Source organism: Butyricimonas muris, assembly GCF_046365375.1.
Taxonomy (GTDB): Bacteria; Bacteroidota; Bacteroidia; order Bacteroidales; family Marinifilaceae; genus Butyricimonas; species Butyricimonas muris.
Window position 1 is genome coordinate 173,015 of record NZ_JBKEIT010000010.1, and the last position, 57,010, is coordinate 230,024.

57 protein-coding genes and 1 pseudogene (2 of these 58 cut by a window edge) are annotated in these 57,010 nt (G+C 46.5%); 23 read left to right on the forward strand and 35 right to left on the reverse strand.

Going from position 1 to position 57,010, the window contains the following annotated elements:
- From ACK8P8_RS16515 to kdsB, 10 genes and pseudogenes are all read left to right on the forward strand, one after another.
- Nucleotides 1-593, forward strand: the 3' portion of a protein-coding gene (locus tag ACK8P8_RS16515; RefSeq protein WP_227216833.1) for a hypothetical protein. The gene continues 253 nt to the left of window position 1, outside the view; only the last 593 of its 846 coding nucleotides appear in the window; its start codon lies beyond the left edge, outside the window; the stop codon is at nt 591-593.
- A gap of 37 nt (nt 594-630) precedes the next feature.
- Nucleotides 631-2,034, forward strand: coding sequence for a retropepsin-like aspartic protease (locus ACK8P8_RS16520; RefSeq protein ID WP_099291187.1), 1,404 nt, complete (start codon nt 631-633; stop codon nt 2,032-2,034).
- Between the two features lie 93 nt (nt 2,035-2,127).
- Nucleotides 2,128-2,280, forward strand: a pseudogene (locus ACK8P8_RS16525) (IS5 family transposase); the annotation flags it as partial.
- A gap of 237 nt (nt 2,281-2,517) precedes the next feature.
- The gene (locus ACK8P8_RS16530; RefSeq protein ID WP_227216834.1) at nt 2,518-3,030 is read left to right on the forward strand and encodes a YceD family protein; all 513 of its coding nucleotides are present in this window, start codon (nt 2,518-2,520) and stop codon (nt 3,028-3,030) included.
- A 16-nt stretch (nt 3,031-3,046) separates the two neighbouring features.
- Nucleotides 3,047-3,232, forward strand: a complete 186-nt coding sequence (gene rpmF, locus ACK8P8_RS16535) for a 50S ribosomal protein L32 (protein ID WP_099291185.1) — start codon at nt 3,047-3,049, stop codon at nt 3,230-3,232.
- A gap of 111 nt (nt 3,233-3,343) precedes the next feature.
- Entirely contained in the window at nt 3,344-4,348 is a 1,005-nt protein-coding gene (locus tag ACK8P8_RS16540) for a beta-ketoacyl-ACP synthase III (RefSeq protein WP_369859602.1), read from the forward strand.
- A gap of 152 nt (nt 4,349-4,500) precedes the next feature.
- Nucleotides 4,501-4,848, forward strand: a complete 348-nt coding sequence (locus ACK8P8_RS16545) for a bactofilin family protein (RefSeq protein ID WP_186974773.1) — start codon at nt 4,501-4,503, stop codon at nt 4,846-4,848.
- 15 nt (nt 4,849-4,863) lie between these two features.
- Entirely contained in the window at nt 4,864-5,217 is a 354-nt protein-coding gene (locus ACK8P8_RS16550; protein WP_186974772.1) for a bactofilin family protein, read from the forward strand.
- An 8-nt stretch (nt 5,218-5,225) separates the two neighbouring features.
- A complete protein-coding gene (locus ACK8P8_RS16555) occupies nt 5,226-7,745 on the forward strand; it encodes a M1 family metallopeptidase (RefSeq protein ID WP_222621125.1) in 2,520 nt (839 codons plus the stop codon).
- Nucleotides 7,746-7,762: 17 nt separating this feature from the next.
- Nucleotides 7,763-8,506 carry a 3-deoxy-manno-octulosonate cytidylyltransferase gene (gene kdsB, locus ACK8P8_RS16560; RefSeq protein WP_186974770.1) on the forward strand — a complete coding sequence of 248 codons (744 nt, stop codon included), beginning with the start codon at nt 7,763-7,765 and terminating at the stop codon, nt 8,504-8,506.
- 69 nt (nt 8,507-8,575) lie between these two features.
- Here kdsB and frr read toward each other — a convergent pair whose 3' ends face one another.
- Both frr and ACK8P8_RS16570 read right to left on the reverse strand, forming a co-directional pair.
- Nucleotides 8,576-9,139, reverse strand: coding sequence for a ribosome recycling factor (frr, locus tag ACK8P8_RS16565; protein WP_099291177.1), 564 nt, complete (start codon nt 9,137-9,139; stop codon nt 8,576-8,578).
- A gap of 64 nt (nt 9,140-9,203) precedes the next feature.
- Nucleotides 9,204-10,457 (reverse strand): energy transducer TonB, encoded by a 1,254-nt coding sequence (locus tag ACK8P8_RS16570; RefSeq protein WP_186974769.1) that lies wholly within the window; start codon nt 10,455-10,457, stop codon nt 9,204-9,206.
- A 161-nt stretch (nt 10,458-10,618) separates the two neighbouring features.
- Between ACK8P8_RS16570 and ACK8P8_RS16575 the strand changes: the two genes are divergently transcribed.
- On the forward strand, nt 10,619-11,860 hold the full coding sequence (locus ACK8P8_RS16575; RefSeq protein ID WP_186974768.1) for a peptidase U32 family protein: 1,242 nt from the start codon (nt 10,619-10,621) through the stop codon (nt 11,858-11,860).
- A 43-nt stretch (nt 11,861-11,903) separates the two neighbouring features.
- Here ACK8P8_RS16575 and ACK8P8_RS16580 read toward each other — a convergent pair whose 3' ends face one another.
- The 4 genes from ACK8P8_RS16580 to ACK8P8_RS16595 all read right to left on the reverse strand — a co-directional run bounded on the left by ACK8P8_RS16580 (nt 11,904) and on the right by ACK8P8_RS16595 (nt 17,267).
- On the reverse strand, nt 11,904-12,719 hold the full coding sequence (locus ACK8P8_RS16580; protein WP_369859604.1) for an outer membrane beta-barrel protein: 816 nt from the start codon (nt 12,717-12,719) through the stop codon (nt 11,904-11,906).
- A 12-nt stretch (nt 12,720-12,731) separates the two neighbouring features.
- The gene (locus ACK8P8_RS16585) at nt 12,732-14,096 is read right to left on the reverse strand and encodes a PCMD domain-containing protein (RefSeq protein WP_099291173.1); all 1,365 of its coding nucleotides are present in this window, start codon (nt 14,094-14,096) and stop codon (nt 12,732-12,734) included.
- A 132-nt stretch (nt 14,097-14,228) separates the two neighbouring features.
- Nucleotides 14,229-14,774: an ORF6N domain-containing protein gene (locus tag ACK8P8_RS16590; protein ID WP_369859605.1), complete on the reverse strand. Its 546-nt coding sequence runs from the start codon at nt 14,772-14,774 to the stop codon at nt 14,229-14,231.
- Between the two features lie 18 nt (nt 14,775-14,792).
- On the reverse strand, nt 14,793-17,267 hold the full coding sequence (locus ACK8P8_RS16595; protein ID WP_369859606.1) for a YfhO family protein: 2,475 nt from the start codon (nt 17,265-17,267) through the stop codon (nt 14,793-14,795).
- Between the two features lie 151 nt (nt 17,268-17,418).
- Here ACK8P8_RS16595 and ACK8P8_RS16600 point away from each other — a divergent pair, with 151 nt between their 5' ends.
- The 4 genes from ACK8P8_RS16600 to ACK8P8_RS16615 all read left to right on the forward strand — a co-directional run bounded on the left by ACK8P8_RS16600 (nt 17,419) and on the right by ACK8P8_RS16615 (nt 22,890).
- A complete protein-coding gene (locus ACK8P8_RS16600) occupies nt 17,419-18,678 on the forward strand; it encodes an ATP-binding protein (RefSeq protein ID WP_369859607.1) in 1,260 nt (419 codons plus the stop codon).
- A gap of 130 nt (nt 18,679-18,808) precedes the next feature.
- A complete protein-coding gene (locus ACK8P8_RS16605; RefSeq protein ID WP_369859608.1) occupies nt 18,809-19,909 on the forward strand; it encodes a glycosyltransferase in 1,101 nt (366 codons plus the stop codon).
- A 63-nt stretch (nt 19,910-19,972) separates the two neighbouring features.
- On the forward strand, nt 19,973-22,126 hold the full coding sequence (locus tag ACK8P8_RS16610; protein WP_369859609.1) for a lipopolysaccharide biosynthesis protein: 2,154 nt from the start codon (nt 19,973-19,975) through the stop codon (nt 22,124-22,126).
- Nucleotides 22,111-22,890, forward strand: a complete 780-nt coding sequence (locus ACK8P8_RS16615) for a polysaccharide deacetylase family protein (RefSeq protein WP_369859610.1) — start codon at nt 22,111-22,113, stop codon at nt 22,888-22,890. The genes ACK8P8_RS16610 and ACK8P8_RS16615 overlap by 16 nt, the downstream gene beginning before the upstream one ends.
- Here ACK8P8_RS16615 and ACK8P8_RS16620 read toward each other — a convergent pair.
- From ACK8P8_RS16620 to ACK8P8_RS22255, 13 genes are all read right to left on the reverse strand, one after another.
- Nucleotides 22,887-24,068 carry a glycosyltransferase family 4 protein gene (locus tag ACK8P8_RS16620; protein WP_227216844.1) on the reverse strand — a complete coding sequence of 394 codons (1,182 nt, stop codon included), beginning with the start codon at nt 24,066-24,068 and terminating at the stop codon, nt 22,887-22,889. The two genes, ACK8P8_RS16615 and ACK8P8_RS16620, sit on opposite strands and share 4 nt — an antisense overlap.
- A gap of 3 nt (nt 24,069-24,071) precedes the next feature.
- On the reverse strand, nt 24,072-25,106 hold the full coding sequence (locus ACK8P8_RS16625) for a glycosyltransferase family 2 protein (RefSeq protein WP_369859611.1): 1,035 nt from the start codon (nt 25,104-25,106) through the stop codon (nt 24,072-24,074).
- An 11-nt stretch (nt 25,107-25,117) separates the two neighbouring features.
- Entirely contained in the window at nt 25,118-27,046 is a 1,929-nt protein-coding gene (asnB, locus tag ACK8P8_RS16630; protein WP_369859612.1) for an asparagine synthase (glutamine-hydrolyzing), read from the reverse strand.
- A gap of 253 nt (nt 27,047-27,299) precedes the next feature.
- Entirely contained in the window at nt 27,300-28,313 is a 1,014-nt protein-coding gene (locus ACK8P8_RS16635) for a D-glucuronyl C5-epimerase family protein (RefSeq protein ID WP_369859613.1), read from the reverse strand.
- A gap of 8 nt (nt 28,314-28,321) precedes the next feature.
- The gene (locus ACK8P8_RS16640; protein ID WP_369859614.1) at nt 28,322-29,617 is read right to left on the reverse strand and encodes a glycosyltransferase family 4 protein; all 1,296 of its coding nucleotides are present in this window, start codon (nt 29,615-29,617) and stop codon (nt 28,322-28,324) included.
- A 1-nt stretch (nt 29,618) separates the two neighbouring features.
- Complete coding sequence (wecB, locus tag ACK8P8_RS16645; RefSeq protein ID WP_369859615.1) at nt 29,619-30,680, reverse strand: non-hydrolyzing UDP-N-acetylglucosamine 2-epimerase; 1,062 nt, start codon at nt 30,678-30,680, stop codon at nt 29,619-29,621.
- Between the two features lie 10 nt (nt 30,681-30,690).
- Nucleotides 30,691-31,818, reverse strand: coding sequence for a DegT/DnrJ/EryC1/StrS family aminotransferase (locus ACK8P8_RS16650; RefSeq protein ID WP_369859616.1), 1,128 nt, complete (start codon nt 31,816-31,818; stop codon nt 30,691-30,693).
- 19 nt (nt 31,819-31,837) lie between these two features.
- Nucleotides 31,838-32,416, reverse strand: coding sequence for an acyltransferase (locus ACK8P8_RS16655; RefSeq protein WP_099291161.1), 579 nt, complete (start codon nt 32,414-32,416; stop codon nt 31,838-31,840).
- Nucleotides 32,417-32,512: 96 nt separating this feature from the next.
- Nucleotides 32,513-34,654, reverse strand: coding sequence for a peptidylprolyl isomerase (locus ACK8P8_RS16660; RefSeq protein ID WP_369859617.1), 2,142 nt, complete (start codon nt 34,652-34,654; stop codon nt 32,513-32,515).
- Nucleotides 34,655-34,765: 111 nt separating this feature from the next.
- Nucleotides 34,766-37,150 carry a type I DNA topoisomerase gene (gene topA, locus ACK8P8_RS16665; protein ID WP_369859618.1) on the reverse strand — a complete coding sequence of 795 codons (2,385 nt, stop codon included), beginning with the start codon at nt 37,148-37,150 and terminating at the stop codon, nt 34,766-34,768.
- A 337-nt stretch (nt 37,151-37,487) separates the two neighbouring features.
- Complete coding sequence (locus ACK8P8_RS16670) at nt 37,488-37,925, reverse strand: immunoglobulin domain-containing protein (RefSeq protein WP_369859619.1); 438 nt, start codon at nt 37,923-37,925, stop codon at nt 37,488-37,490.
- A gap of 105 nt (nt 37,926-38,030) precedes the next feature.
- The gene (locus ACK8P8_RS16675) at nt 38,031-40,313 is read right to left on the reverse strand and encodes a golvesin C-terminal-like domain-containing protein (protein ID WP_410026065.1); all 2,283 of its coding nucleotides are present in this window, start codon (nt 40,311-40,313) and stop codon (nt 38,031-38,033) included.
- 516 nt (nt 40,314-40,829) lie between these two features.
- Entirely contained in the window at nt 40,830-41,069 is a 240-nt protein-coding gene (locus tag ACK8P8_RS22255) for a hypothetical protein (protein WP_004293903.1), read from the reverse strand.
- A 320-nt stretch (nt 41,070-41,389) separates the two neighbouring features.
- Between ACK8P8_RS22255 and ACK8P8_RS16690 the strand changes: the two genes are divergently transcribed.
- Genes ACK8P8_RS16690 through ACK8P8_RS16725 form a run of 8 tightly spaced genes read left to right on the forward strand, consistent with a single transcriptional unit; the run spans nt 41,390 to nt 44,735 of the window.
- Nucleotides 41,390-41,605 carry a hypothetical protein gene (locus ACK8P8_RS16690; protein ID WP_004291535.1) on the forward strand — a complete coding sequence of 72 codons (216 nt, stop codon included), beginning with the start codon at nt 41,390-41,392 and terminating at the stop codon, nt 41,603-41,605.
- Nucleotides 41,606-41,616: 11 nt separating this feature from the next.
- Complete coding sequence (locus tag ACK8P8_RS16695) at nt 41,617-41,838, forward strand: hypothetical protein (protein WP_004291534.1); 222 nt, start codon at nt 41,617-41,619, stop codon at nt 41,836-41,838.
- A 13-nt stretch (nt 41,839-41,851) separates the two neighbouring features.
- Nucleotides 41,852-42,268 carry a PcfK-like family protein gene (locus tag ACK8P8_RS16700; RefSeq protein ID WP_004291533.1) on the forward strand — a complete coding sequence of 139 codons (417 nt, stop codon included), beginning with the start codon at nt 41,852-41,854 and terminating at the stop codon, nt 42,266-42,268.
- Complete coding sequence (locus ACK8P8_RS16705) at nt 42,265-43,596, forward strand: PcfJ domain-containing protein (RefSeq protein ID WP_004291532.1); 1,332 nt, start codon at nt 42,265-42,267, stop codon at nt 43,594-43,596. The genes ACK8P8_RS16700 and ACK8P8_RS16705 overlap by 4 nt, the downstream gene beginning before the upstream one ends.
- A gap of 24 nt (nt 43,597-43,620) precedes the next feature.
- On the forward strand, nt 43,621-43,878 hold the full coding sequence (locus tag ACK8P8_RS16710; RefSeq protein ID WP_004291531.1) for a DUF8466 domain-containing protein: 258 nt from the start codon (nt 43,621-43,623) through the stop codon (nt 43,876-43,878).
- Between the two features lie 19 nt (nt 43,879-43,897).
- A complete protein-coding gene (locus tag ACK8P8_RS16715) occupies nt 43,898-44,131 on the forward strand; it encodes a DUF3873 domain-containing protein (RefSeq protein ID WP_004304291.1) in 234 nt (77 codons plus the stop codon).
- On the forward strand, nt 44,128-44,373 hold the full coding sequence (locus tag ACK8P8_RS16720; RefSeq protein ID WP_004291529.1) for a DUF6956 domain-containing protein: 246 nt from the start codon (nt 44,128-44,130) through the stop codon (nt 44,371-44,373). The genes ACK8P8_RS16715 and ACK8P8_RS16720 overlap by 4 nt, the downstream gene beginning before the upstream one ends.
- Nucleotides 44,374-44,426: 53 nt before the next feature.
- Nucleotides 44,427-44,735 (forward strand): hypothetical protein, encoded by a 309-nt coding sequence (locus ACK8P8_RS16725; protein WP_004304290.1) that lies wholly within the window; start codon nt 44,427-44,429, stop codon nt 44,733-44,735.
- Between the two features lie 33 nt (nt 44,736-44,768).
- On the opposite strand, the gene ACK8P8_RS16730 is transcribed toward ACK8P8_RS16725, so the two are convergent.
- The 16 genes from ACK8P8_RS16730 to ACK8P8_RS16805 all read right to left on the reverse strand — a co-directional run.
- The gene (locus ACK8P8_RS16730) at nt 44,769-45,158 is read right to left on the reverse strand and encodes a hypothetical protein (RefSeq protein ID WP_004291527.1); all 390 of its coding nucleotides are present in this window, start codon (nt 45,156-45,158) and stop codon (nt 44,769-44,771) included.
- Nucleotides 45,159-45,222: 64 nt separating this feature from the next.
- Nucleotides 45,223-45,750, reverse strand: coding sequence for a glycoside hydrolase family protein (locus ACK8P8_RS16735; protein WP_004291526.1), 528 nt, complete (start codon nt 45,748-45,750; stop codon nt 45,223-45,225).
- Nucleotides 45,747-46,250 (reverse strand): DUF3872 domain-containing protein, encoded by a 504-nt coding sequence (locus tag ACK8P8_RS16740; RefSeq protein WP_004291525.1) that lies wholly within the window; start codon nt 46,248-46,250, stop codon nt 45,747-45,749. Before ACK8P8_RS16740 ends, ACK8P8_RS16735 begins: the two co-directional genes overlap by 4 nt.
- Entirely contained in the window at nt 46,247-47,149 is a 903-nt protein-coding gene (locus ACK8P8_RS16745) for a DUF8464 domain-containing protein (protein WP_004291524.1), read from the reverse strand. Before ACK8P8_RS16745 ends, ACK8P8_RS16740 begins: the two co-directional genes overlap by 4 nt.
- A 7-nt stretch (nt 47,150-47,156) precedes the next feature.
- The gene (locus tag ACK8P8_RS16750; protein ID WP_004291523.1) at nt 47,157-47,732 is read right to left on the reverse strand and encodes a conjugal transfer protein TraO; all 576 of its coding nucleotides are present in this window, start codon (nt 47,730-47,732) and stop codon (nt 47,157-47,159) included.
- A 2-nt stretch (nt 47,733-47,734) separates the two neighbouring features.
- Nucleotides 47,735-48,721 (reverse strand): conjugative transposon protein TraN, encoded by a 987-nt coding sequence (gene traN / locus ACK8P8_RS16755; protein WP_004291522.1) that lies wholly within the window; start codon nt 48,719-48,721, stop codon nt 47,735-47,737.
- A gap of 34 nt (nt 48,722-48,755) precedes the next feature.
- Nucleotides 48,756-50,108 (reverse strand): conjugative transposon protein TraM, encoded by a 1,353-nt coding sequence (gene traM / locus ACK8P8_RS16760; RefSeq protein ID WP_004291521.1) that lies wholly within the window; start codon nt 50,106-50,108, stop codon nt 48,756-48,758.
- A complete protein-coding gene (locus ACK8P8_RS16765; RefSeq protein WP_018697145.1) occupies nt 50,089-50,376 on the reverse strand; it encodes a TraL conjugative transposon family protein in 288 nt (95 codons plus the stop codon). The genes traM and ACK8P8_RS16765 overlap by 20 nt, the downstream gene beginning before the upstream one ends.
- A 27-nt stretch (nt 50,377-50,403) precedes the next feature.
- Nucleotides 50,404-51,027 (reverse strand): conjugative transposon protein TraK, encoded by a 624-nt coding sequence (traK, locus tag ACK8P8_RS16770; RefSeq protein ID WP_004291519.1) that lies wholly within the window; start codon nt 51,025-51,027, stop codon nt 50,404-50,406.
- A 31-nt stretch (nt 51,028-51,058) separates the two neighbouring features.
- Nucleotides 51,059-52,063, reverse strand: coding sequence for a conjugative transposon protein TraJ (traJ, locus tag ACK8P8_RS16775; protein ID WP_004291518.1), 1,005 nt, complete (start codon nt 52,061-52,063; stop codon nt 51,059-51,061).
- Between the two features lie 3 nt (nt 52,064-52,066).
- The gene (locus ACK8P8_RS16780; RefSeq protein WP_004304283.1) at nt 52,067-52,696 is read right to left on the reverse strand and encodes a DUF4141 domain-containing protein; all 630 of its coding nucleotides are present in this window, start codon (nt 52,694-52,696) and stop codon (nt 52,067-52,069) included.
- A gap of 23 nt (nt 52,697-52,719) precedes the next feature.
- Nucleotides 52,720-53,100 (reverse strand): DUF3876 domain-containing protein, encoded by a 381-nt coding sequence (locus ACK8P8_RS16785; protein ID WP_004291516.1) that lies wholly within the window; start codon nt 53,098-53,100, stop codon nt 52,720-52,722.
- Between the two features lie 40 nt (nt 53,101-53,140).
- Nucleotides 53,141-55,645 (reverse strand): TraG family conjugative transposon ATPase, encoded by a 2,505-nt coding sequence (locus ACK8P8_RS16790; RefSeq protein WP_004291515.1) that lies wholly within the window; start codon nt 55,643-55,645, stop codon nt 53,141-53,143.
- Nucleotides 55,642-55,974: a DUF4133 domain-containing protein gene (locus ACK8P8_RS16795; protein WP_004291514.1), complete on the reverse strand. Its 333-nt coding sequence runs from the start codon at nt 55,972-55,974 to the stop codon at nt 55,642-55,644. Before ACK8P8_RS16795 ends, ACK8P8_RS16790 begins: the two co-directional genes overlap by 4 nt.
- Nucleotides 55,975-55,984: 10 nt before the next feature.
- Complete coding sequence (locus ACK8P8_RS16800) at nt 55,985-56,302, reverse strand: DUF4134 domain-containing protein (RefSeq protein ID WP_002560983.1); 318 nt, start codon at nt 56,300-56,302, stop codon at nt 55,985-55,987.
- 201 nt (nt 56,303-56,503) lie between these two features.
- Nucleotides 56,504-57,010 carry the 3' portion of a hypothetical protein gene (locus tag ACK8P8_RS16805; RefSeq protein ID WP_004304280.1) on the reverse strand. 222 nt of this gene lie beyond the right edge of the window, so only the last 507 of its 729 coding nucleotides appear in the window; the start codon falls outside the window, past its right edge; it ends in the stop codon at nt 56,504-56,506.

Below are 57,010 nucleotides of genomic sequence, written 5' to 3' on the forward strand. Positions count from 1 at the left end.
TAAATAATCCTTGTTATCGACGGATCATGTATGAAATATACCAAACTGTTGGAGGGAAGAGAGAAAGTAAGGCTTTTATAAAGCTTGATGAAAAAGATTCGAAATTGCAAGCTGATCCTAGGCTTTGGGCTCGTTATGATCAAGGGACGAAAACAATTATATTTAGGGATTTACAGGTTGGTGTAATAGGAGGGATACAAGGTACTGAATTGGCCACATTGATTCATGAATTGATGCACCATTGGCAGTATTTGTTGTTCGGTGAAAGTTATATGCAAGCACAATATGAAAAAAACTTTGAATTCGAAGTGACTTTTTTGTTGGATGTTGCAATGATACAGTATGCTCATCGATATGCGGATTTAGGAGCAGAACAAGTGTTATTGTATTTGAAATATGATCTGAATAATCCTGTAATTTATACTCAGGAAGAGAAAGAAAGGTATATCAATGCGATTAATAATACATTGCAGGGGAATGCTGTTAGTATTAAAGCTGAACTTGACTTTTTAGCTGCTAATTTTAGAAAGTATGATTATGCCGTTTATACCCCGTGGGCAGAATATAGCCTTATAAAGCGATTATATCCATAGTTATTTCTATCATAATGACAAATTAAAAAATAGAATCATGAAATCATTATTTGTATTGTTAGTTGGTATTTTGCTTTCTGCTGGAATTCAGGCACAGCAAGAAAATGGAGGAAGTCAATCAAAAGGGATTTTGTTTGAATCTGCCCGTTCGTGGAAGAAGACCGTGGAGAAGGCGTTGGACGAAAGGAAATTGCTTTTCGTGGATTGTTATGCTGATTCCGGTGAAGTGAAGAAGGCGCAGGAGGAGATGGAAAAGTATGTCAATTTACTGAAAGAGATGGCTAGAATACAAACCCCGGCGCAAGGAGGAATGCCCGCGACGGCAGTGGCTTCCGGAAATAATATTCGGTTGGAGCGTGGCGTAACGTTGAATTACGAGTTCCGTCAAGGAGTTCCGGTGGTGAAGGTGGTGATCAACGGGCATACGTATTACTTCCTGTTTGACACGTGTGCTGGAATTACTTGCGTATCCGATAAATTGGTAAATGCAGAGAAGTTGGCTTATCAACAGACAGGTAATTCCATGCAGGGAATTGACGGGCAAGTTGTTATGGCTGAAATTCCAGAATTATTGTTAGGAGAATTGGCGGTGAAGAATAAACAGGCGGTAGTAATGAGTGTGCATAATCTTGTTTTTCAACATTTGGGTGTAGACGGAACGATTGGAGCGAATATTATCAATGATTACGTGGTGACTGTTGACTCTCGTGCGAAGATAATCACTTTTTCAGATCAGGCGGATGCTTCTGCTTCTCGTTGGGATACATTGAGGCTTTGGAATAATGTACCATTACTTTCTATCAAGGTAAGGGGGAAAGGCGGGGTTCATGATGTACCGGCATTGTTCGACACGGGAAATGGAACGGGTGCTATTGGATTACCTTCTGTAGAAGGGTTTGAACAATGGACGCAAGCTGGAATTATTGGCGACGTGGAGGAAGGGAACGGTTTTATAGGAACGATGGTGGGCGGTATGGTGAAGACCGATAAGCTTTACCGGGGACGGATGACGGGTCTTCATTTGGGAGATGCTGTTTTCGAGAAGGTGCCGATTATTACCGGGGGAATAGGGTATTTGTTGCTTTGTTTTCAGACGACGGATTTGGGCAAATTCGTTCTTGACTATCCTAACGGGCGTTATCATTTTGAACCTTACGCAGATGCTGGGGTGTGGGAAGGAGATCGTCGTCCCGTGATGACGGGGGCTGATAATGGGGAATTGAAGATTGCTGCCGTGTGGGGAAAAGAGGCAAGAAAGAAATTGGCTCCGCAATGGACGGTAGTTGCTTTGGATGGCAAACCGCTGGAGAAAGTGACATTGGATACTCCCAATATTGACGAATTGCTCCATGAGCGTGGGGTGAAGACTGTGACGGTTCGGGATGTGGAGGGGAAGGTGTATGAGGTGAAGGCGGAGGTGTTTTTATCAAAGGGATTGTAAGATTTGGGATAAAAATTAAGCTAATTAAGAGCCTGTTTAAATTTCGTTAGGGGGTGTAAATATTGGGTATCCTAGATCGTCATTAGTGCATACAAGCAACAAGGATTCAGACCTATACACAAAAGATGGATCGTGGAAAGAACATTCGTGTGGTTTGATCACGATAGAAGACTATCCCGAAATTATGAACTTACATTCGATATGGTAAAAATTGCCGATATAAAATTATTAATACAGAAAATTTAAACAGGCTCTTAGATGAGAATAAATTCAATATGCTGGATATGGGCAGGTTTACAGTAAATGATTTTATATATGACGAGCCAAGTAAATATATTCTTTTCCAGAGACAGTTAACAGGAATATTTAAATTTTATAAACTTTTGACTCAAAAGGCTAAGCGTTTTTCCCGAGAAAAAACATAGTATATGGTGTAACGTATTATTTTTTTTTGTACATTTGCGCCGTTTTACTTGAAGAATCGTGGACAGATTGAAAGAATATAAGATAGCCTACAGGGGCTTAGGGGAGGGCGTTCACTCTTTCGAGTTTGTCATGGATGACAATTTTTTCGATTGTTTTGACGTGACAAAAGGGACGAAAGGGAAAGTAAACGCGAGAGTGGAGATCGTGAAATCATCCTTGCTGATGGAGGTTCGGATGAAGATCGACGGGGTGGTGAAAGCTATTTGCGATCGCTGCTTGGAAGAGATGGATTTATCAATTAGCGGAGAACTGAACTTGTACGCGACGTACGGGGGAAGGGAAGAGGGGAATGATGATGATTTTATTATCTTGGCGCAAGATGAGGATTATCTGGATTTGAGTGAGCCGCTATACGAAATATATATGCTGAATTATCCTATTCGAGTGGTTCATCCCGAGGGCGAATGCAACGAGGAGATGGAGCGAGTGCTTGAGGATATGACAGTGGAAGAGAGTGATGAGATTGATCCCCGTTGGGATGAATTGAAGAAATTAATTAATAATAACTAAATAAAACTAGAGAGAAATGGCACATCCTAAACACCGGGTCTCCAAACAGAGAAGGAATAAGAGAAGAACTCACGATAAGGCAACTGTTCCTGCAATAGCAAAGTGTTCAAATTGTGGTGCTGCGGTACAGTATCATACTGTATGCCCTGAGTGCGGGTATTACAGGGGTAAATTAGCTATCGAGAAAGCTGTCGTTGCATAATGTTTGTGCAATGACGGGAATTGCCTTGAATAATACAGAGCCCCCTGTAAAAAGGGGGCTATGATTGTTTATAGGTGGCGGTTCTCTGTTTAATTTTGAAAAGATATTTTTATGGAAAGGCCAAGAGCGGTAATCACCGGGGTAGGAGCGTTTTATCCCGATTACATTTTAGACAACGAGGAGTTGAGCCGGATGGTGGATACCACGGACGAGTGGATCATGACACGTATCGGGATCAAAGAGCGGCGTATATTACGGGATACGGATAAAGGCAGTGCTTACCTCGGAGCCAAAGCGGTAGAGGATCTGTTTCGTAAAACAGGGTTGAAACCGGAAGAAGTCGACCTCTTGATCTGCTGCACGGTAACGGCAGATATGCATTTCCCGGCAAACGGGAATGTGATTTCCGATATGGTGGGAATCAAGAACGCGTTTAGTTTTGATTTGAATGCCGGGTGTTCCGGATTTCTATATGGTTTGACGACTGCCACGCAGTACGTGGAAAGCGGGCGTTATAAAAAAGTCGTTGTCGTGGGAGCCGAGAAGATGTCGGCAATCACGGACTACACGGATCGGGCGACTTGTCCGATTTTCGGTGATGCCGCCGCCGCGATACTGCTTGAACCGACACACGAGGACGTGGGGGTGATCGATCATATTCTTCGTTCCGACGGTATGGGGCGGGTTCACCTGCACATGAAAGCGGGTGGTTCTTTGAAGCCGCCATCCATTGAAACCGTGACGGCAAGAGAACATTATATTTATCAGGAGGGGCAACCCGTGTTCAAGCATGCCGTATCGAATATGGCGGACGTTTCTGTCGAGATCATGAAACGCAATAATCTCACGTCTGAAGATGTTGCTTGGTTGGTGCCGCATCAGGCAAACCTGCGAATTATCAAGGCTACCGGCGAGAGAATGGGATTGGATGCTTCCAAGGTGATGGTAAATATCCATAAATACGGTAACACGACATCCGCGACAATCCCGTTGTGCCTGTACGAGTGGGAAGACCAGTTGAAAAAAGGAGATAATTTAATTCTAGCCGCTTTCGGTGCCGGGTTCACGTGGGGAGCGATTTATTTGAAGTGGGGATACACGAAGGCTAAAAACTAGAAGTTGCCGGAAGGCAATAAGATAAGGTCCATAAGGTCGAGATTTTTTTCTGACTTTATGGACTTTATACTTTTTTGCCCTTGTAGACTGAAAAAAATATTTTCGATTTTAAATTACTTGTTGTATATTTGGTCGTTTATTACTCAACTAAGATGGAAAAAAGTGTGAATCCGGACTGTCAAGGGAAAAGACAAACGGTTGTTTTGGAAGATTCCGTGGTGGGGGGAGATATGAGTCTGCCCGGGGATTTATGCTTATTCGGTAAAATTTTGGGTAATATTACAGCGGGGGGACGAGTGGAAGTGAGAAAAGGAGCGCTCGTGACGGGCAACGTGCTTTGCCGGGAGTTATACGCGGAGGGAGTAGTTGAAGGAGACGTGGATACTCATTCTTTGATAATAGGAGAGAATGCGGTTTTGCGGGGGAAAGTGGAGGCTGGAAAGTTGCGGATCGAGGGGGAAATATATGATATGAAATGGTTACGTCTGGTAAGAAAATAAAGTAAATGCAAGATCATGGGAAAAGAAGTACAACAACAAGTTGCGTTAAACCTATTAAGTGAAGGGACTCAGATTACCGGAGATCTTCATGCATCGAATGATATACGTGTCGACGGTACTATCAAAGGAAAAATAAACACGACGGGACGTCTGATTATCGGGCAGACGGCGAGGGTAGAGGGCGAAGTGACTTCCCCGAGCGTGGATATTCTGGGTACGATGGAGGGGAGTATCGTGTCGGACGGTTCGGTTTCATTGAGAGCAAAATCCGTGTTCACGGGAACGATTAAAGCGGCTTATATCGCTATCGAGTCGGGTGCTGTATTTAATGGTGAATGCCATATCCAACGTGATGTAAAACAGAAATAATTAATAACGTGGTGTGTCGTGTATCCGTAGTAGTGTCTATACTGCTATCGCTGGTTGCTTGTGAAAAGGCACAGGAAAAGGTAGACAAGGGTGTTTCCCTTGAACTGGCGAAAGAACGTAAATCCAATATCGGAGGCGTATCTTACCGGTTATATTTCTCTATTCCCAAGGAGAGAGAGGAGCCTATCATGGCAGAGTCGGAAATCTTCTTCGAGTTGTCGGAATTAACCCCGATTGTTCTTGATTTCAAGGAAACGGAAGATAAAATTCTGGCTGTTACTTCCGGGGGAAAGAGGGTTCCTTACACGTTCAAGAACGAACATATCATTATTCAGCCGGAACATTTGAAAGAGGGACGGAACGAGTTGAATATCCAGTTTATAGCGGGAGAGTCTTCGCTGAATAGAAGCGAGGATTTGATGTACACCTTGCTGGTGCCGGATCGTTGCCGGACATTAATGCCTTGTTTCGACCAGCCGGATATAAAAGCGCGTTTCAAGTTGACGCTTAAAATTCCCGCCGGGTGGCAGGCAATAGCGAACGGGGAACGTATTCGGGTGGAATATTTCAATGATTATAAACTTTACGAGTTCGGGGAGACGAAACCTTTGAGTACGTATTTATTTGCATTCTCGGTAGGGCGGTTCTCGTACACGGAACGATTTATGGATAACCGTTGGATCGGGATTTATCACCGGGAAACGGATACGGCGAAAATCAATGCCAGTATCCCGGAGATTGCCCGGCAAGTGAGCCATTCGCTGGAATGGATGGAACGCTACACGGGAATCCGGTACCCGTTCGAGGTGTATAACGTGGTGGCGATTCCGGCTTTCCAGTACGGGGGTATGGAACATCCGGGAGCGACTTTTTACAAGTCATCGACTCTTTTCCTTGACCGGGACGCGGATTTGACGGCACAGATGAAACGGAGTGAATTGATCGCGCATGAGACGGCACACATGTGGTTCGGTGATTACGTCACGATGAAGTGGTTTAACGATGTGTGGCTCAAAGAGGTGTTTGCCGGATTCATGGCAGACAAGATTATCGCACAGTTGTACCCGGAGGTGAATCATCAGTTGAACTTTTTCTTGAATCATTATGAACCGGCATTACGGACAGACCGCACGAGAGGGACACATCCGATCTTGCAGGAATTGAATAACTTGAAGGATGCAGGCACATTATACGGGGATATTATTTATCACAAGGCTCCTATCGTGATGCGTATGCTGGAGCGGGAGATTTCCGAGTATCAGCTGCAAATGGGTTTACGGAAGTACTTGCGTCGCTGGTCGTATTCCAACGCGGATTGGGATGATTTGATTCATCTGTTGGCGAGTTCAACGGGACGTGATCTGGAAACGTGGAATGAAATCTGGATAAAGGAGAGCGGTGCTCCCGTGATTGAGTTTGGCAAGGATGCTATTGCCATGATAGATGAAAGTGGCAAAAAACGGGTTTGGCCGCAAGCGATTTCGATTTATTGGATGAGTGCCGGAGGGCGGCTGTATCGTCAAGCGCGGGTGTTGAAGGATACGTTGACTCCTTTCAGGAACCCGGGCGTGATATTGCCGGATTGCGACGTGTCGGGATACGGTTGTTTCCTGCCGACGGAGTACAGTGTACAATTTCTCTCTAAAGAGTTGAACCAGATAGGAAATCCGCTTTATCGTGCTGTCGCTTGGCAGTTGTTGTACGAGGGCGTGTTGAACAAGAAGGTGAAAGGAGAGTTCTTCGTGAAACTTTGTATGAAACATTTGCCTCATGAAAAGAATAATCTGGTAGTGAATCGAACCTTAAGTTTCTTGAGGACTGTTTATTCGACTTATCTGGATGAGGGGGGAAGGCAGTTGTTGCAGGAGGAATTGGAGCGTTTCTGCGTGAACATGATTGATAATGACGCGGGGAATAAAAAATCCTATTTCAATACTTTGCTGACGCTTTATTCCTCACCCAAGATCGGGGAGTTTTTTAAAGAGGTATTAAACGGTGAGAGGGAGTTGGCAGGTTTGACGGTCAGTGATGACGATAAAATCAAGATAGCGTTTAATCTCGTGTTGCGGGATTCCAATCTTTACGGGGGAATGGAGGAACATATTAACGGGGCGATAAAGAATAAGGATTTGTTGAATCATTTCGCTTACGTGTTGCCCTCGGTTTCCGGTAACAAACAAGTGCGGGACAGTGTGTTCAGTGCTTTGCTGAAGAATGAAAACCGGGTGAACGAGGTTTGGGTGGAGGAGAGTTTGCGTTGGTTGAATCATCCCCGCCGGAGAATGGAGGCAGAAGAATACATTCCGCGAATGCTGGATAAATTGAAAGAAGTTCAAGAAACAGGCGATATATTTTTCCCGTCGGCATGGTTGAGCGCGGGACTTTCCGGGCATACCAGCAAGAACGCGTATTCTATGGTGAATGCTTTCTTGGAAAAGCACCCGAATTACCCGAAGAATTTGAAATTAAAGATATTATCCAATTCAGACCATTTACGACGCCTTCACGCGGAGGAACGTGAACGATAATGTTTATAGATTAGATTATGAATGTTCGAGAAAACTCATTGATATTGATTCCGGCTCGTTACGCTTCTACCCGTTTCCCGGGGAAGCCGTTGGTTGAGATTGCCGGAAAGCCCATGGTGCAGCATGTTTACGAGAAAGCGACAGCGGTATCCGACTATGTTTACGTGGCGACTGATGATGCACGGATTTATGATGCCGTGACGGCCTTCGGGGGACGTGCGGTGATGACTTCTACCGAGCATCGTAGCGGAACAGACCGGTGTTACGAGGCATACGTGAAGGTGCATGAGGCTTTGAACCGGAATTTCGGGGTTGTTGTCAACGTGCAGGGGGATGAACCGTTTATTATCCCGCGACAGATAGAGTCTTTGATTTCCCGTTTTGAAGAGCCGGCGGTGCAGATTGCTACTCTAGCGAAGCCTTTTGAACGGAATGACGATGTTTTTGACCCGAATAAAGTAAAGGTGGTGTTCTCCGTGAAGAATACGGCTCTTTATTTTAGCCGGAACCCGATTCCTTATTGCCGGGGTGTGGAACGGGACGGGTGGCTTGCCCGGACTCCTTATTACAAGCATGTCGGAATGTATGCTTATCGTCCGGAGATTTTGAAGGCGATAACTTCTATTCCCCAAGGAGTTCTTGAACAAGCGGAGTCGTTGGAACAATTACGTTGGTTGGAGAACGGGTACACGATAGCAATAAGTATTACCGATCATGAATCGGTCGGTATAGATACTCCGGAAGACTTGGAAAAAATATAAATTAAAAGCTAAAAGTTACGATTCGTATATCAAACTTTTAGCTTTTAACTTTTATCTTTGATGCCAGCATCAAATTGTCATAATGTCTTTCTCTTTCTTGGCGAGATACTCATCGATTTTTTTGCCGTATTCATCGGTCATTTTTTGAGCCATGGCTTCGGCATCTTTGGACATATCTTCGGGAAGCCCGTCTTTTACCATTTTCTTTACTTGCTCGATTACGTCCCGGCGGGCGTTACGAACGCTTACTTTGGCAGTTTCGGCTTCACCTTTGCTTTGTTTCACGAGGTCGCGTCTGCGTTCCTCGGTAAGTTGCGGGATATTGATGCGGATCATTTCTCCGTTGTTATCCGGGTTTAATCCGAGGTTAGCGGTCATAATAGCTTTTTCAATCGGGGCTATCATGCTTTTCTCCCACGGTTGAACGGCAATGGTTCTCGGGTCGGGAGCCGAAATATTGGCTACTTGTGATAACGGGGTAGGACTACCATAATAGTCAACCAGCACGTCTTGTAGGATTTTTGGGTTGGCTCTTCCCGCTCTGATTTTACTGAGTTCGGATTCAAGGTGATTCAGAGCGGATTCCATTCTCTCTTTTGCTTCGTCGAGATAAAATTGTACTTCCTCGTTCATATATTTTTTAGTTTGATTTAATATTCATAACGAACCAAGCAAAGGTATAAAAAAATCTGTATTTTTACTCTATCCTACGCCACGTTTCCTTTACCTGTACGTTTTTCAACGTTCCGTTTGCCAATTTTAATTTCGCTTCTCCCGTGAGTACGAGAATCTGGTTGTTTGCCTCGAACTGGTACGTGGCGGTATATTCTATGATATCTTTTACCTTCACGGATTGGGAAGATTCGATGAGTTGCCCTGTCGTAATCTTGTAGGTGCCTTTCGTTCCGTCGGACGTCAGGAACGAGAAATCGTCATAGAACTCCTTTTGTATCGGGTGCTTAACTTCGATTCCATTCTCGGATATTTTTTCCCATTTGCCGGCAAGCGGGTTAGCCACAATCGTTCGGAATAACTTGCCGGGGCTGAAGATACATTCTTCCACGTACTTTTTGAATTTCTTTAATCCCAAGTAATCCCGTATTTTGATTTCCCGGATGACTTTGTTTTCTTGGAAACGAGGGGTGATATTCACGTATCGTGTGATAAAATTCTCCTCGGGGAGGCTGTCTATCAGTCTGATTTGCTCGTCCCACTCTTCCTTGTAATATTTCAGAATCATGTTTTTATCTTCCGCGGGCAGTGCGAGGGAAGGCATCACGATGCTCAGCATGATTTCCGAAGATTGTTGTTGTTCCCGGGCAGAAGTAACCAATCCTTTGTAGGCGGCTTTGTCCGAACCGTAACGCTTTTTCAAGTACAGGCGGTACATTTCGGCGGAGGAGGAAGCCACCGTGTCCGTGCCTTGTTTTAATTTCGCCTCGTTTGCCTCAAGGGCTTTCAGATACCTGTCGAAAGTGCGTCTTTCCACGTTAGGAGCGGTACTTTTCAAGGCGAAATAGACGGGTACGGTATAATATACTCGGACGGGCGTGTTGTTTTGTTTGCCGGGATACCATTTCGGCATGGAAGCAATCACTTCTTTTGCCTCGTTATCCAGTTCGGTGGATACGCCCCGGATGATTTTCACGTCATTCACCGTTCCGTCTTTCTCTATAATGAAACGAACGTACACTTTGCCTTCTATACCTTTGGTTTTAGCGGCTTCCGGGTATTGCACGTGGCTATATATCCAAGCATTCAGATTACCGGGAAAAACGGGCATTTCTTCGACGAACATGTAGACTTTATTATCTTCGGTACTGTCTTTAGTCTGTTCGTGATGGTGTTGCGCGATGGTCGGAAGCGTTCCTGCCAGAAGGAACATACTCGCGAATAATACTTGTAACTTGGTGACAAGTTGTCGATTAAGGGTGTATGGCTTGAATATCATGGTTCGTGTCTTAGCGTGATAGATTACTTTCTTTTCTCACAGCTAAATATAGAGTGAATTTTTGGTATTTGCAATGAATATTAAGTGTTTTGTAAATTTTAAATCTAAAATGGGTAGATTCTCGATGAAGCGGATTACTTTTGTCTTCTTAAAGAAACGATATGAAAAGGAAAGATTTTGAGGTGATGGCACCGGTTGGTTCCTACGAATCACTGGAAGCTGCATTACAGGCGGGGGCTGATTCCGTCTATTTCGGCGTCGAGGGATTGAATATGCGTTCCCGTTCGTCGGCTAACTTCACGCTGGATGATTTGCGAAATATAGCGGAACGTTGTAGCGAGAGAGGGGTGAAGACTTATCTCACGGTGAACACGATTATATATAATAATGAACTGGATAAGATGCACCGTATTATCGATTGCGTGAAAGAGGCGGGATTAACTGCCATTATCGCATCGGATATAGCGGCTATCATGTACGCTCGTTCTGTCGGGGTAGAGGTACATATCAGCACGCAATGTAATATCACGAATTACGAGGCGGTGAAGTTTTACGCGCAGTTCGCTGATGTTGTCGTGCTGGCTAGGGAGTTGGACATGGATCAAGTGATGACGATTCATCGTCAAATCGTGCAGAATGATTTGCGGGGTCCCAAGGGAGAATTAATCCAGATCGAGATGTTCGCTCATGGAGCCTTGTGTATGGCTGTTTCCGGGAAATGTTACTTGAGTCTTCATGAAATGAATGCCTCCGCCAACCGGGGGGCTTGCTACCAGATTTGCCGGCGTTCCTACACGGTGAAAGATACCGAAAGCGATATCGAGTTGGAGGTGGATGGCAAGTATATCATGTCCCCGAAAGATTTATGTACTATCGGGTTCGTGAATAAGATGATTGACGCGGGTGTGCGGGTGTTTAAAATTGAAGGGCGTGCCCGTTCTGCCGAGTACGTGAAGACGGTTTGCGAGTGCTATAGCGAAGCATTGGATGCCTACACGGACGGAAGTTACGATGCGAAGAAGATAGCTGCGTGGAAAGAACGGCTGGCTTCGGTGTTTAACCGCGGTTTTTGGGATGGCTATTATCTTGGACAACGTTTGGGAGAATGGAGTGAAGTATATGGTTCGAAAGCCACCAAGAAAAAAATATGTATCGGTAAAGTCACGAATTATTTCACGAAATTGCAGGTCGGAGAATTTAAACTGGAATCATACGACTTGAAAGTAGGCGATGAGGTGATGATTGTCGGTCCAAGTACGGGAGTGGTACAAATGACTGTTCCGGAACTTCGTCTTGAATTAGATCCCGTGGAGCGGGTAGAGAAAGGCGCCGTATTCTCTATGCCTTGCGAGATGAAATTAAGGCGTTCGGATAAACTGTATAAGTTGGTGGATAATTTATAAAACAAAAGGCTGCAATGATGAGTTGCGGCCTTTTATTTTATGGTTATTTGAATGGATTTAATTTGGGTGGCTTGATGTTAAATAGATTGTAACTCAAGACCAAACTTCCTCTCATGTGCAGCATTTTATAATCGAAATATTGATTGCTGGGTTTGAATATATCTTTGAATCCGCAACTAAACCGTAACCCGAGTTCGATACGGGGAAATAGTTGGCGTTCGTATCCGGCAATGAACCCCATATCCCAGCTATCCAAAATATTGCTAAAGTTAATATGCAAAGGATTACTCGGGTCAATAGAACCGTTATAGACTTTATCATCGGTCATCATGTATCCTTTGGTCACCGTATTTCGAAATTTGGCATTAATGATCCATGCCCCGTAGAGTCCAACCAGAATACGGTCTTTTTGATTGCTAAACGTGTATTTGAAATAAAGAGGAACTTCCAGCATGGTAAAATCCATTGACATTTCGGCAGAGCCGCAAAAACGGGAAATAATATTGTTTTTATCGTCATGAAATCTCTGGTCATCAATACGGGCGTCAGCATCAATAGCCACTTTTTTGTACGTGAGTTCTGCGCCTAATGTCCATTTCTTTGTTACAGGGAAAGTTAGTTTTGCTCCCAATGATGGCGAAAGTTTAGGATAGGGGTTGAACACGTCCGGAACATTACTGAACGGAAACGGGATAGCTCCACCAATATCAGTTCCCAGCTGAACTCCAAGAGCGAATCGATATTCTACTTGATCATCAGTATCTACTGAAGTCGTGTTAGGCTTTGATTGATTGTTGTCTTGGGCAACGGTATTTAAAGTACAAAATAATGGTACAAGTAAAAGGTATATCAGTTTCATTTTCTTTTCAGGTTAAAAGTTTACAACAACGTTATCAACGGTTAAGGTACTACCTTTAGCTCCGATAAACAGATCTCCTTGTCTACTGGAAGTCATTACAATAGATATATGTGTCGGTTCCAGATCTTTGTACTTGCTATCGTATTTAATCGGGATCGTGTAATTGTTCCAGTTGCGTAATGCTGTATTCGCTCCATCAAAAATGATTTCCCCTTTTCCTAAAACCTTTAGGCCGTCAACGGGATCCCCGTGATATTCTAATTCTCCGTTACCTTCCCAGCGAAGTAGTTCAACCCAGATACGTCCTTGGTCAACTCCTGTCGTATCTTTTAATTTGTAAGAATTTAGTCCCACTTTTTCTGAGCGTTGGAATTTTACACCAGCTTCGTATTTGGCATCAACAGAAATGGATTCCGGACGCATGATAAATGGTATTCCGAAATAGGTCATTAACGGGGGATTGCTTAAAGCAGAAATATTTATTTGGAAGTACCCGGTAAATATTGTTCCGGCCGTTATTAACTCTCCGATACCCAAACCGCTTAAATTTTGGATGCCTGTCTGGAGTTGAGCGGCGTACCCGTTTTGATAAGGAACCGGAGTAGTCCCTTGTACGAATGAATTATTTGCCGTTGCCCATCCAAGCCCCTTGCCCGGTGTCGGATCTATGTTTACTTTAGAAGTATTTTCGTTAATCCATAATTCAAAATTGGAATTTTCAATTGTCGGAACAACTTGTATATTCCAAACACGTTCGTCTTGATTGTCTTTTGCGATTAAAATGATTTGTTTTTTATCGTAGGGACCGGAAAACGTGAAAGGAGATATTGCAGAACCGGCTTTGATTTCTCCGTTATGAGTAATGTCAGCCTCAATAGTTACTGGCCAGCTGAAATCTTTCTTGAAGTTAATTCGGATATTATTATCATGAATGGAAACATTTACATCCTTTTCAGCATGATTCGTAATATGAAAGTTAGTAATGTCTGCGTTAGGCTTATCCTTTAATACGATTTGCCCCAAGTGGGGTACACCGCTCTCTGAAATAAGGTAAAAAGATTGTGGAGTATATACATCCTTGAATGTAAGCTCTTTAAGGTTTAATGGATTTTCATCCACGCTAATGGCCTTATCTGTAGTTGAAGAAAATTTGATATTAGCCTTTATCGTGAGTGGAAATAATTTCCTTCCGTAATCCAATGGAATACTTACCACGTTATTACTAACGGTAATGCCTTCTTTATTTAATACGATCCCTTCTGTTTGATCAGTAATTGAGAAAGAAACAATCTCCGCATCGTCACTTAACTTGCTTACTTTCTCACATGAACTGAATAATCCAAGTGCTAGTAAAAGAATCCCGTAATATTTTCTCATATAAATTTAATTTTCGTAATACTCAGCAATTTTTATGCCATCCGTATAAATACGGAAATGAGGGTACAAAGTTATTGGTTTGGTACTTATTTGTTTATTATTTATCGTTATTATTTCCCGGTAATTCGTATCCTATGCGCTTCTTTCTTTGGGTTGTCGATTTTGGGCTTGTAATTCTGCCAGTGTTTGATTTATCAATTCGAGCTGTATACTTGTATCTTCATTAATAGTATTTTGGTCTGCAAAAATATCTTCGATATAGTCTTTCAAATTTCTCATTTCTTTTTGCAAAAGACTAATTTTATCTAAAGGTGCCTCTAATACTATTTGACGCATTTTTACAAATGCTCTCATGATAGATATATTTACTTGGACAGCGATTCCGGAACGTAATATTCCAGATAACATAGCAACACCTTCTTGGGTAAAAGCAAAAGGTGCGACATAGCTGTGTTTCATTGTTGCGGGCAACTGGTCGCAATTTGCGACCAGTTCTTTCCATTCTTGAGTGGATAAAACAAACATAAAATCTTCGGGAAAACGTTCAATATTACGTTTTACTTGTTCTTTCAAACGTTTTGTTTCCACTTGATACAATTCCGCCAAATCGAAATCCAACATCACTTTCTGCCCTCGGATTTCGTATATCTTACTCTGTATTAATTGAAAATGGTCCATGATTGATATGCTCTTGCGTTATTCTTTTTTCTTCATATACCGCATGATATAGAATACAATACCGCCCAACAAAGCTAACAAAAGAAGACTTGAACTTATAGCTGAAATTCGGGCTCCCATGTAATAAGACTCCGGTTTGTATTCGAATGTAACGGTATGTTCTCCTGCGGGGACTATGACGGCACGTAAGATATAATCAGCCCTGAGAAGATCGGTTTTGTTACCGTCGATATAAACATTCCAGCCTTTGGGATAATATATTTCACTGAATACGGCCAATTGTTCGTTTGCCGCGGAAGTCTTGTATTCCAATTTGTTCGGGGCGTACGAGGTCAATTGTATCGTGGCGTTCTCGTCAAAATTGAAACCTTTATCTTGAATGACGGATTCAAACTCTTTGCTGATGACGGCAGATTCTCTCGGGTCTATTTGTTTCAGCCCGAGTAATTCTTCATCCGGCGTGTTCACGAGTTCATAATCCTTGACAAACCATGCGTTCCCGTAAGCGTATTTATTGTTGACGGGGGCGGAATTGGCATGCACGATGACATATTTCGTGTTCAACATATTCAACACGGTTTGCTTGGAAAGACTTTCTTCCATGGCAGAGAGTGTTGGAGAACTTTCCAGCGTTTTACCGATACTTTGCATCTCGGGATAGATGAAATAATCAATAATATCTTGGTAACGCTGTAACTTGGCGGCACTGTATCCCCCGATCGTCTTGTGATGATAACTGGTATGCGAATCATTGAACGTGTTCACGGATATATCCAGTACCCGATAATTCGGGTCTTTATCTGCAAGGATGGCTTGATCCACCGGACGAGGTTGGTATTGATTGTTAAACTCCCGTTGTTTTACAAAATGGTCGTTATTGAGGTAACGTTTATCCACGGTCCACATATCGGCAAGAATCAATAGTCCCATGGCGATCACGACATGAGTGCTTTTGATTTTCTGAATCATCCATGTCCAGATAACGACGCCCGCCAATAAGATAAATACCAAAGAACGGAATGCGTCCGAGCGAAGCAGGGATTCCCGGTCTTGGGGTAAATATTGTCTGAGCCAATCCGGGTATTGACTGTCTGCCGGCGAAACGAAACTTCCGGCTAAATCGGGTAATAATGCGAACAAGGCGCAAATACCACCGGTAACTCCTACGGCTATTTTCAATCCTTTGAGCAGAGTCTTTTTCTCGTATTCCCCGTTAAGAATTTTGTTCAGAGTATATATCCCTAGCAAAGGAATGGTCAACTGCAACACGATCAATATCATGGACGGCACCCGGAATTTGTTGTATAGCGGGATGTAGTCATAGAAGAAACTCGACAGGAACATGAAATTCCGTCCCCAGCCCAAGAATAGAGCCAGTAAAGAAATTCCCACTATCCACCACTTCATGGGTCCTTTGATTAACACGAGTCCCAACACGAAAAGGAAAATGGCGATAGCTCCCATGTACATCGGTCCCGCCGTGAATGCCTGTTCGCCCCAGTACAAGGGTAATTGTTGAATGATTTGATCGGCGTTCGACGCTCCTTGACTATTCAGGAATTTGTATGTTTCCGAATTTTTGTCTAACGCTCCGCCGGAAGCTCCACCCTTGAAGTTCGGTATCATCAGATTGAGGGTTTCGTCAATCCCGTAACTCCATGCGGTGGCGTATTCTTTATCCAACCCGCCTTTGGTTTGGCTATTTTGGTTTAAGGTCAATTCCGACCCGCCTCGCATCGTGTACTTGCTATATTCCCACGTCGGCCACAAGTGATTTATATTTGTGGCTGCTGCGAATAGAACCGCTACCACGAGTAGCGTGACGGTTTTGAAAAAAGCGGGAAGTGCCTTTGCCTTGACGGCTTTGTATAATTGTGCTATTCCGTAGAATAAAACGATAAAAGCGAGATAATACGTGATTTGCGGGTGATTCGCCATGATTTGGAAAGCAAGCGTTATCCCGAAGAATACCGCCCCCAACCACCGATTCTTTCGGAAGGCGAAAACGACAGAAGCCAAGACCATGGGCATTAATGATATTGCCACCATCTTCGCGTTATGTCCTACTTGAAGAATCTGGAAATTGTACGAGCAGAAACCAAAAGCGAGAGCACCCACGATAGATAACCACGGGTTTACCCCGAAAGCCAGTAATAACAGGTAGAAACTGACAAGCCCTAAAATCAGATAGCTGGCAGGGCGAGGTCCCACGAACAGACCGTCATACACGTTTTTCAAGTAATTGCCTTTATATTCCGTGGAGATCATTGTGGTTGGCATTCCGCTGAACATGGAGTTTGTCCACAACGGCTCTTCTCCTGTTTGTTCCCGAAACTGTATAATCTCGTTCGCCGCCCCTCGCCACGAGGAAATATCCGATTGCATTACTATTTTGCCCTCGAATAAAGCCGGAAAGTAAGCGTAGGCAATAACGATAAATAGGATAAAAGCTACAAGATAAGGATAAAACGATTTGAGCTTCGGCATCTTCATGTTTTTGTGTTTTAATGTATTCGATTTCTCGCGAAAGTAAAAAATATAATTATCAAAATAGAGGAATGTATTTAAAAAATGCTTTTTTTCAAAGGGAAATGCATAACTTTGTTCCGAAAAACCGTCACATGTGACACTTATTCGTAATAAGATGATCATTAATAGAAGTGTATATATAGATAAATTACGACGTTCGAAAGGTAATGGGCTTGTCAAAATTATCACAGGATTACGTCGTTCCGGCAAATCATTCCTTCTGAAGAAACTTTTCCGTCAGTATTTGCTGGACGAAGGAGTTAAGGATGACCATATCATTATTGTGGATATGGAGAGCAGAAAAAACAAGGAATTCAAAGACCCGGATTATTTGTTAGATTGGATAGATAGAATTATGCTGGATGATTTTACCTATTATATCATTATAGATGAGGTGCAAGAGGTAAATGATTTTGTAGAAGTCCTTTCCACGTTATCCGTCACGGAGGGAGTAGATGTATATGTGACAGGTTCTAATTCCCGTTTTCTGTCAACAGATGTTGTTACTGAGTTTAGGGGGCGAGGTGATGAGATTCATGTATGGCCTTTGTCATTCAGCGAATTTATGTCCGTGTATAAGGGTTCCAGTGAAGCCGGATGGGCGGAATATATGATGTATGGCGGTTTGCCTCAATTGCTTACACAGGATGGTGATGATAAGAAGGCAGATTTCCTTCGTCATTTGTACCGCACGGTTTATTTGCGTGATATTTACGAACGGAATAATATTGAGTTGAAGTTTGAGTTTGAAGAACTTTCTAAAACACTTGCGTCAAGCATCGGGGCTCCTGTGAATGCGTTGAATATCGCTAATACGTTCAAGTCGGTAAGTCGCGTGCAGAATATATCAGATAAGACTGTGTCTACATATATGGAGTATATGCAGGATGCTTTTTTAATGGAGAAGTCAGAAAGATACGATATAAAAGGTCGCAAGTATATCGGAACATTGTACAAGTGTTATTATCAAGATATAGGATTAAGAAATGCCATCCTTTCGTTTCGCCAAATAGAGCCGACGCATTTGATGGAGAATATTATATATATCGAGATGAGAAGACGCGGGTGGCTGGTGGATGTGGGCAATATTTATCACCGGGCAAGAAATGCACAAGGACAACAACAACGGGTAATATTAGAGGTAGATTTTGTCTGCAATAAAGGAAGCGAACGAATCTATATTCAGTCGGCATGGCGTATGCCGGACGAGGAGAAGATGGAACAGGAAAAGCGTTCGTTGCGTTTGATTGGTGATTCTTTCAGAAAGTTGTTGGTAGTAGGTGAACATGCGAGGTCGTGGAGTGATGAAAATGGGATACGGATGATGAGTATCTACGATTTTTTACTTGATATGACAAGTACGGAAAAGAGATAGTCACTTGCGGGAGTGGGAAATATCTTCGATAAGCAATATAAAAACTAAAAAAGGGAATCTTGGATTAGGCGGTAGATAAATTATTTGTATTTTTAGATTTTTATTTTTTCTCTAAAAATACAAGAGAGTTATGAAAGTTTTTATGTTGGCTAATCCGGTTGCCGTGCATACCCAAAAATGGGTGAAGTCGTTATCCGATAGAGGAATAAATATATTACTATATAGTTTTAGGCCTTACAAGGAAGAGGGGTTTTATAAAAACATGGAGAATGCGGAGGTGCGTGGCTTTACCAAGGAAAGAAATGCACGGGGGATAAAATCGTTTTTCTTGTTTAAGCTATTCTGGTACTATATCCCTTTGGTTTGGGATATCAAGCGACAGATTCGTGCTTACAAACCGGATTTGGTACATTCCCATTGCATCAGTGATAACGGTTTGTTCGGGGTTTTGTCCGGATTTCATCCTCTCTTGGTGTCTGTCTGGGGAACGGATATTTTTGTCTACCCCTCGAAAAGCGGTATTCGGAAACGAATAATCCGTTTTATATTGAAACGGACGGATCATATTCTGTCAACGAGTCACGTGATGGCAGAAGAAACCCGGAAATATACATCCCGGAAGATAGAGATCACTCCTTTTGGAGTGAACGTCAGTTTATTCCGGCAGTTGGAGAAAAAGCCCGACGGGGTATTCACCGTGGGGATTGTGAAGACGTTGGAGTATGGTTACGGGATTGATGTACTTATCGATGCTTTCGCTTTGTTCCGGAAGAAATATGCTGAAACAAGCATGAAGTTGCGTGTTGTCGGGGATGGAAGTTTGAGAGGAAGACTTGAAAAACAGGCAGAAGATTCGGGAGTAGGAGATGATATCATTTTTGAGGGGCGTGTACCGAATCATGAATTGCCGGCGATATTGAATGATTTTGATGTATTTGTAGCTCTTTCGAGAAGTGAGAGTTTTGGAGTCGCGATAGTGGAAGCCATGGCATGCCAATGTCCCGTGATCGTGTCCGATGCCCCGGGATTCGTGGAAATTGTGGAAGACGGAATAAACGGGTTGATTGTGCCTAGGGAGAATGTCGCCGCTGCAGCGGAAGCCATGGAACGTCTTTTTCTGGACGACAGGTTGCGATTTGCTTTAGGAACAAGCGGTCGGGAACGAGTGGAGAAAATGTATGATTGGCAGAAAAATGTTGACACCATGATTGCTTTATATCAGCAGGTATGAGTATCTTTGTTCCCGTTTGAGAAATATTTCGTGTATAGATAAGTTTATATTTTAACGTAAAAGATGTTCGGAGATATAAAACAGACCATGAAGCATACCGTCGTGTATGGCGTTGGAAACTTTGCTTCCAAGTTGGTCGGTTTTATTCTGATTCCGTTGTACACGAACGAAAAATTCTTTTCTCCCGCCGATTACGGGATGCTGAGCCTTCTGGACGTAACGTCCCAAGTATTGGTTGCCGCCATGGGATTGGCTTTTTATGCCGGGCTCGTGCGTTGGTATTGGGATAAGGAGTACGCGGAACGTCAGAAAAGTCTGTTCTTCACGATAATGCTGATGACCACGGTGGCAGCCGTGGGGATGGGTATGATCCTGTGGGGATTCCGGGACTCCATTGAGGTGTTGTTGTTGGCAGGGGAGAAAATGGAGTCGTTTGAACAATTGCCTTACGTGTTCAATTTGCTGTTGGTGTATTCCGTTTTATCCGCGATAGTGGCACCGGTGTTGGATCTGTTGCGGTTGAAAAGCCGTTCCGTGCAGTTCTCGGTAGTCAATATTTTGAAATTGGTCGTTACCTTGGGTGTAACTGTTTATTTTATCGTGGGGCGGCAAAAGGGAATTACCGGGGTGTACGAGGCGCAAGTGATCGGGGCTATATTCCAAATATTACTCCTGTTGCCTTTCATTATAAAAAATTCAGCCTTGAAATTGGAATTTGCAGCTATTAAGCAAATTCTTTCGTATAGCTACCCGTTGATGTTCCCCGCTATCGTGGGCGGTTTATTGACCGTTTTCGATAAATATATGCTGAATTACATGAAAGGGATGGATGATGTTGCCTTTTATGCATTCGGTTATAAAATCGGTAACACGTTGAAAATATTCATCGTTGCTTCCGTTCAATTGGCACTGACGCCCTTGATGATGAAAAAAATAAACGACCCGAACAATCGACGTTTTTATTCAAAGATATTTACTTATCTCTCTTTCGGAGGAATGTATTGTGTTTTGGGGTTAAGTTTATTATCCAGAGAATTGATTGCCTTGGTGGCGTCTAATCCTGCGTATTATGCTTCCGTGTATATCGTTCCTTTTATCACTTTCGGGATATTCTTCGGTATGTTGCGGGATGCTTCCGTTATCGGTTTACAAATCACGAAACGGACAAAAATTATCAGTTCCTCGATCATCTTGATCACGTTTATAAATCTGGGATTGAATATACTTTTGATCCCCGCGATGGGAATGTACGGGGCTGCATTGGCAACCTTGGTGGCGCAAATAATTTCTTGGGGCATACCCTACTATTTCGCGCAAAAGGCTTATCCGATACCCTACGAGTTGGGTAAGTTGGGAAAAGTTCTTGCGGTTGGTACGGCAATCTATCTTCTGAGCGTTTTGACGGCTCCGTTGAATATATGGATTGCTTTCATTATCAAGATCGGGTTGTTGGTCGCGTATCCTTTTATGCTCTATGCATGGAAATTTTACGATGACGTGGAACTTCAAAGAATCACGGGGATGTGGGATAATTGGAAATTGATGTTGGGATATTATTGGTCTTCTTTGACCTCTATGCCCCGTAAAACAGTTAATCTGGGAAAGACTGTTGTTGCCGGGCGATTGAGTAGGGAATTTAGTAAACGAAAGGCTAAATTTTTATTTTTAGTGCCTCGTAAGAGAATAGCTATAGCCTTGTTGGATAAAAGTAAATATCATAACGATTTCGCCGCGTATTACGAAACGGTGAAAGGCAAGAACTCGGTCAAGTATTTTCATCAGCAGGCGCACAAGAAAGGGGCTGAATTTCGGTCTATTGAACCGGAGTTATTCGAGAATGAGATTTTTGAAGTGAACACTTCATTGGAAGTACGGCAGGGAAAAGAGATAAAACAAGAATATTTGCAGCGGGGAAATATTACCCGGGGCGAGGGGATGGACGTGTACGGGGTGTTTATGGATGATAAACTGGTCGGGTATATCCGTACATTGCATTTGGGCGAAACGATATTTATAAATAATATATTGGGGCATGGCGCTTATCTGAAAGCAGGGGTTGTGTATTTCTTGCTTTTGGAAGTCGTGCAGCGTTGCTTTGAGCGGGACGATGTAAGGTATATCATTTATGACTCTTATTGGGGAAATTCCCGAGGGTTAGCTTTATTTAAAAAACGTTTCCATTTTGAACCGACTAAAGTGACATGGATAAACCGATGAACCGCTGGAAAAGAATATATCATAAGTTATTTCGGCAGAAAGACCGGATAGGGGAGTATGAAGCTCTCTTGAAACGGGCTTTGGAGAACGGCTATCGGGTAATGTCGTTACTTGAATGGGTGCGGGAAGATTATCCGTCGGGGCATGTTCTCTTGCTTCGTCACGATGTGGATATAGATTCCCGCGGGGCGGAAAGGATGTTCGAGGTGGAAAGGCGTTTAGGAGTTCATGCCTCTTATTATTTCCGGCATTTAACCATGAAATCCTCTCTCGTGAAACGAATGCTTCGTGAAGGATTCGAGGTCGGACTGCATTACGAAACCTTGGCCTTGAAGATGAGGTACTTGCAATTGAAAGACAAAAAAGAGATTTCTTCCGAAATCCTTCTCTCCTGTCAACAACAATTAGCCGGGGAAATCCAAGAATTTAGAAAGAGTTTCGGTTCCATGACCTCTCTCTGTTCCCACGGTGCGGCTTGGAACAGGAAACTGGGTGTCCCGAATCATATTCTCGTGGACGATACGTTCAAAAAAGAGCATGATATCCTTTTCGAGGCTTACGACGAAGCTTTGAGGGAAAGAATCACGACCTACATATCGGATGCCTCGGTGACCGACGCTTCTGTCTGGCGATACGGTAAATCCCCTGTCGAGGCTATCGAGCAAGGTGATTCCGTGATCCTGTTATTGACTCACCCTGAGCATTGGAATCATCATTTTCTCTCGAATGTGCGCAAACTTTGGTTGTCTTTCTTAGATCGTTAGTATATCGTATTCAACGTGTTGCCTGCCACTACCGAGTTGTATTTTTCCAACACGGCTTTCTTCCCGTTCTCTCCCATGCGTTTCCGTTCTTCCGGGTGTTGATAGAGATAGATGATTTTTTCCGTGAGGTCGCCCACGTCCTCGTTCCGGAATACCATTCCGCCTCCGGTTTCTTCGATTAATTCCAACTGGGGGGTACAATCCGACACCAGTACGGGAGTTTCAAACAGCATGTATTGGTAAACCTTGTTGGCAATACCGGAATCATGTTGCGGATTCTTGATTAAAGGGGATAACCCGATAGCGGATTGGCGGGCAAAAGCGGGAAACTCGGACAGATCCTTCCATTTGTGGTAAATGATTTGCTCTTTTATTTGAGGATCATCCATATAGGTCTTGAATACTTCTTTATCCCCTTTATCAATAGGACCGATAAGCAATAGTTTTATATCCGGGTACTTCGGGGCAAGTTCTTTTAACGCTTTAAAACAGGTAATCAATCCGCGGCGTACACCGATAGCCCCGAAATAGAACATGATAAAATCTTGCTTGGCAACCGTTTCGGGAGCGGTATCGTGTTTTAAAAGTTCCTCCGTGTCCGGCACGTTGGGATAAATAACGAAGCGTTTTCCCGCGAGTGACGGGTATTTTTGTTTTAACTCTTCTTGAAAGCTATGACACAACACGACGATGTTGTCGGCATATTCAAGGTATCTTTTTTCCAGTTTTTCCCAGCGTTTGGGAACCACGAGCAAACTCTTCGGGAAAGTCGTTGCCCACGTGTAGGATTGTATCGCTGCCGGGAAGTTCTCGTGCAAGTCGAGAGTAATCGGGAGCCGGTATTCGCGGCTGCCCGTGTACACGGGTTTTGCCATGTACAGATCATGCGTGTGTAAGGCTTCTACCCCGGTATTTTTTATGAAACGACGGATTTGTTTTTGCCATATCCAGTTGTATAGCGGGAAACGGTTCACGATTCCGAACAGGATTTCTCTTTGCCTGTTTGACATCTTGAAGCGTGTGATTTTAGTTTTGCCGATAGTCCCCGATAGTCCGATATTCAGCAAATCCGGACAGAGAACGTGTATCTCGTGCCCGTGATTTTCCAAAACCTTGATCTCGTTCAGTACCCGTTGATCTCTCGTGATCTCTTTATCTAATATGACACCTATTTTCATGTCTTACTTTTTATTTCCGTAATAATTCTTTGAAAATCCCCTCACCTCTTTGCCCAACAAGGCATTCCACCCTCCCCACAGAAGCCCGAATCCGTATGCGAACACTTGAATCAATAGCGTGATGATTGACAAGAAGGCAACCGCGAGACTGTGATACTTTCCCAAAGATTGAAGGAAAGCCAGCAGGCAAACCGCCAGCAGTCCGCAACCGGCAATGCTCCACAGGACACGTATCGGGAATATTAGCCCCGTGAAACAGGTCACAATGGCTAATCCGAACAGACCGAGGATAAGGATCGCGGGTAACAGATGTACCACTTTCAACGTGTGCGGGTGACGACGGGAGAGGTTGATACGTGCCACTCCCCAGTTGAATATCTGACGGAAGAATTTCGGGATGCTTGTCCGTCGCTTGTGGTAAACGTAAGCATCGGGAATAAGTCCTACATTGAATCCGGCATTGTATATACGCATCGAGTAATCCATGTCTTGCCCGTGGCGAAGGCCTCCCATCTCTCCAATCGTGTCATGGACTTCGCGGGATATGCCCATGTTAAAACTCCGGGGATAGAAACGTCCGACATGTTTTTTATTTCCTCGCGTGCCGCCCGTGCCGATAAAAGAAGTCATGGAATAATTGATCGCTTTTAACAGAGGGGAGAAAGAGGGATGACACGTGTCGGGTCCGCCGAAAGCGTCGTAATGGTGTTCGTTTTGTACTTTCTCTATTTCACGTAGCCAATGGGGGGGAAACATGCAATCCGAATCCACGAAGATAAAATAATCTCCTTTGGCTTCCCGCATCCCGTGATTTCTTGCGGCTCCCGGACCTTGATTCTTTTGGTAGACGGCACGAATCTGCAAACCGCTTGCCGAACGGTATTGCTCTATAAATTCCCGAAAACCGTCTTTCGAACCGTCATCCACGAAAAGAAATTCAAAAAGTTCCCGATCACCTTCCATTCTTTCGGCACTATCGAGAAGTTCTTTCACTTCATCCAATCGGTTGTAAACGGCTATGATAATAGAATATTTCATACATTTTCCCTTTAATAATAAGCCTCAATATTATCTTCCACCCGTTTATAGATAAATTGCTGTTCCCAAATCGCGAGCCCTAGGATAATCCAAATGAAATTATAGTGCCACCGGAGTTTCGGGTGAGCCGGATAATCCAAGATATACCGGATATATTCGTAATTGAATATACCTTGTTTTTCGATGTATTCCTTCGTCAGAATCTTTTCGGCGGTATCCTTCAAATCCTTCTTGAACTGGAGATACGGGTTCACCGTGAATCCCCATTTCTTCTTGGTGATGATTTTGGGCGGCAGATAAGGTTTCATGGCTTCCCGGAACAGATACTTCGTCTGGTTATTCTTGATTTTCAGTTCCACGGGCAGAGAGAATCCGAAATCCACCAGATCTCGGTCGAGGAAAGGCACCCGTTCTTCCACGGAATGAGCCATTGACATCCGGTCGTCCGTGAGCAGGTAATCATTCACCATTTTGGACTGGAACTCCGCGTATAGCACTTGATTTAGCGCGTTCTCGTTCTTCACGTCGTTGAAAATCTTATCGAACTCCTTGTGAACCGGAATAAGTTCCGCTTGGTGTTGATGCAAAAACTTCTCCGAGTAAATATTCTTGTAGAATGGCATGTCGTAATCCCACGCGTTACGGAGGATAAGATAAAAGCGTTCCACGTCCCCGATCGAGAGAAGCATTTGTACTCCCCGTCGGTACTCGTCATATCTCAAAGACTTGGAATTATTTTGTAGTTTGAAAATAAAATCCGATTTCCAACGTCCGAAGCGTTGCATCCATCGCGGCATATGGCGGTGCCATTGGTTGAACGGGTAAACGAACTTGTGAATATCGTACCCGGCAAATAGCTCGTCCCCGCCTAATCCCCCCAGTACAACTTTCACCGTGGGGTGGACGAACGCCGACATGTTGAATCCCTGCAACAAATTGATTTTCGGTTCTTCCGCGTGCCATATAACTTGTGGCATTTGTTGCATCGGGTTCATCGACAGACTCAACGTGTGATGATTCGTATGAAAGTAATCCGCTATCTGTTGCGCGTCGGGAAATTCGTCCGTGGGTTCGTTGAATCCCATGGTAAACGTGTTGATTTCCGGTACTCCCAATTCATGCATCTTTTGCACGATAGCGGAAGAATCCAACCCTCCCGAAAGATATACTCCCACGGGGACGTCACTCACCAGCTGGCGTTTCACGGCCTGTTTGATCAACGCGTTCATCCGCTCCTTTGCTTCGTCTTCCGTGATGGAGCGATCGACATCGACAGACAATTGCCAGTAACGTTTTACCGTGAACAACCCTTTCTCGAACACGGCATAATGTGCCGGCGGGATACGTTTGATTCCCTCGAACAGGGTTTCGTTGCCTTGCGTGTACCGCAAGTTTAAGTGAACGTGTAAGGCCTTCAGGTTGAGTTGTCGCTCGTACTTGGGATGAAGGATAATGGATTTTTGCTCCGAGCCGAATACCAGTACGCCGTCTTTCAAAAAATAGTGAAGCGGTTTCACCCCGAAATGATCCCGTGCGAGAATCAAGCGCTCGTTCTTCATGTCCAGCAGGGCAAAAGCGAAAATACCGTTCAGTTTGTTGAAGAACCCGGTACCGTGTTCCTCGTACAAGTGAACCAGCACCTCCGTGTCGGTAGCCGTGTAAAACACGTGTCCTTTATTTTTTAATTCTTCCCGTATCTCCTCGTAATTGTATATTTCCCCGTTGAAAATAACGCAAACCGTTTTATCCTCGTTGAATATGGGTTGATTCCCGCAAGTTGTCACGTCGATAATGGACAAGCGCCGATGCCCGAGAGTAAAATCCTGGTGGACATAGACGGCTTGGTCATCCGGACCGCGGTGTTTTATGGCGGTCAGCATTTCCGACATCAATTCTTTGTTATCCTTGTTGCGTTCAAATATTCCGGCTATTCCGCACATATTCTTTGTTAATTAATTGGACATCGGTTGCATTTTTTACAAAAGTAACACAAAAAAGAGAGATACGGAATATCTATACTTATTTTATGGTTGGGCAGCCTATTCTTAACCCTTGATCTACCTCATGAACGTATCATGGACGTAGCATGAACGTAGCATAAACGTAAATCAGTGTTTATGCTGTGTATATGCTCCGTTCATGCACTACTTATAAGGTAGGGCAAGGGTTATGTAGTGGTAGTAAGGGATAGGGCTATAACCTGTTCAGTTTTTTCAGAGCCTTGAATTTATGGCGATACATTTTCAGGATATTCCGGATATTGTCGTACCGGCGGAATTTTTCACTGTACGCGTGTAATTCTTCTTTACCCGTGATTTGGTGGAGTACCAGCAATTGATGGCGTACCAGCCGGAGATAGCCGATAGTACAGGGGTCGTTTTGCGGGTAACCGGGCAGGTCGCAGCGGTTGAAGCGGGACCAGTAGCCCATGTCGAATTTAGGTAGTTGGTGGATAAGTCCTTCCACACCTTCCTTGAATAGATGGAGGGCGAGGGCATGCCCGTCGGGATTCACTTCTTCCGGGACGGCACGAATGTAATCGTGTAGACCGAAGAGCGAGAATATATGCCCGTCCAACACGCGGGTAGGGCAGGTGGCCGTGTACTCTTCATAGAACGTTTCGCCGATTGCCCGGTCAACGGAAACACCGCCTTCGGATATATCTTTCGTGAAAGGGATAAGGGCAAGTGTTGCCGCGTGCAGGTATTCCGTGTTTCGTGTCATTTGCCATGCCCGCAAGAGGATAGAGATAGCCCGGCTTTGGGTGAATGCCGATTTCCACGGGGTGGTGACGCGGTATTCCGGTTTGGCGGTTTCGGTCAGCCAGTAGCAACCCAATTCGGGCGATTCCTCCCGTTGTTGCATGAACCAATCGGCAAAACGGAGGAAATAGGCTTTCTTTTCGCTATCATGTGTTTTGAGCCAGCTATGAAACACGGCCAAAGCGTATTGCCCGATGGTGATTGGGTAATAGTAATATCCTTTTCCGTCAACCACGTCGATGTAGGAGTGCACGAGGGGAATACCCGCTTCATCAAATTGGAACGGGTGGTTGCCGCCCCGCGTGTTGATTTTGTCCTCTTCAAAAAGAAAATAATAATAAGTCAGTTCAGTGCTTTTGTTGTCCGTGCAAATAGCCAGATGCTTGTTCTCGTTGAAATCGGTCAACAATCTTTTTCCGAAGAATAGGGCATTTTTCAGTTTCATAGGCTTGTTTATTTCGTGTGCCGGGAAAGCACGTGATTCATGAAGTGAGCCAGCTCCCCGGTGGTTGCCTCCCGGGAATAACGGGAACTGTTCGAGAACGAGTAGGCGGGTGTTTGACATTGCCATGCCTCGTGGAGCTTGCGTAATATTCTTTTGGCACCTTCCGTGTCATTGTAGTCGACCATTTCCCCGCATTGACATTCGTCGATAATATGGCGGGCTTCACCCTCGGTATTGCCGATGGCGAGGATGGAACGTTGAGCCCCGATGTACTCGAACAATTTTCCGGTAAGGATGCCCTTGTTGTTCGGTACGTTATCAATGACAAGTAACAGGGCGTCGGACGAGTTGATATGGCGTATCGATTCGTCGTGAGGGAGATAGGATATGTATTCCGTGTCGGCTGTCAGCCCGTTTTCCTCCACGAGTTGTCGCAGTTCGGGGCAGGTGTTCCCGATGAATTTCAGCCGGAACCGTATATTTTCTTCCCGCAATTCCCGAAGGGCGGGGAGTAAGGGTGTCGGGATACGGGTGACTGAAAGTACTCCCGTGTAAGTAATCACGGGGCAGTCGTTACGCGGGAGGGGAGCCGGACGGTTGTCGTAACCGTTGAAGACCAGACAACCGTTTCGCGGTTTTTCGCGTTTGCTTTCGAGCAATTGCAGGATGTCCTTGCTGATGGACACGATGCCATCGGCGGCATTCAAGGCGTCGTGTTCCAGACGACGGTCTTTACGCTCGGCACGGGCACTCCTTTTCAAGTTTTGGTTGTAAACGACCTCTTTCCACGGGTCGCGATAGTCGGCAATCCACGGTTTCCCTGTTTCTCGGGCAAGGGCTTGACCGATTAGTTGCAACGAATGGGGAGGAGAGGAGGTGAGAATCAAATCAATGTTTTCCGACCGGATGATTTTCTTTCCTTCCCTCACGGCGTAACGTTTCCAGCCGACACGGGCATCGGGGATGAAGAGGTTGAGCCGAATCCATTTGGAGAGGCGGGTGACGAGGTTCGGGCTTTTCTCGGAGAGAATATAGGTACCGATGGCGTCCTCTTTCTTTTTGCCGGAAACCAGTTTGAAAATGGAGAACGGTTCGAAAGTTTTTGTCTTGTACACCTTTAGGTGCGACGGGATTTCTTTTTCCAACGAGGGGTCTTTAGCGGGATACTCGCCTTTTCTAACGGTCAGTATCACGGGTTCCCACCCGTACTTGGGCAGGTATTTCGCGAAGTTTAGCACCCGTTGCACTCCCGGTCCCCCGCTTGGCGGCCAATAGTAGGTAATAATCAGAACTTTCTTTTTCATCTTACGCCTCGATTAAAGTATCGACAATCGCTTTCGCGGCATGTCCGTCACCGTACAGGGGGGTAGAAAAGTCAGGGTGCGGTTGCTCCCGGTAGGCTTGGATAATTTTGTCGTATGAATTTCCCGCCAAGGCATTGTAACCGTGGTCAACGAGTTCCGTCCATTCCGTTTCGTTCCGGAGCGTGATACAATATTTCCGGAAGAAGAAAGCCTCTTTTTGTAAGCCCCCGCTATCTGTCATAACGAGCGAGCATTTGTCCAGTAAGTGAATCATTTCAAGGTATCCCACCGGGTCGATGAAACGAATGGGGGAGAGTCGGGTATTATAGCCCGAAGCCTCCAGTTTAGCCCGGGTACGGGGATGAAGGGGGAGAAGGACGTCTTGCTCCCGTGAAATCGTTTCCAGTGCCCGGATGATTTCCGACAAGTATTCGGGAGTATCCGTGTTTTCAGCCCGATGCAGGGTGGCGAGTACAAAATCCCGCTTCAGTTCGATTTGTGGCGGACGGCTGTATTGCCGGTAGAAAAGGGCGGCGTCCAGCATGACATCTCCCGATAGCACGACACGGGAGTCGAAATGGTCGAAGCCTTCGTTTTGCAGGTTTCGGGTAGCCGTTTCCGTCGGGCAGAAAAGGATATCGGAAATGCGGTCTGTCAGAATCCGGTTGATTTCTTCCGGCATGGTCATGTTGAAAGAACGCAACCCGGCTTCCACGTGTGCCACCCGGATATGTAATTTCTTCGCGGCAAGAGCCCCGGCGAGGGTGGAGTTCGTGTCCCCGTACACAAGCACCCAGTCCGGTTTCTTGTCCAGAAGTACTTTTTCGATTTCTTCAAGCATCTTGCCCGTCATGGCACCGTGACTCAGGCTGTTGATATTGAGGTTATAACCGGGAGCGGGAATCCGCATTTCCTCGAAAAACAAATCACTCATATTGGGGTCGAAGTGTTGCCCCGTGTGTATGATGGTTTCGTGAATATCGTCGTGAGTGCTGATTTCCCGGCTGACTACTGCCGCTTTCACGAATTGAGGTCTTGCCCCTACGATGGTGATAATGTTCATGGAACGGGTATTATTGATTAAAAAACGCGTGTATTTGTTGTATGATATATTCTTGAACCTCCGGTTTCATTTCCGTGTGGATGGGCAGGGATAGTACCTCTTCGCTCAGTTGTTCCGACACGGGATACGAGCCTTTCCCTTGTCCTTCCCGGAGGTAGGCTTGTTGCAGGTGTAAAGGAACCGGGTAATATATCATGCTCGGGATGCCTTGGGATTGCAGGAAAGTCTTCAGCTCATCCCTGCGTTTGCCTCCCACTCGTATCGTGTACTGGTGGAACGCGTGCGTGCTGTTGGTAGCCCGGGCGGGAAGTATAATGTCTTTGACGGAAGCCAGTCCCTCGTCGTATTTGTCGGCAACCCGGTTACGGGCGGCAGTGTATTCGCGGAGATGACGTAATTTCACGTCGAGAATGGCGGCTTGTAACGTGTCTAGCCGGGAATTGCAACCCACGATATCGTGGTGGTATTTAATCTTTTGCCCGTGATTGGCAATCATGCGGGCACGTTCTGCCAGTCGGGCGTCCCGGATAAATAAGGCTCCGCCGTCCCCGTAGCATCCCAAGTTCTTGGACGGGAAAAATGAAGTGGTACCGATATCGCCGATACACCCGGATTTCAGTTTCCGTCCGTCGCTGAAAGTGTACTCCGCCCCGATGGATTGTGCGGCATCCTCCACCACGAAGAGGTTGTGGCGTTTGGCAATTTCCATCAAAGGCTCCATGTCGGCACATTGACCGTACAGGTGAACGGGTACGATAGCTTTCGTGCGGGGGGTGATTTTTTCTTCAATCCGGGTAACGTCTATTGTGAAGCGGTCTGCCACACAATCCGCGAACACGGGTTCCAGATGTAATAAGGCTATCACTTCCGCCGTTGCCACGTAGGTATGCACGGGTACAATTACTTCGTCTCCCGGTTGTAAGCCTAAGGCCATCAAGGCAATTTGCAGGGCATCGGTTCCGTTCGCGCAAGTTATCGCGTGCTCCACTTGATTGTATTCCGCGAGGTGTTGTTCAAATTGTTTTACTTGCGGTCCGTTGATAAATGCCGCGGAGTCGAGGACTTCCTGTATGGCGTGGTTTATCTCTTCCCGAATACGTTCGTATTGCCCGTGAAGGTCTACCATGGCTATATTCATGATGGAATATTTTATATTATTATTCTGTAATCTTTTCTACAATACCGTTTTGCAAGCGATACCGTTGTTTGCTTTCGGGACATTCGGCGATGCCGTCTTTGTCGAAATGCAGCCTATGCCCGTATTCGCTCATCCATCCCAGTTGGCGTGCCGGATTCCCGACCAGCAAGGCGTAGGCGGGGACGGTTTTGGTCACGACAGCCCCGGCACCGATGAAGGCGTAAGCCCCGATGTCATGCCCGCAAACGATGGTCGCGTTTGCCCCGATTGTCGCACCTTTACCCACGTGCGTCCGGGCGTACTGGCTTTTGCGATTCACGGCACTCCGCGGGTTCGTTACATTCGTGAACACGCAGGAAGGACCCAAAAATACGTCGTCATCGCAGGTCACGCCCGTGTAGACCGATACATTGTTTTGTACCTTCACTTGATTTCCCAGAATGACGTCGGGAGAGATTACTACATTCTGTCCGATATTACAGTTTTCCCCGATGCGGCAATTGCTCATGATATGTGAGAAATGCCATATTTTAGTTCCTTTTCCTATGATTGCGCCTTCGTCAATGACGGCTGTTTCGTGTGCGAAATATTCTTCCATGTCGTATTTATTTTTCAAAACAAAAATAGCGCTTTTTTTGACAAAAGAAAACCGCCCGGTGTATCGGACGGTTTTCTTGGTTTGTGGTTTAGGCTATTAGTAAAATTTATATCTGGCATCGGTAACTCCTGCTTTCTTAATCAAGGCGGGAAGAGTCTGATAATAAATTTTGGTCATGTTCATTTGTAGTGCTGAATTCTTTGCAGCCTCGATTTGTTCGGGGGTAGCCGTTTCAACGGTTTTGGAATTAACTACTACTACATATACTCCTTGGTTACCGATAATCGGTTTGGAGATTTGATTTTCCTGCAAGGTCATCACTTCAGAGATTAACTTGGGTTCGATTCCGGCTCCGGGGATTTGGAATGAACTGAAGCTGACATCTGTCGCGTCCATAACTTGCGCGTTTGCCTTTTGAGCGACAGAAAGCAAACTTTCGCTACCGGAGATAGCACCGGTCAATTCTTTCGCGATGATTTCACCTTTTTTCTTTCTGATAAGTTCGGTACGAATCATGGGGGCTACACTGTTTAACGGTGCGATACCTTCTTCTTGAATGTTGGTTAACACGGCAACCGTGAATTTATCCCCTGTTTCGAAAATCGGAGATTTCTCCTTGTCCATAAGGATGAATCCCGGTTTATCCGTTAAGTAAGCCTGACGGATAATCTCTCTGGCACTTTCGATACCCGGGATAGTAGCGTCGTTTTTACCTAAATTCGCGATACGCTTGGTTTGATTGTTGGCGGTAACAGCCGCGTCGAAATCGGCAAGCGTGTTGATATTGTTAGCGAAAGTACGGGCATCATTGTAGATTTTGTTGACCGTCTGTTGTGACGGGGTAATCTCTTTGGCAATGATTCCGAGTAATACTTTTTCTACCGGTTTTGTCATGTCCATTACTTGAAGAACGTGGTAGCCGTAAGGAGTTTTCGTGATTTTAACTTCATTTTTCTTGGCAATAAATGCAGTGTCACTGAATGAAGGAATCATCATCTCCTGTGTAAACCATCCCAAGTCACCCCCGTTGATAGCTGAATTTTGATCCGCGGAATATTTTCTGGCAAGTTCGTCGAAGTCGCCTCCTTTACGGATTAATCCAGCCAGACTGTCCGCTAATTTCTCAGCGCGGGAAGCCTCCATCGTTTGGGTTGAAATCAAGATATGGCGGGCTTTTACAGAGTCGGGCATTACTTTACGGTCGGCTACGCGTGCAATATTGTACGCGTTGTCTTGCAAGTAAGGTCCGTACACGCCGTTACCTTTTTCAGTGAAAAGAAATTCATCCAATTCTTCATTCCCGATTTCTCCTTTTTTGTAGTATTTGGGTTGGAATCTTTTTTCGGATGAAAGATTAGCGAATTCAATCACGTTACTTGCATTGGTAAATTCCGGAATGGACTCTTTTACCCATTCTTCTGTTTCTTGAATATCTTCGGCTGAAGCGGAAACGTCAAAGTTCACGTAAACGATTTGCCGCATTTCCTGTTGTTCGAACAGGTATTTGTGTGAATTGTAATAATCTTTTATTTCGTTGTTCGTCACGCTTACGGCTGAATCGCTTACTGTGTTATAGCTCTTCGAGATGAAGCTGATGTCAACAGTCGTTAAAGCATTCTCAGCGTATTCTTTTGCAACTTCGTTCGGGATAAACATACCTTTCATCAACAATGAATTGTATTTCTCTTGCTTGCGTGCTGCTTCTACCTGATCTTCCATGTTCAACCAGTATTGTTTGCTTGCTTGAGCTTGCATATTATTGGCGGGAGCGTTTAAGATCATTTGTATTCTTTCTCTGGCAAGATTTTTATCGAAAGCACCGGTTTGCGGATCGGTGAACAATTGTTTGATACTGGGATGCATATTTTCCCCTAAAGTGAAATCGAACAACTCATCTCCGCTGACACCTAGCCCAAGACTTTCATATTCTTTTTGCATGATGTTTTCGGACACGATTTGATTCCACGTGTTTTCGCGAATCATTCGTTGTTGCTCTTCGTTTAGAGAAGGTAAATTGTTCATTGATTTGATCGTTTCCTCGTTCTCCGCTACCTTTTGCTGATAATCCTGAATGCTGATAGCTTCTCCAGCGATCTCTCCGACTTGATTTTTAGAGCGGTTAAGAAGGCTGGCTCCAGAACTAAGCGCATCTCCAACAATGAAAGCCACAAGGGCCAAACCAATCACGATACTAACAAGTAGTCCGCCGCGATTTCTAATTTTTTGTAATGTTGCCATTTATATTAAAATTTTATGTTTTCCACACGAAATAATCTATTTTCGAGGGTACGAATATATAAAATGGATTGGTTTTATGCAAATAAATTTTATCCCCTTCTATATATTCACTTACTCACTCTTTTTACTCTTCTTTTTTGTGGTTGTTTTTTTCGTTTTTTCTGTTGTTTTTTCTGCTGTCTTCTTTGTTGTTTTTTTCGTCGTTTTCTTTTTGGTGTCGTTACCTTTCGCTATGATAGCCATGGTTTCCTCGAACGTCAATTTATCGGCCTCTTGTCCTTTCGGGATTTTATAGTTTTCTTTATTGAAAGTAATATAAGGTCCGAAACGTCCGTTAAGGATTTGAACACCATTATCAAATTCTTTGATCTTCCGGTTTCTCTCGATTTCCCGCTTTTCCTCGATACGCTCGATAGCGGTTTCCAGCGTGATTGTACCCGGCTCGTCAACTCCTTTTTTCAAAGAAACGAAGAGCTGATTATGTTTGATGTACGGTCCGAAACGACCGATACCCACGCTGACGGGTTTGTCTTCATATTCGCCTAACTGGCGAGGAAATTTAAACAAATCAAGAGCTTCTTCCAGCGTGATGGTTTCCATTAATTGCCCTTTAAGCAGCCCGGCATACCGTACATTTTCACCCTCGCCGATTTGAGCCATAGGTCCGAAACGTCCGATACGGACGCTCACCGTTTCACCCGTTTGAGGTTCCGTTCCCAGTACGCGTTCTCCCCTGTTACGCTCCGACTCTTTCAGCGTTTTCTCCACGTTCGCGTGGAAAGGACGGTAGAAAGAGCCGATCATGGATTGCCATTCGATTTCTCCTTCAGCGATATGATCGAGTGCGGTTTCTGCTTTGGCAGTGAAATTGTAATCCATGATGTTGGTAAAATACTGGGACAGGAAATCAGTAACGACCATCCCGATATCCGAGGGGAAAAGTTTCTTCTTTTCTGCCCCGAAAGTCTTCTTGATCTTGTTTATTTTGATATTTTGTCCTTTTAAATCGATTTGCGTCAGTTCCCGGTCAACCCCGTCCCGGCTTTCCCGGAGAATATAGCCTCTGTTTTGAATCGTGGTAATTGTCGGCGCATAGGTAGAGGGACGCCCGATACCCAAGGCCTCCATTTTTTTCACGAGGCTTGCTTCCGTGTAACGGGGCGGGTGCAGCGTGTATTGTTCCTGAGCCTGCACAAGCGAGCGTTCCAGTTGGTCGCCCTTGCGAATGGCGGGTAGTAATGCTGCCTCGTCATCTTCTTTCTCGTCATCGAACGATTCCATGTAAACTTTCAAGAAACCGTCGAAGATGATGACTTCTCCCTCGGCCTCGAATTTATATTTTTGTCCCGAAATGGCAATGGTTATGGTAGTTTTTTCCAGTTCCGCATCTGCCATTTGGGATGCCAGTGTCCGTTTACGGATCAAGGCGTAAAGTTGCTGCTCGTTACGATCCCCGCTAATGGATTCTTTGTCCATGTAAGTCGGGCGGATAGCCTCGTGGGCTTCCTGTGCCCCTTTGGTTTTGGTCGCGTAATTCCGGGGCTTGGAATATTTTTCTCCAAGGGCATTCGTGATCACTGCTTTGGCTGCACCGATGGCCAGTTGGGACAGGTTCACGGAGTCCGTTCTCATGTAAGTGATCGATCCCTGCTCGTAAAGCTTTTGTGCCACGGACATGGTTTGGGAAACGGAGAAACCGAGTTTCCGGGATGCTTCCTGTTGTAACGTGGAAGTCGTGAAAGGCGGAGCCGGTTTACGACTGGTCGGTCTTGTTACCACATCGCTGACCGAGAAGGATGCTTCTTTACAAGCTTCCAAGAACTTGAGTGTTTCTTCCCGCGTGGAGAAACGCTCGGATAATTCCGCTTTCAGGGGTGTGATATTCCCGTTAGCATCTTTCGTTTCGAATGTACCGATTACTTTATAGTACTTTTGTTCCTCGAAATGATTGATTTCCCGCTCTCTCTCCACGATGAGTTTTACCGCCACGGATTGAACCCGTCCGGCAGAAAGCGATGGTTTTACCTTCTTCCAGAGAACCGGAGAAACTTCAAATCCCACCAGTCGGTCGAGTACCCGACGGGCTTGTTGGGCGTTCACCAAGTTACCGTCAATATCCCGCGGGTTATTGATGGCATGCAGTATGGCATCTTTCGTGATCTCGTGAAAAACAATCCGTTTCGTGTTTTCCTTTTTTAAGCCGAGTACTTCAAACAAGTGCCAGGCAATGGCTTCTCCCTCGCGGTCCTCATCGGAAGCCAGCCACACGGTCTTGGCCTCTTTCGCAAGTTGCTTCAACTCTTTTACAATCGCTTTTTTATCGGGAGATATTTCGTATTGGGGTTGGAAATTATGTTCTATATCTATCCCTAAATCTTTTTTTTCAAGATCCCGGATATGTCCGAAGCTGGACTTTACAACATAATCTTTTCCTAAAAAACGTTCAATCGTCTTGGCTTTCGCCGGAGACTCGACAATTACTAAATTTTCAATCATACACGATTCTCTTTTACTTTTCGCTTCCCACGGAAGCAGAGTTATCGCTTTTTCAAGCAGTTCGTCCTAAAATTAGGGTGCAAACTTACGTAAAACAATTGAAAATGAAAAACGGTTGACAATTATAAATGAAAAACGGAGAGAAAATACAACCATTGTTGGAAGATTATTTTTTTGATGACGATTATAATAAACTTCTGTACATATTTTTTTATTGCAAGAATATCCGATATGTCTGTATTTGAAAACAGAATAAAGATATAAAAAATATTTATCTGAATTCTGTTTTCTATTTATACAAAATCTAGGATAGACCTACTCAAGAATAATTTTATTCTTAAAGTTGTGCTGGTTTCTCTTTTACCTCTACAGTAACCCATACTGAAGCGGAGCCTGCTACATTCATATAGGATATTTCATATATCCCGCTATCTGATTTTTTTGCATCTTTAATTGTAATTGTTACGTTAGCGCCAAGTTTATCTATACTGATTCTATCTGTATCTTTTAATTCATAAGCATTTGTATTCATTCCATAACGAAACCATACTATAGATGTCGGAGTTGGTTCTCCCGCTGCCGTTGTTCTAATTTGAATGGTCTGTCCTTTCTTGGCGACAATTTTACCTTCTGTTGGGGTTAAAATTTTAGGTATAGGTTTTATATAGAAAGATTTATTCTCTGTTACATTCTCAACTTTCGGAGCTTCTACCTTCTTAATATCAAAAGCTGTAAGAGAGAGAAAAGCTAAGACTATTAATAAATTTTTTCTCATAACTTTAATTTTTTTTATTTAAACAATCTAACAAAAATAATATCTAGGTTCAATAATTCTTTCCTTGCTCATAGCTTGTAAGATAGGAAATGGAGGTTCATGATATTATAATTTAACCCATTTTATGGCATCTGCTATAAGTTCTTGCGGTGTCCCGTTAGGATTATTTTTTCTATCCCTATCACTCAAAATCACTTTTGCATTTTTTGAAAATTCAAAAATTCCTAAAGAAATCCAACCCTCTTCTCCTTTATTTACTTCTGCAATAACCTCATGCTCTTTTTTCCCGTCGAAAACCGTATAATGAAATTCCAGTTTCGGGTCCATATTAAAAAGAGGTGCATAATAAAAATATACTTCGTACTCTCCAGCACGTGGTAGCTGAACATTCCATTCTACTTTTTGTAAGCCTGATCCCGCTAGTTTGTACAGGGCGCTACGTATCGGGAAACCATAGAAGCCTTCGTTGATCGTGGGCTGCCATTTATCTTCTCTAAAAAAGTCCTGATATTTTTCAGAGATACTCTTTTCTTTTCGGAAAAGAGATGAAATATGGAAATCTTCTGCTTTTACGACTCTAAAGCCTAAATCTTCGTTGTCAACGATAATTTCATGGATATTTTCTCCTTGGAAAAAAGCCGACGAATCCAGATCGAAAATACCTGTACCTGTATCTATGTGTACATTCTCGATATTTTCTGTTTTCATTCGTATTGTACCCGGCAAATTTTGAGCTAAAGGCATTCCTATATAATCAGGAGCATATTCACTTTGGCAATAGGTTCTGATTTCTTTTCCCTCGTGAGGGGGAATTATCCATTTCTGATAATCTCCAGTTATTATGATTCCCGATACATCACTCTTGTTGAATACTTTGAAACTGTATAATATATCCGATGGTGCATTTTCTTCTTGATGCACTTTTATCATTCGGGCATCCTTTATTTCAAAGAGTGGTAATTGATCTGTATAATACCAATTTCTAACAAGAGAATCCAAGTTTACATGGAGTGTTTGTTGAAACTGTTTGCAAAATTCATCCCAGTTTGTTTCTTTAAAGAGATTAGCTGATAGAAAATCACTATAGAATTGATCGAAAAACTCTTTTTTTCTAATGTGCAATATGATACGCATTTGTAATTCTATACTTTTTTTGCGGATGATATTTTTAACATCATCGTACGTTAATGAATGGTCATTCAGTGCATCTTTTAAACTCTTGTTTTTTAAATATTCAATAATGTGATAATCTTTATTCGAGAATGAGCGCTGACTAAATCCCTCGCTAGAGATATAACCCAATACATTATTTATAATAGGATACTCCTTTGAGAAAATAAAACTCGTTTTGCCCCGTAAAACTGGCTTTATATCACATCCTCCTTCTCCCATCAACATTTCGAAATCACTATCCAGGCAATCGATAGAACCATAGCCTTCTATATCCGTTCTTATTTGACAAGCATATTCCTTTAGCGGGTATATTTTTTCCGGAATAAAGAAAATTCCTCCTTGCTCTCTCTCCCCGGTCAATTGCGTTAGGCTCGGGAAACTGTAAAAATTGCATGGCACTTCCAAAAGCGTGAGCCAACGATAAGGGTATTGATGTACAGGATCAACAATGCTTCTATTCTCAAAAAAATTAGATGTATATTTCCCGTCCTTTATGCATTCCTGCATTTCTAATCTCATTTTTGTAAATGATAACTTACCCTGCAACTCCTCTTCTTGAAGGTCGTACTTGTCTACAATGTGTTCGTGACCAGGAAAATAATAAAATTGCAGGCGAGTCGAATCAATCATGAGAATTCGCTTTTCATACTTCCCGATACACAAAGTAATACCCGGTATATCATGATCTAGAATAAAGGATGTTTCTCCTGGTACATTTTCATTGATCTCCCCTTGTGAAATAGCCACAAGATGTGGATCATGTTCGACTTTTAAAGAGTATCGAGTAAAACAGACATTTCTACATCCGAACAGACTATAGGGAGCGTCGCACACGGGATACCATAAACACTCCGGGGTAAGCAATTTGTATTCTTTTTCACAAAAAGTCGGCATGTATCCAAAATGGTATATTCCATAATTATTAGCATCCGTGGGATGGTATCTTTCAGGGCTCACATCCAAAAAACATATATTATTATCTATCTTTCCCTCGTAGTCAATTGAAATATTGCAAGTTTCCCCTGCAATTAATTCTTTATTTAAAAATATCGCTTGCTGTGTTCTTCGGAAATTAACCGGTTCTCCATTAATCTCAACTGAATTGATTTTTAGTCCGGGATTCAAGAATAGGATGATGGGAATCGGGCAAGCATTTCTATTTACCAAATTCATTTGACTATGAACTGAAATACTATTATTTGTCGAGTTTTTCACGTGCAAATTGTGTTTCGTGATCTTGGCTTTTGGACAATCTCGACAATCCTCGTAAACTTGCTGCGTGAAGTTACGAAAAGAGTGTAATTTATTGGAAATGAGCGTAGGTTAATTGCTCTTGATAGTAATAGGTTACGATTTAGTTAGTTATCTACTGCATTATCCTTCTGCGCGTTGCGTAACCTTCAAAGAACTCTTCGTATGCAAAAGTAGCTATTTAATTCGAGATTTTGATATAAACTCCCGTTTTTTATCCCCTCATTCATAAGAATTTTCCGTAAAAGCGGTATTGTCCGTCGGCACACCATTGCCCAAAACGAGTTTGGAACAAACGTGTGCCGACTACCGCATAGCTGGAGAAAAGGGCATTGCCTCACGCCTAAACGATGTTTAGACAGATGAAGCAATGCCCCTTTCTTTTGCGCCTATGCCAAGAGGTGCTTTTACGGGTTTTCAAATGATTTTTCTTTTTTCGCTGTCTCTTTTGCCGGAAGCGGAAAGTGAATGCAGAGTGTGTCAGCCTGCCCCATGAATGAAACAGGCGCCCACACACAGCCGGACAAACCGGGAAGAATGATTGTTGCCACCCGGCTGAACAAGTTCCGTCGGATCGGAAACAATCATACTTCCTTTGTTGTGGTTTGCCCTTTTCACGCTTCCGGTGATGTCTTTTTCCTTTTGGTGATTCTTTTTTTTACGGATTTTCCCCTGAAGTTTTTTTCTACACAATCTGCCTCTGTTTTCGTTTACCTCCATTTTGCGCCTTTCAGTAAGCCGCATCAGTCAGTCATTTTCGTTCTGGGCGCAAAGGTAATTCCGGGATTGGACGGGAAAGCAAGGTCAAGCCTCCTGTTTTCGGTAAAAATCTCCAGCCCTGCGGGTAGTATTTTGACCGAAAAACCTTGCATTCCCTAATCCCTACCTTTTCAAGCACCCGAAACGAAAACGACCGATGCGACAGAAAGACGCATAAAAAAAATGTCGGATAAACGAGAGGCAGATAAGATAGTTTGAAACTCAACTCCCTCAGCTCTTGAATCCGCATTAAAAACAAAAAAATCAAAAACAGCGAAGATATGACGGCAACGGCAAATTTCAGACAAATGGCGCAACACATCGGGTTGGCGATATGCGGCTTGATGATGCGCACCGCCTTCGGGGTGTTCGGCATCCTTTGGGGCATCATCAGAGAGATTGTAAACGGAGTGTTCCGAGTGGCGATAGGTGTAATCGTGGCTATCCTTTCCACCATTGCCTTCTTTGGCTTCATCCTTTGGTTATTCACCCTTTAACCCTTACCGACATGGCAAAAAGAAACAGCAAGACGGCAGCGCAGCAGTGCAGATATTACGAGGTGGACAACATCTTCGTGTATATGGTGGAAACGTACATCAACGGCAATTTTGAAACTTTCCGAAGATTGTACCACGAACTGAACAAGGACGCACGGAGGGATTTCATGGACTTCCTTCTCAGCGAGGTAGAGCCGACCTATTGGAGAGAGATACTGAAACAGATAATCTAAAAATGACAGCGATATGAAAGGAACAGACCATTTCAAGAGAACGATATATATGTACTTGGAACAGCGTGCGGAGGAAGATGCGCTATTTGCAAAGAAGTACCGCAACCCTGCCAAGAACATGGACGAGTGCGTGACCCACATTCTGAACTATGTGCAGAAAAGCGGTTGCAACGGTTTCACGGACGGAGAGATATTCGGGCAAGCCATCCACTACTATGAGGAAAACGAGATAGAGGTGGGCAAACCGATGGACTGCCAAGTGGTTGTGAACCACGTTGTGAAACTCACGGCAGAGGAAAAGGCGGAGGCACGTCAGAACGCTGTCCGCAAATACCAAGAGGAGGAACTCCGCAAGTTGCAGAACCGCCACAGACCGTCAGCGAGAAAAGAAAACCAACCCCAACCCTCATTATTTGATTTAGGCTTATGAAACCGAAGACCAAGATACAGAAAGAGGTGGCAAGACTTTCCGCCAACCTTCGCCCCATATCAGCGACACAAATAGATTGGGCATACCGCCACTGCGTTGAGCATATCGGCTACCGCACCAAGAAAGGGAACATCACCTGTTCCGACTGCGGTCACGAGTGGCACAGCGACAGCGGACTATGCGACACCCTTGAAGGCTGCACCTGCCCCAAATGCCATGCCGAACTCAAAGTGCAGGACACACGCAGACGCATCTACAAGGAAACGCAGAATTTCAGCGTGATAACCACCTGCAAAGGGTATCAGGTAATCCGCGTGGCGCAGGTCAGATGCGAGAGCAGGAAAGGCGAACCGATGCGTTTCTACTGCCACGAGGTCGTGCAGCGTTGGATTTCACCCGACGGCAAGGTTACGGACATGGCGTTGCTCCGTGGCTTCCTTTTCTGCTATTGCGATGTGTGGGCATTAGGCAGCGATATGGAGGTAAGACCGCACAACAGCCTATACGATGATGTGGTGGCAAGAAGCTGTGCATATCCAAAGATGAGGATATTGCCCCAACTCAGACGTAACGGCTTCAAGGGCGATTTCCACGGCATCTCCCCCGTGCGTCTTTTCAAAGCCTTGCTTTCAGACCCAAGAATTGAAACCCTTATGAAAGGCGGTGAGATTGAGGTCATGAAACACTTTCTTTTCAATACCCGTACTGCCGATGAATGTTGGGCATCATATCTGATTGCCAAGCGTCACAAGTATCAGATAGACAACCTCTCAATGTGGTGCGACTATCTGCGTATGCTCAAAAAACTCGGTCAAGACCTCCGTAACCCGAAGAACATCTGTCCCGAAGATTTCATGGCGGCACACGACAACGCAACCCGAAAAATTGAAGCCATACACGAGAAGGAAAGAGCCGCAGAGCAACGCCGTTGGGAGATTGAAAGGCGTGAGCGTGAGCAACAGCGACAACTCCAACGAAAGAAAGATGCGGAGGATTTCATCGCCAACAAATCCAAATTCTTCGGCTTGGTAATCACGGACGAGGAAATAATCGTCAAGGTGCTTGAAAGCATAGACGAGTATTACAACGAGGGCAAGACGCAGGGCATCTGCGTGTTTGGCAGTGGATACTACAAGAAAGCCGACACCCTCATACTATCGGCAAGGATTGGCGATGAGATTATTGAAACCGTAGAGGTGGACTTGCGAACCCTCGAAGTGGTGCAGTGCCACGGCAAGCACAACCAGGACACCGAATATCACGAGCGCATCATAGACCTTGTGAACAAGAACGCCAACCTTATCCGTGAGCGGATGAAAGCGGCATAGCATAACCCCTAAAACAACATTGATATGGAAGTAAGAATTGAAAGTATGATTTGTGTGTGGGATGATGCAATCCCCACGATGTTCCTTGAATTTGTGAACCTCCTCACTCTCACAACGAGTGAGGGGGAATTGAGAAAGAGCGTAAAGGAGTTTGCCGAGAAGCACGAACTTGACAAGTTTTTCCTTTACGGCTTCGGCTCACACCATTTCTACCTGCACCAACGCTACACAAGCAACCCCGAAATGGTGATGAAGAACAGAGTTCTGTCAGTACATTTTTAACCATCTAAAAAGCAACATTATGACAACACGAATGACCATCAACGGAGTAAGCACCTGCGCGGAAGCAGGTACGGAGAAATACGAGCGTTTCCAATCGGGTATCGGAAGACGCAGGCGGACACTTGTGCAGTACGACTACCGCCACCCCATAGACAGAGAATTGTTCTCTTGTGTCAAACCCACGTTGGACGAGTGCCGAGCCGCACGGGACAAGTGGCTGAACGCAAAGAAGGGAAAGGAGGACAGACTATGAACACGACCTATCAAACGCTGATAGTCAAGTTCAGCGAACCTATCACGGCATTGGACGGTATCTTTGACGATACCGGAGCGTGGGGAACGGACACCCTCAAGGGGTGGATAGATGATTACGAAAGCACACGTTTCACCGCCACCGACAGCCATACGGCAGTCATCACGAGCGAGTACAATATGGAATGTGTGAAAGAGTGGCTACAACGGCAGACCCCCATTTCCGAAATGCGAGAATTTTGAACGGGATGGCGGTGTCCGCACCGCCAATACTTAAAACCCTAAAAACAAAAGATATGATAGCCAAGACGATATTACAGCAGATAGGCGGAAAACGCTTCACCGCCATGACAGGTAGCCGTGATTTCATAGATATGGGCAACGGCTTACGGATGAGCCTTGCAAGGAACAAAACAAGTGCCAACCGCCTTGACATCATCTATGACGAAGGGGCAGACCTCTACAATATGCGCTTCTACCGCAGGACGTTCAGCAAAAAGACCTTTGAGTGCAAGACAAAGGACATTGCCGTACACGAGGGTATCTATTTTGATATGCTGGAGGAAATGTTCACGATGGTGACGGGACTTTACACACGCTTTTGAGTGGCGGGGCGGCGAGAGCCGCCCTACTTTCTTTCAGTGAGCATGATGGCGGACAAAGAAAGTAGCAAAGAAACCTTTGTCCAATCTGCGATAACTAAAAAATCCGCAAGTAAAACTTGCGGAGGCTATATATTGGGTCGTTATTTTTTGGTGGAGGGGAATGATAATCTCGAACCGTTGAACTACACATTTCTGCTTCGTCTCCATTTCCCCCAACGATTTGATACGTTCAATCATTTTTGTTGTTCCTTTCTGAATTTTCCTAAATACTTTCTTCATAATTTCGCTATACTTTTTATGGTTAATAACTATGTTTTGTATTGCTCTCACAACACTTACAACTTGAAGTGTTATTTGGAAACCGATAGGCAAAAATGGCTCAACGATGTCAATTAACGAGAAAATCCTACGATAATCTATCAAGTGATAGAGCAAAAGACGTGCCAAGTTAAATATGGCACGTCTTTTGCCAGTTTTGTCAGTCCTTTTATGGGATATACAACAGCGCAAACTCCGCCTTTCTCCGTTTGAGCAGCATGGCGTGGCGTTTTCCTTTGTAGTTGCAGAAGGCTATATACTCACGGTAGATGTTCCTGTCACCAGCTTCCAGCTTCTTGATTAAGGTGCTTTTGGGGATTGTTTTGCTGCCTAACAGCTTCGCCGGTCCCACATTGTAAGCTAACGTGCCAAGCAAAATCGAATCAACCCCGAATTTACGGAACATGGCGACAAATTTGCGCAGGTCTTTCCGCAAAAGTTCATCCGCATCCCGTTTTGTCATGGTTCGTGCCGAATACTTCTCGTTTGGCAAAAGTTTGTGACCCCAACCGACGTATGGGTAGTGTTTTTCTGAGTGCCAGCCTTCAAAGTAGCGGCAGCATAAAAAAGCACGTTCCATAAGCGGCAGTCGGTAGATTGCCGCCTGCCCGTCCGTTCCCTCTTGGCGGCTGATCTGCGCGGACACAGAACAGACCGTCAGAAGTGAACAGAGCATTGTCATGAATACACGCATCATTTCAACAAGGGGCTGAAGTTGCCGATGGGAACGATGGTAAGATCGTCGTCCTTTACATTCCTGTTGTTGAAGTCAAATTCCAGTTCGTAGGAGTTGCTAAAGTTATCCTCCACCACCACGATGAAATTATGCGCCTCATCACCCGCCGCCGTGTAGTACAGGCGGAATTTTTCGTTCTCCAGCAGGTAGCGGTCGTTAGGCAGGAAGGTGATGCCGTTATCCATTTTGAGCGAGCCTTCCCCCTCGAACTGGAAATAGCGGATGGTATAGAGCGTACCCGAAAAGTCGCCCTCCTTTTTCAGTTCACAGCGGATTTCCACTGTCTGCCCCTTTACTACCTTGTTCGGCACGGGCATGACCTCCACCGTGAAGGGATAGGACTGCTGGATGTCCATGTCATCGTCACATGACACGAGGGTGAATGACATGGCGGCTATCAGGCATAACGCCACTGCCTTGAATATTGATGTTCTCTTGTTTCTGTTGTTCAGTATGTTCATTGTTCTTCGATTTTTAGATGGTTGTTTTTCTGTTTTTTCGTTGTCAGTTGCAGGTACTCGTTCAAGTCCTTGCAACCGTCATAGAGGGAGGAACGGTCGGTGACACGTTCCCCGTATCGCATGGTAAGTGCGGCAAGCGTCCGCCGTCCGGCTTCGTCACGGTCGAGGAAGCAGCCGATGCGCCCGTATCCGTCCAGCAATCCCGCCGCCTTCTCCACGTTGGCGACTGAGTTCAGCACAAGACAGTCAGCGTTACCGGTTACACCAAGCGTCACGGCAGAGAGAAAGTCCATGAAGCCCTCGAACACGAGGCACTCGTCAGCCGGGATGTCATTCGCCTTTACCAGTGATACAGACTTCGGAGGTATGCAACCCTTGAAATATCGGCTTCTGACTTCATAGCCACCTGCCATGTTCGGAAAGCCAACGGCAAAATACCGTTTCCCACGCACACCGTAGTTCAAGCGGCAGCAGTGACGGGATGCGATGGCGTAAGGGATGCCCCGTTCCTCTAAATACTCCGTCAGCAGTGAGCGGAGCAGCGGAGCGACCTCCACATCCTCAAAAACGGATTCGGTCGGCTTCGAGAGATAGACGGGCTTTTCCCATCCGGCAACCGTCATATTGGCGGCTTCCGCTATGAACTTCGCTTGCTTCATGAAGTCATCGCTTTGCAGAAACTCCCCGGCAAGCGTGAAGATGTCGCCGCCCTTGCCCAAACCGAAGTCGTACCAGAGCTGTTTCGCCACGTTCACACGGAAAGAGGATGTGCGCTCGCCCCTGTACGGGGCAAGATACCACAGCTCGTTACCGCTCCTTCTGACAGGCTCATGCCCCAGCCGTGCGAGAAAATCCGCAAGCGGCATCCTTCTGACAGCATCTATTTCCGTCCTTTCCATGCCCGTGTCAGTTGATGATGAACTTGATACCGACCCCGAACTGCGTGTGGAACTTCCGTGTGTCGCCACCCCAAAGGCAACGCTCCCGCAGGTTGGCAAGCAGGGCGATACGGTCTGCCACGTAACACTCCACATCGAGCGTCAGCGCACCGCCGTAGATGAAGGCGTCCCGGTCGTGCAGCGTGGAGCCGTCATGCAGCACCTTCTTCCCCCAATTTACCGCCTCATATCCGGCGAGAGCCGAAGCCCCGGCATAGACGAAAACAATCTTTCGGGCGTCCGACAGTATCTTGAAGTAATAGCCGCCCTCCGCCGTGAACTGCGCCACGGGTATCTTGGTGTCCTTGTAGGGATTGTTCTTCAACAGGTATTCGCCACCGAACACCCACTTGTTCCCCTTCTTCGTGTAGGTGGAGAGAGCCGCCCCGAAGCTGTACCCGCCGTCCTTGCCGCCGAGATTGAAGCCGTCCGCCATGTCCGCCCTCACCTCGATGCCCTGCATCTTCGGCAGACACCGCTGGGCGTGCGCCTGCCCTGTAAAAAGGGCAAGCGACGCGATGATTATTGCGATGTACTTTCTCATGGTCAGCGTACTTGAAGTTCGTTGATGGTACCCGCGCGTACCAAATCCTCGTTCTCAATCACGAAGGACTGGTGACGGCCGCCGTTCTTCTCGTTCAATTCCACCACGAGGCACTTGTCATCGGGGATGGTGAACTTCGCCATCGTGAAGACCGTGCGCTCGCTCTTTTTGCCCGGCACGAGGGTGGCGTAGTTCTGCGCGCGGAGCGGCAGAATAATCTGCTCCTGCACGGCAGTACGCTTCGCAACCTTCTTGTCCACGATTTTCCAAGTGATGTAGTCCACATCGAAAGGCACGTTGCTCTGGTTCTTTATCTCCGTGTGGAAATAAAGCAAGCCGTTGTGCGTGTAGATGCCTTTCAACAGGTATTGGATGCCGAAACGCTTGCAGCCGATATGCTTCACCTCGCGCTTGTTCTGTTTGTGGATGGACTTCATGATAAGGCGCACCAGCATCGGGCTTTCGCTGCCCAGCTCTTTCAGATAGATTTCCTGCGCGTTGTTCGGGCGGTTCACCGTGCTGCCGTCATGGATGAAGTCGCACATCTCCACGTTGAGCAACAGCGGTTCGGCGGCGTACTTCACGTTGAAGGTGTAGAAACTGCCGTCCTCCGTGATGACGGACATATTCGTTTCGTTGGGAAAATTCCTTACGGTAGCCTTCACACGGATGATGTTCTCCGCTCCGTCGGCTTTCCCGGCAATCAGGTCGGGCGAGCCTAAATCGACATAGCGCACCTCCGCCGGAAAAATGACGTGGACGGTCTTGTCGTAGGTCACTTCCAGACCGTGCGGCGGTATCATGCGGTCGAAGGTCAGCTTGCGTGACAGCCCGTGATATAGGTCGCCGTCCGCCTCCTTCTGCGGATAGACCTCCTTCGTCAAGGTCGGTTGTTCACTTCCGTTGGTCGTTTCAACGGTTACATTCTCCTGCGCGTTGGCAGTTATGATGCCCATAGCGAGGGCAAACATGATGATTACTTTTCTCATTACTTTTGGATTTTAGTGGTAATTTTTATTGTTTTCAATATTTTTCTTGGTAAAGCATGACCCTGTACCCGGCTTTCAGATGCACCTTGACGGTTCGCATCTTTTTGGCGATGTACTGGCTCGTGCCTTGTATCAGCCCCTTGCCCAAGTCGGAGGCGAGCTGCGCCCCGGCATTGGTGGAGATGTTGATGCTGCTTCCCAGCGAGCCGCCCATGTTGGCGGCGACCTCCCGGACGGCGTTCATCTCCATCGAGTTCGGGATGAAGATGCCGGGCTGTCCGTCCGTGTCATAGACCGCAAGCTCCACGGGGATAATCGTGCCGTCGTATTCCAGCGAGGTAATCTCGATGTCGAGCCGCTCACCCTGTATCTTGCCCGTGCCGACCACCACCGCACCCCGGGGTATTGTCCTGCCTGCCACCGCCATAGGCTCCAGCAGGCGCAGCCTTACCGTCTGCCCGTCCGTCACGCTCTGCGCCCCATGCACGCACGCCGGTATGGTGTTCCTGTCCAATACCTCCGCCGTGCCGACAGCCGTGTTGAAACCCCGGTTGCGTTCCTGCGATAAGGCGGCGACAAACTCCGCGTTACTCATAGGCTGTGAGAGTGAAGAAACTACTTGATGCTCCACCTGTCTGATAGGCATTGCCTTGTTCTTCTTCCCTTTCTGCACGGTAGTTGGCTCTGCCCTCTGTTCCGCCGATGGCTGTCCTCCGTTCTGACCGCCCATGTACTTTGCCGCCAGCTCGTAGGACTTCTCCATAAGAGCCACCTGCTCGTCCATAGAGGAAGCCTTGCCCCTCTCGCTTTCCAGTTCCGACTCCAGCGATGCGATGCGCTCCAACAATTCGTCCATCTCCGCATTGTCGTTTTTCGGCTGGTCGTAGAAGTTTCCGAGCGTGGCGTTCAGGTCACGGTAGGCGGCTGCGGAGGACTGGATGGTCTGCGGCGTGGCTGGCTTTGCCCTTTCTTCCTTGCCGCCCGGATTGGCGAGGTCGAAGTCCACTCCGTTCTCCGTTCCCGCTATCTCGCGGTCGAACATGTCGCCCAGCTGCCCGATGGCACGGTTGCGGCTCTCCTGACGCTCTTCCATCTCCCCATGCTCGTAGGCTTTCAGCTTGTCGCCGATAATCTGCCGGTTCGCCTTGTCAGCGTCGGGCATCTCGGTGTTGTATCCGTCCGTTCCCGGCGGTTGCTCCTTGCCGGAGGACGGGGCGAATATCAGCCACATCGCCCCGATGAACACCAACACCATAGCGGGCAGCACGATCATCTTCTGCCGTTTCAGCCGTTGCGCCTCTGTCAGCGGTTCGCGCTCCTTTTTCGGTTTCCCCGTTTCGGGAGCAGCTTTGTTCTCTTTCGTCGGTTCATTCTTTGTCTGTTCCATATAAATAAGGTGTTAAGTGATTGCCTGTTTCCGCCGGGGTCGGCAGTTCCACCCGTCCGGCGTGTCCCGTTTCCATATGTGAGCCGTCGTTCCTGCCGATGTCATAGACGGCTCTGCCGAAGGTGTAAAGGGCAAGCACCGCGAAGGCGGCGAACATCCCCAGCACGATGCGGCGGCGTGTTTCCGGCGGCAAGCCGTCCAGATACCCTTTGAGACTTGCCGCCAAGCGTTTCCGTTTGTCGTGGAGTTTCCAATACATGCCCCACATTGATTTTCTGATACTTTTCATGTCCTGTTACCGTTTGATAGTCTGTAAATCCTTGTTCTCAATGATGGTGAAACCCTCGATGGTAAAACCGTTCGGGTTGTCATCCGACCGCGATGCGTTCAGCAGGCGGCAGGTGGTCACGAGGCTGCGCTCGGTGACGTTGCTCTGCCGGATGATTTTCTGTGTGGCGTAGGTCACGGCACGGTAGGGATAGGCGTTGAAGTCGCACACCACGCTGTCCACCTTCAGCACTTGGTTGATGTTCCCGGCGATGATGCGGTTGTAGTACCCCTTCTCCGCGAAGTCCGAATAATAGTGGTACACGCTCTTGTCCGCCAGCAGCAAGGCACGTTTCACGTTGTGTTCAATCGCGCTTTTTTCAGGTGATAGCGTGAAGAACATCTCGTGGAAACGGCGCACATGTTCCCGTGCCTCCGCCGGGCGGTTCTGCGACAAATCCTGAGACAAGGCGAGCATCAGGCTCTTGCCGTTGTCCAGCACATAGATTTTCTCCCGTTGCTTCTCTGCGAAACGGTAGGAGTTCCACACGCTCCACACCGTCACCACGGCGCACAGCGAGAGGAAGACGATACCGAACAGGCGTATCTGCCTGAACGACGATTCGATGTTTCTAAGTGATTTGAATTCCATTTATATTTTCCAATTTATGATTGCACATTGATTATTTCAGCAATTTGCCGACACGTCCGACTGCGTTTCCTGCGGCTGCACCCGCCACGCTGCCCGCCATGCTTCCGGCTCGTCCCGCCATCTGGTTCACGTTGCGACCGTAACCGCCCATGCCTCCGGCTTGGATAATCCAGCCCGCAACGGTGGGAATGGTAAAGTAGCCGATGATGCCGATGCAGAGGAATACGATATACACCCCGTCGCTCGAATCCAGCGAGAAGTTCGGGTCTGCCTGCATCCGCTCGATGTCGTTTTGCAGCATCAGAACCTGTATCTTCGCCAGTATGGTGCTGAACATGTCCGATACCGGTAGCCACAGATAGACCTGTATATAGCGGCATATCCACTGCGTGAGCGTGTTTTGGAAACCGTCCCATACCGACAGGGCGAAGGCTATCGGACCGAGAATCGCCAGCACCACGAGAAAGAAGGTGCGGACGGTGTCTATCACGAGGGCGGCGGCTTGGAACAGCAGTTCGAGTATCTCGCGGAAGAAGTCGCGGATGCTCTTCTTCATGTTGTACATTCCCCGGTCGATATACATTCCCGCCATCGTCACCATGTCGGAGGGCGACCAGCCGAGTTCCTCCAGTTGCTTGTCAAATTCCTCGTTGGACACGAGGTAGGCGGTTTCGGGGTTGCGTACCATCGCCTCGTATTCCAGTTTGTCCTTCTGCTCCCGGTATCGGTTCATGTCCAGCGTTTCCGCCTCCAGCATCTTTGCCGTGCCCTGTACGACGGGTGAGAGGATGCTGTTTATCGTGCCCAGCACCACAGTCGGGAAGAACATGATGCACAGACCGATGGCAAAAGGACGGAGCATCGGGAATACGTCTATCGGTTCAGCTCTCGCCAGCGACTGCCATACCCGGTAGGCGACGTAGAACAGCGCACCCAGCCCGGCGATGCCTTTCGCCACACCAGCCATGTCCCCACACAGCGGCATCATCTGCTCATAAAGTGAACGTAAAATCTGATGAAGGTTGTCGAACTTCATAGGCTACCAGTATCTTTCGTTCATGTTCCCGTACAGCCCCATGATGCGGTCGAGGTCGTTCTTCTTTTTCGCACGCAGGTAACTCACGGAGATGTTCTTGTTCGTGTAGTAGCTCACGAGGTTGCGGTAACGCTTCATCTTCGAGTGGCAGCGTTCCACCACGTCCATGCGCTCCTTGTCGGTCATGGAGAGCGTGGTGATGTTCACCACGTTCCTGAGTTCCGTCAACACTTCGTTGCTTTCCTCCAGCAGTTTCGTGTAGCCGAAAGCGATTGCGGAAAGCTCTTCGGGTCTGAAATTCCCGTCACGGAGCATCCGTTGGAAACTGTTCACATAGATGTCTGTGATGTCGCCCACCATCAGGATGGTCTGCTGCACCTTGCGGGCGTCCTTGACCAGATTGTTCACCGATTTGAGGGCATCGTAATACTTCTTGCCCTGCTGATAGATTTTCACCGTCTCCTGAAAGTTGCTCACCATGTTCGTGGCGGTCTTGGAGGTATGGATGATGTTTTTGGAGGCATTGATGATGCCCTGCGCTAGATTGCCCGGATCGCTTACGACCCACTGTGCGCTTGCCCTGCCCGCGAAAAGCAGGCACAGGCAGATAATCATTGTTATTCTTGTTCTCATGTTACTTTGGATTTTAGTGGTTGTTATTCTTCGGTCGGATGTCCCGGCTGCGGCTTCACCCGCACATAGTCCCCGTTTGGCGAGAAAGTCAGCACATCCGTGGCCTCGTTGTAGGACACGTCGATGCGGAAGCCGGTGTTCATGAACAGGTTGCCGTTCTCCTCCTGCAAGAGATAGGTTTCCGGCTTGAGCTTGCGGCGCAGACCGCTACGACGGAACACCGTCACTTTGTAGGCTTCGCCCTCCTTGTAGATAAGCACGTCAGGTTTTCCCTCCACGCTCTCCCAGTTCCCGCACAGCATGTCGCGGCGGTTGTCGGCCACGTCGCAGGATTGCAGCATCATGACCGCCAATCCGATAAGGCACTTGCTGACTTGCAGCATTTTCACTTTTGGTAAATTCATACGCGTTTTTCTTTTTTGGTTGATACATTCTGTTTTTTAGTTATTCCTTGTTTCTCCGCCTTTCGGCAAGCTGCCGGATGGCGGCTTCGATGTCGTCGCCCAGCTTCTCCGCCAGACGGTAAACCTCCACTTTTTCCGTTTCCTCGGTGGTGTACGCCAGATACTCTTCCGCGCTGACCTCCGTGGCATAGACCGCCGACTGCGTGCCGCCCAAGCCTATCCACACCTCCTTGTAGAGCCGTGAAGGGTTGTTCGCCATGTTGATGGAGAGTATCTGCGACTTCTCCTTTTCCGTCAGTCCGAGCAACGCCTGTATCTGGTCGAACTTGTTCATATATTTCCTTTGGTCAAGCAGGATTTTACAATCCGAGTTGTTGATAATGCTCTCTTTGACCACCGGAGAACTGATAATGTCGTCCACCTCCTGCGTCACCACGATTGCCTCGCCGTAATATTTTCTGACCGTCTTATACATATAGCGCAGATATTCAGCCATGTTCGCCGATGAGAGGGCCTTCCAAGCCTCTTCCACGATAAGCTGTTTCCGCACGCCTTTCAGCCGCCGCATCTTGTTGATGAAGGCTTCCATGATGATGATGGTCACGACGGGGAACAGTTCGCGGTTTTCTTTAATCGAATCTATCTCGAAGACGATGAACCGCTTGCCGAGCAGGTCGATGTTCTCCGTGGAGTTGAGCAGGAAATCGTAACGCCCGCCCCGGTAATACTGCCGCATGGTGGTGAGCATGTTGTCGATGTTGAAGTCGGACTTCTCCACCTTGATGTCACGCTGTGCCAGTTCCTTGCGGTAGTCGTCACGCATATACTCGTAGAAGGTGTTGAACGACGGCACGATGCTACGGTCGGATTGGATGCGCTCAATATAGGCACTCACGGCACTGCCCAGCTCGCCGCTCTCCGTCTTTGTCACCTTGTCGTCCTCCGACTTCCAGAGCGTCAGCAACAGGGTCTTGATGCTGTCCTTCTTCTCCACGTCGAAGATGTAATCGTCGGTGTAGAACGGGTTGAAGCTGATGGGCTTATCTTCCGTGTAGGTGAAATACACACCGTCCGCTCCGCCTGTCTTGCGTCGGATCATGCCGCACAAGCCCTGATAGGAGTTTCCCGTGTCCACCAATACCACATGTGCGCCTTGCTCATAATATTGGCGCACGAGGTGGTTCATGAAGAAAGACTTGCCGCTGCCCGAAGGACCCAGCACGAACTTGTTGCGGTTGGTCGTGATACCTCGCTTCATGGGCAGGTCGGAGATGTCAAGGTGCAGCGGTTTTCCCGTGAGCCTGTCCACCATCTTGATGCCGAAGGGCGAGAGCGAGCTGCGGTAGTTGGTTTCCTCTGTGAACAGGCACACCGCCTGTTCGATGAAGGTGTGGAAACTCTCTTCCGCCGGGAAGTCCGCCGCATTGCCGGGTATCGCCGCCCAGTAGAGTGTCGGGCAGTCGATGGTGTTGTGGCGCGGCACGCATTCCATGCTTGCCAACTGGCTGCCCACGTCGTTCTTGATATGCTTCAGTTCCTCCGCATCGTCGCTCCACGCCATGACGTTGAAGTGTGCCCGTACCGAGGTCAGTCCGTAGGAATGGGCTTCGTTCAGGTATTGGTCTATCCACTCGCGGTTGATGCTGTTGCTCCTTGAATAGCGAGATAGCGACTGCATGTTACGGGCGGACTTCTCGAACTTCTGCAAGGTTTCCTCACTGTTGTCTATCAGCACATACTGGTTGTAGATATGGTTGCAGGAGAGCAGAAGCCCCACCGGGGAGGCGAATGACAGTCGGCAGTCACTCCGGTCGGTGGAGAGCTTCTCGTAACGGGTGTCGGTAGCCACCTTGCCCGGCAGGTCTTCCGCGTCGGAGAGGGTGTGCAGACACAGGCGGTTGTCGCCGATGCGCATCTCCCTTGCCGAAAGCTCGATGTCCTGCAAGGTGGTGTCACCTTCCGGCATGAGCGAGAAGTAGCGTTCAATAAGTCCCGTCTTTCCCTCAGTACCCACAATCTCATCGGTGGAGAGGCGGCGCAGCCTGACAAGCCCGCTGTCGTTCATGATGCGCTCGAACTGTTCGCAGGCTTCCAAGAACTTGGTCGTGGTTTCCCTGTCCAGCTCCTTCGGGATGATATGTCCCCGGCACAGCGTGCTGAAATTGCTCTGCATCCGGTTACGCTCCTTTGTTGTCTTGGTCAGGTAGAGGTAGCAGGTGTGTTTCAGGTACGGACGCTCGTTGAAGTGACGCTCGAAAGAGCGGCTTAAAAAGCTCATGTCGTCCTTCTGAAGCTCCGGTTTGTAGCGTTCCTTGATGAACCAGTCCTGTTTGTGGACGACGGAGTAGTCCGGCAGCACCTTGATAGCCTTGCACCAGCAACTGTGTATCGCCTCGTACTCCGCACCCGTCACGGTGTAAAGTTCCGGTAGTTCCACCTCGAAAGCCACCGTGATGTCGGCGTCCTTTGAGATGATGCAGCCATGCTCCACCGCTAAAAGTGGGAACCTGTTTTCCAGTGTTGTCATTTTCGATGTATTCCTCATTGTCTTTCTTCCTTTCGTTGTCGTTTGAACAGACGGGTTATCCGCCGCCGGTTGATAAGGTATCGGGGATGGCTCCGTGCCGCTCCTAATTTCATCAGCCCGTGTTCACCGTACCGGGCGTTCAGCGCGAAGGTCTGCCATACAAGGAGGGAGGACGATGCCGCGCCGAAGCCGATACATATCCACTGGTCGATACCGACCATGTAGAGGATGACGAACAGGACGAAGAGAGCCAGCAGACCTCCGCAGAAGATGAAGAGGTACTGTGCCTTCAAGCCCTTGAACTCTACCGGACGGCCGATACCCTTGTTGATTGGGTATTCAGCCATACATTATTTATTAAAGGAAGAATGAGCGCAGGATGGTGGCGGCAACAATCAGGAAGATGCACGCGCCGAACCACGAGGCGGCTGTCTTGCTGGTGTCGGGGTCGCCCGATGAAAACTTGCCGTACACTTTTACGCCCCCGATAAGCCCGACGACTGCACCGATGGCGTATATCAGTTTAGTTCCGGGGTCGAAATAAGAACTCACCATAGAGGTGGCTTCGTTGATGCCCGCGATGCCGTTTCCCTGCGCGAAAGCGGAGGCGGTTGCGGCGATGACAAGTGCCGCGGAGAGGATTGCTTTTCTGTTTTTCAAGATGTTCTTGTTCATAAACTGTTCTTGTTTTTTGCCGTCAAAAGGGTGGATGGTCCTTTGTCGGGCGGTTGATACTTTGTTTCTTTACTTTGGTTTTAGTGGATGCCCGTTTGTTTCCACGGACGTGGGCGTGTCCGTTGCGGATGGGGATGCGCCTTGCGTTTCCTCGCCGCGTGGGTTGATGTCATTCTTTCATGTTCATTTCTTTTATTGTTGTCATACATAGTTGCGAATGTCGAACTCCTCGATGTTGTCCGGCACGACGAACTCCTTTTCAGATTTCTTCAGCCGAATCTCGATAAGCCCCTTGATGCGGATGCCTATCTCCGAAGAGCCTTCCATCATTTTCTCGTACAACTCCGTGCCCTCCATGTCGGTGAACACCTTAGCCGCCTTTTCACGTTCCGCCTGTGTCGCGTCCGGGTTTTTGGCGGTCTTGCAGGCGTCGTCAATCTCGTCAAAGCTGCTGCCCGAAGCCCGTGGCGTGTCCGAGGCGTCCTCTTCCGGTTCGTCGTCCCCGTATCCCAGTTCCTCCGGCGGTATGCTCGTGAAGGTCTCATCGAGTTTTTCCTCCGGGACTTGTGCCGGGCGGGATGCGTTTCCCGTTTTTCCGTCGTCAAAAGTAGCCTCTTCCTCCGACAGCTCAATGCCTTTTTCAATAGTGGCGGCTTCTTGCGTCGGTATGGCAGCGGTTGTCCGGGTGGATGCCATCCTGAAACGGCT

What these genes read in the sequence shown, in the direction of transcription:
- kdsB (WP_186974770.1), top strand. Translation starts at nt 7,763, where the DNA reads ATGAATGTTCGAGAAAACTCATTGATATTGATTCCGGCTCGTTACGCT.
- ACK8P8_RS16690 (WP_004291535.1), top strand. Translation starts at nt 41,390, where the DNA reads ATGACGGCAACGGCAAATTTCAGACAAATGGCGCAACACATCGGGTTG.
- ACK8P8_RS16585 (WP_099291173.1), bottom strand. Translation starts at nt 14,096, where the DNA reads ATGAGAAAATATTACGGGATTCTTTTACTAGCACTTGGATTATTCAGT.
- ACK8P8_RS16545 (WP_186974773.1), top strand. Translation starts at nt 4,501, where the DNA reads ATGGAAAAAAGTGTGAATCCGGACTGTCAAGGGAAAAGACAAACGGTT.
- rpmF (WP_099291185.1), top strand. Translation starts at nt 3,047, where the DNA reads ATGGCACATCCTAAACACCGGGTCTCCAAACAGAGAAGGAATAAGAGA.
- ACK8P8_RS16720 (WP_004291529.1), top strand. Translation starts at nt 44,128, where the DNA reads ATGAACACGACCTATCAAACGCTGATAGTCAAGTTCAGCGAACCTATC.
- ACK8P8_RS16640 (WP_369859614.1), bottom strand. Translation starts at nt 29,617, where the DNA reads ATGAAAAAGAAAGTTCTGATTATTACCTACTATTGGCCGCCAAGCGGG.
- ACK8P8_RS16735 (WP_004291526.1), bottom strand. Translation starts at nt 45,750, where the DNA reads ATGATGCGTGTATTCATGACAATGCTCTGTTCACTTCTGACGGTCTGT.
- ACK8P8_RS16620 (WP_227216844.1), bottom strand. Translation starts at nt 24,068, where the DNA reads ATGAAAATAGGTGTCATATTAGATAAAGAGATCACGAGAGATCAACGG.
- ACK8P8_RS16705 (WP_004291532.1), top strand. Translation starts at nt 42,265, where the DNA reads ATGAAACCGAAGACCAAGATACAGAAAGAGGTGGCAAGACTTTCCGCC.
- traJ (WP_004291518.1), bottom strand. Translation starts at nt 52,063, where the DNA reads ATGAAGTTCGACAACCTTCATCAGATTTTACGTTCACTTTATGAGCAG.
- frr (WP_099291177.1), bottom strand. Translation starts at nt 9,139, where the DNA reads ATGAACGAGGAAGTACAATTTTATCTCGACGAAGCAAAAGAGAGAATG.
- ACK8P8_RS16595 (WP_369859606.1), bottom strand. Translation starts at nt 17,267, where the DNA reads ATGAAGATGCCGAAGCTCAAATCGTTTTATCCTTATCTTGTAGCTTTT.
- ACK8P8_RS22255 (WP_004293903.1), bottom strand. Translation starts at nt 41,069, where the DNA reads ATGGAGGTAAACGAAAACAGAGGCAGATTGTGTAGAAAAAAACTTCAG.
- ACK8P8_RS16570 (WP_186974769.1), bottom strand. Translation starts at nt 10,457, where the DNA reads ATGATATTCAAGCCATACACCCTTAATCGACAACTTGTCACCAAGTTA.
- ACK8P8_RS16610 (WP_369859609.1), top strand. Translation starts at nt 19,973, where the DNA reads ATGTTCGGAGATATAAAACAGACCATGAAGCATACCGTCGTGTATGGC.
- ACK8P8_RS16790 (WP_004291515.1), bottom strand. Translation starts at nt 55,645, where the DNA reads ATGAGGAATACATCGAAAATGACAACACTGGAAAACAGGTTCCCACTT.
- ACK8P8_RS16800 (WP_002560983.1), bottom strand. Translation starts at nt 56,302, where the DNA reads ATGAACAAGAACATCTTGAAAAACAGAAAAGCAATCCTCTCCGCGGCA.
- ACK8P8_RS16550 (WP_186974772.1), top strand. Translation starts at nt 4,864, where the DNA reads ATGGGAAAAGAAGTACAACAACAAGTTGCGTTAAACCTATTAAGTGAA.
- asnB (WP_369859612.1), bottom strand. Translation starts at nt 27,046, where the DNA reads ATGTGCGGAATAGCCGGAATATTTGAACGCAACAAGGATAACAAAGAA.
- ACK8P8_RS16635 (WP_369859613.1), bottom strand. Translation starts at nt 28,313, where the DNA reads ATGAAACTGAAAAATGCCCTATTCTTCGGAAAAAGATTGTTGACCGAT.
- ACK8P8_RS16650 (WP_369859616.1), bottom strand. Translation starts at nt 31,818, where the DNA reads ATGAATATAGCCATGGTAGACCTTCACGGGCAATACGAACGTATTCGG.
- ACK8P8_RS16615 (WP_369859610.1), top strand. Translation starts at nt 22,111, where the DNA reads ATGGATAAACCGATGAACCGCTGGAAAAGAATATATCATAAGTTATTT.
- ACK8P8_RS16745 (WP_004291524.1), bottom strand. Translation starts at nt 47,149, where the DNA reads ATGGAAAGGACGGAAATAGATGCTGTCAGAAGGATGCCGCTTGCGGAT.
- ACK8P8_RS16780 (WP_004304283.1), bottom strand. Translation starts at nt 52,696, where the DNA reads ATGAGAACAAGAATAACAATGATTATCTGCCTGTGCCTGCTTTTCGCG.
- ACK8P8_RS16670 (WP_369859619.1), bottom strand. Translation starts at nt 37,925, where the DNA reads ATGAGAAAAAATTTATTAATAGTCTTAGCTTTTCTCTCTCTTACAGCT.
- ACK8P8_RS16600 (WP_369859607.1), top strand. Translation starts at nt 17,419, where the DNA reads ATGATCATTAATAGAAGTGTATATATAGATAAATTACGACGTTCGAAA.
- ACK8P8_RS16660 (WP_369859617.1), bottom strand. Translation starts at nt 34,654, where the DNA reads ATGGCAACATTACAAAAAATTAGAAATCGCGGCGGACTACTTGTTAGT.
- topA (WP_369859618.1), bottom strand. Translation starts at nt 37,150, where the DNA reads ATGATTGAAAATTTAGTAATTGTCGAGTCTCCGGCGAAAGCCAAGACG.
- ACK8P8_RS16740 (WP_004291525.1), bottom strand. Translation starts at nt 46,250, where the DNA reads ATGAACATACTGAACAACAGAAACAAGAGAACATCAATATTCAAGGCA.
- traK (WP_004291519.1), bottom strand. Translation starts at nt 51,027, where the DNA reads ATGGAATTCAAATCACTTAGAAACATCGAATCGTCGTTCAGGCAGATA.
- ACK8P8_RS16580 (WP_369859604.1), bottom strand. Translation starts at nt 12,719, where the DNA reads ATGAAACTGATATACCTTTTACTTGTACCATTATTTTGTACTTTAAAT.
- ACK8P8_RS16710 (WP_004291531.1), top strand. Translation starts at nt 43,621, where the DNA reads ATGGAAGTAAGAATTGAAAGTATGATTTGTGTGTGGGATGATGCAATC.
- ACK8P8_RS16785 (WP_004291516.1), bottom strand. Translation starts at nt 53,100, where the DNA reads ATGAATTTACCAAAAGTGAAAATGCTGCAAGTCAGCAAGTGCCTTATC.
- ACK8P8_RS16575 (WP_186974768.1), top strand. Translation starts at nt 10,619, where the DNA reads ATGAAAAGGAAAGATTTTGAGGTGATGGCACCGGTTGGTTCCTACGAA.
- ACK8P8_RS16695 (WP_004291534.1), top strand. Translation starts at nt 41,617, where the DNA reads ATGGCAAAAAGAAACAGCAAGACGGCAGCGCAGCAGTGCAGATATTAC.
- ACK8P8_RS16520 (WP_099291187.1), top strand. Translation starts at nt 631, where the DNA reads ATGAAATCATTATTTGTATTGTTAGTTGGTATTTTGCTTTCTGCTGGA.
- ACK8P8_RS16795 (WP_004291514.1), bottom strand. Translation starts at nt 55,974, where the DNA reads ATGGCTGAATACCCAATCAACAAGGGTATCGGCCGTCCGGTAGAGTTC.
- ACK8P8_RS16700 (WP_004291533.1), top strand. Translation starts at nt 41,852, where the DNA reads ATGAAAGGAACAGACCATTTCAAGAGAACGATATATATGTACTTGGAA.
- ACK8P8_RS16625 (WP_369859611.1), bottom strand. Translation starts at nt 25,106, where the DNA reads ATGAAATATTCTATTATCATAGCCGTTTACAACCGATTGGATGAAGTG.
- ACK8P8_RS16540 (WP_369859602.1), top strand. Translation starts at nt 3,344, where the DNA reads ATGGAAAGGCCAAGAGCGGTAATCACCGGGGTAGGAGCGTTTTATCCC.
- ACK8P8_RS16655 (WP_099291161.1), bottom strand. Translation starts at nt 32,416, where the DNA reads ATGGAAGAATATTTCGCACACGAAACAGCCGTCATTGACGAAGGCGCA.
- ACK8P8_RS16725 (WP_004304290.1), top strand. Translation starts at nt 44,427, where the DNA reads ATGATAGCCAAGACGATATTACAGCAGATAGGCGGAAAACGCTTCACC.
- traN (WP_004291522.1), bottom strand. Translation starts at nt 48,721, where the DNA reads ATGAGAAAAGTAATCATCATGTTTGCCCTCGCTATGGGCATCATAACT.
- ACK8P8_RS16750 (WP_004291523.1), bottom strand. Translation starts at nt 47,732, where the DNA reads ATGAGAAAGTACATCGCAATAATCATCGCGTCGCTTGCCCTTTTTACA.
- ACK8P8_RS16765 (WP_018697145.1), bottom strand. Translation starts at nt 50,376, where the DNA reads ATGTGGGGCATGTATTGGAAACTCCACGACAAACGGAAACGCTTGGCG.
- wecB (WP_369859615.1), bottom strand. Translation starts at nt 30,680, where the DNA reads ATGAACATTATCACCATCGTAGGGGCAAGACCTCAATTCGTGAAAGCG.
- ACK8P8_RS16590 (WP_369859605.1), bottom strand. Translation starts at nt 14,774, where the DNA reads ATGGACCATTTTCAATTAATACAGAGTAAGATATACGAAATCCGAGGG.
- ACK8P8_RS16605 (WP_369859608.1), top strand. Translation starts at nt 18,809, where the DNA reads ATGAAAGTTTTTATGTTGGCTAATCCGGTTGCCGTGCATACCCAAAAA.
- ACK8P8_RS16715 (WP_004304291.1), top strand. Translation starts at nt 43,898, where the DNA reads ATGACAACACGAATGACCATCAACGGAGTAAGCACCTGCGCGGAAGCA.
- traM (WP_004291521.1), bottom strand. Translation starts at nt 50,108, where the DNA reads ATGGAACAGACAAAGAATGAACCGACGAAAGAGAACAAAGCTGCTCCC.